Below are 57,671 nucleotides of genomic sequence, written 5' to 3'. Positions count from 1 at the left end.
TACCGCTCCGACCCCGCCGCCCTGGTCGCCTGGTGGGAATCGGAGATGGCGAACCAGCTGCTCAGCTGCATCGTCGACGAGCGGTCCACCTGGCTGGCGTTCGACGATGTCGAGCGCGCGGCGTTGATTTCGCGCGACCACGTCAAACTGTTCGAACTGGGTGCACACCCGTTCCTGACATTGACGCTGTTCATCGCCCTGTTCGAGCGCGAGAACACCGAGCCGCTCGAATATCAGAAGGCGTTCGGCGCGCGGCTGCAGCATTTCAGCCTGCCCTACCCGGACATCGCGACATAGCCATGCCTTCCAAAATCACGGCGGCGGTTCTTCGCATCTGCGGCGAGCCGCCGGCCGTCGAGGACCGCCCGGAGCCGATCGCGGCCCCGGGCGACCTCGCGGTCGCGGTGACGGCCGCGCCGATCACCCCGCTGGACCTGCTGTGCGCTTCCGGCGCGAGCTATTTCGGTACGCCGCAGACACCGTACGTTCCCGGCGTCCAGGGAGTGGGCCGCCTCGTCGACGACGGCAGCCCGGTCTGGTTCGCGACGTCGGCGGGCATGCGGCCGGGCGACGGCAGCATGGCGGCCCGGGTCGCCGTCCCGCCGAGCGACGTGGTCCGGCTCCCCGCGGACGTGCCGTTGCCGTTGATCGCCGCGCTCGGGCTCTCGGCGGTCGCGGCGCTGCAGGCCCTCCGCCTCGGCAGCCGCCCGCCCGGCGCCGCCCCAGGTTCGCCTTCTGAGGGCGAGTTCGCGCTGCCGGGCGCGCAGGTGCTGATTCTCGGCGCCGGCGGCATGGTCGGCCAGGCCGGCATCCAGCTGGCCCGCCTCGGCGGCGCTTCGCGGGTGACCGCGGTGGCCCGCTCCGCGCGGGCTCGGGCGCGGGCGTTGGAGCTGGGCGCCGACGAAACCGTAGAGCTACGGGCGGACGACGACCCGGCCTCGCTCGCGAGCCGCCTCGGCGGCCCCTTCGACGTGGTGCTCGACCCGGTCTTCGGGGTTTCCGCGGCGGGCGCGCTCCGGGTGCTCCGCCCGGGCGGCCGCCTGGTCAACCTCGGCTCCTCCGCCGCGGCGACCGCACCCATCGACTCGGCGACGCTGCGCAGCGGCATGCTGCAGGTGCTCGGCTACACCAACAACTCGCTCACCCCCGCCGAACGGGCCGCCGCCCTGACCACGATCGCCGCCTACGCCGCGGCCGGCTCACTGACCGCCGACCACGAGGTGATCCCCTTCGCCTCGGTGACCGACGGCTGGTCCCGCCAGGCCGCGGGCACCGCGACCGGCCGCATCGTCCTCGCCCTGTAAGCCCACCGGCACGGGCCCTCGTGATCGGCGGGCAGGCCCTAAACTCGGCTGATGATCAAGATCGAGAGCGTCATCTTCGATTTCCACTCCACGCTGGTCGACGGCGGTGAGACCGAGGCCTGGATCGACGCCGCCCGGCAGCGGCTCGGGCGGCCGGCACTCCCGTTGCCGGAGCGGGAAGCGTTGAGCGCGTACCTCGATCAGCTGTGGCAGCACGCCCACACGGTCGACCCGAGGAGCGAGCGTGACCTCAGCCCCGACCGGCACCGCGACGTCTTCGCCCGCACGATGGCCCTCTTCCCCGGCATCGACGAGGACCTGACCGGCGCCCTCTACGACACGATGACCGGACAGTGGCGGGCGTTCGAGGACTCCCGGCCGGTTCTGCGGGAGCTGAAGACCCGCGGCGTCCGGATCGCCGTCCTCTCCAACATCGGCCTCGACATCCGCGACTGCCTGGCGGACAACGGCCTGGACCGGTTCGTCGATCAGGTCGTGCTCTCGTACGAGGTCGGCGTCGTCAAGCCCGACCCGGCCATCTTCGCTCTGGTGCTGGAGCGGCTCGGCGCGACGGGCGAGCAGACGCTGATGGTCGGCGACGGCCCGCGCGACGACGTCGGCGGCGCGGCTCTCGGCATCCGGACGCTGATCCTGCCGCGCACCCGGGGACCGGTGCACGGCCTCGAGGCGGCGGTACGCCTCATCTAGAGGAGCTGACATCCTGAGCGACTACCTTGTGACGGGTGACCGACCTTCGTAGCCTGCTGCAGCGACATGTCGACGACGGGGCGTACCCGGGAGCGGTCGGCCTCATAGCCCACGGTGACCGGATCGAGGTGGCGGCGGTCGGCCGCCAGTCGGTCGGCGGCCCGCCGATGACCGAGGATTCGATCTTCCGCCTGGCCTCGATCACCAAGCCGGTGACGGCCGCCGCGGTGCTGATGCTGGTCGACGAGGGCCGCCTCCGGCTGGACGATCCGGTCGCCCGGTGGATCCCCTCGCTCGCCGACCCGATGGTCGTGCGCACGCCGTCCTCCCCGGTCGACGACGTCGTGCCGGCGAACCGGCCGATCACGGTGTTCGACCTGCTCAGCTCGCAGGCCGGCTACGGCTTCGCCTCCGACTTCACGCTGCCGTCGATCCAGGCGCTGGCCACCGTCCAGACCGACGGCCGCATCCCGAGCACGTTCCCGCCGGCCGACGAGTGGACGGCCCGCCTCAGCCGGCTGCCGCTCGCCTACCAGCCCGGCGAGGCCTGGCTCTACGACACGTGTTCGACGCTCCAGGGCGTACTGGTGGAAAGGGTGACCGAAGGCGCCCTGCCCGATTTCCTGGCGGCGCGGCTCTTCGGCCCGCTCGGCATGGCCGACGCGGGCTTCTTCGTGCCGCCGGCCAAGCGGGCGCGGCTCACCAGCTACTACCGCCCGGGCCCGGAGCTGGTCGACCGGCCTGACGGTGAGTTCGCGGCGCCGCCGGTCTTCGCGCTGGGTAATGGCGGCCTGTGTGGCACGGCGTCAGATTGGTTGGCCTTCGGCCAGATGCTGCTGGCCGGCGGGGCCGGCCTTCTCACCCCCGATTCCGTACGCCGCATGACCGCCGACCACACGACGGCCGCCCAGCGCGCGACCGGCGAGCTGTTCCTGGACGGGCAGGGGTGGGGTTTCGGCGGCTCGGTCGACATCGCGCGCACCAACCCGTGGAACGTGCCCGGCCGCTACGGCTGGGTCGGCGGCACCGGCACGTCCGCCCACATCGACCCGTCGGCGGGCACGGTGGCCGTCCTGCTGACCCAGATGGGCGAGGACAGCCCGGTGGCGCCGCGGTGGATGCGCGATTTCTGGCGTTACGCCGCCGCCGGGTGACGGGCCCCGGCTACACCTCGGCTCCATTGATTCCCAAAGCCAGCTGACTCACCAGATCCTCGTTGCTGTCGGTGGATTTGATGCTCTGGAAGGAGTCCAGAAAAAGAGGCAGCGATGCGTGTCGCCGGGTCAACATCACCGGGATCACCTTCAAACCGCGCCGGATAGATTCGCGGATAACTATTTCTTGCTCGCGATCCTGCCACGGGCCGACGGTGCCACCCACGAAGACGGCCACGACTTTGATCCGGGGCAGCACATGCTCCAGCCGGTTCTGCCATCTCTCGCCCGGCTTGATCTCGCGTACGTCCATCCAGGGGAGAATCGCATTGTTTTCCAGCCTCTCGGCGATCTCCTCGACCTTTCGCCGATTCCTTCTGCTGTAGCAGAAGAACACGTCGTAGTCCCCCATGAGACGCTTGCCCTTGATGGTCGTGCTTCCCACCTCGGCGTCACGACGACTGTCCGCGTGCCGGTTCATGTCGGTCAGGCGCTCCGCGGCGATCGGGGTGGCGGCCGGCTCGCCGTCGACCAGCGAAACCGAAGTCTCCTCGCACATCGGGCATCTCATCCGGGAGTCGCCCCGGTTGCGGCGCGCCTCGGCGAGTTCGCTTTCGACCCGGTACCCGCAGTTGTCCAGCGCGCAGTGATACAGGCGTTGTCGTCGCGTGGAACCGGGAAGGGCGCGGTCCTCGAGATGGAGGCGAACGTAGTCCTCGAACAGTCGCTGGGTCTCGGAGCTCACGTCGCCCTCGAAAAACAGGTTGAGCACGCCGACCGCCTCGTTGGGTTGCTCAAGGGTGAAGCCGACCTTGCCGCCGTGGCGTACTCGATAGGTCGCCAGGTCACGCCACATCTCGTCGCGCTCGAACATGGCGGCGTAGGCCAGACGGACCGCCAGCGTCGCGTAGATGTTGGACACCGGGCCCTCGAACTCGAAGGAGACCGCCGGCCTCGGGCACGCCGTCGAAACCGGCCGGCGGCGCGTCAACTGGGAAGGGAAGATCAGGCATACGTCGCCGTCGACCGGTTCCCGCATGGCGATCTCGTGCCGAAGTAGCTCCTCGACCGTCGCCACCAGCAGAAGCTTCTCGTCACTCGCATCCTTCAGCCGTTCATCGCTCCGGGGCAGGAACGCGCCGGACAGGGCCGTCTTCTCGCTTACGTACCCGAGTCCGTCGGGCTCGGAAAGCGCGGCTTGAATCAGCCACGCGGCGTACGCGTCCAGCTTTTCCGGCTGGAGCAGGAGCAGGCCGCCGAAAGACAGGCGACGGACCAGCCCGCGGGCTTCCAGCAGTCCGACGCAGGTTCGGAACGAAGGCTGGACGGTTTGATCCGTGATGTCGTCGGCCTGCCCGCAGTACAGCCGGTAGAGGTCCGTCTCGGTCGGCAGGACCCGCCCGACCTCCTTCTGGGTCGTCAAGAAACTTTTGATCTCCTGAAACAGGTCGTTGGAGATCGCGACCGGCAGGGCGGCCCAGTCGATCGAGCGCTCGATGGCGGACGCCAACTCGCGGATACCGCGGGAGTCCCGGGCCGAGGTCTCGAAGTAGGCGGAGAGACCGAACTCCTTGCAAATTTCGGCCATGCGTTCCGGGGAGGCCGGAATTCCGCCCCGGTCGACGCGGGCCCCGACCAGGAGTTTGTGTTGCGTGGTGGTGACGCCGAGCACGGCCCGGCTGTGGTTCAGCGCTTTCACCCAGTACCGAACACCCGAGAACGGGTCGACGTCATCCTTGGAGTCGAACACCAGCAACGCCACATCGGCCTGGCCCAGATGCAGCTGATGAATGAGCCGGTAGCCGGACTGGCCGGCGAGATCCCAGAGTAATATCTCGCGGATCTCGTTGCCTTCCTCCGGATCGGACGACTCCTCGCTCCGGAAAAGGTATACGTGACGCGCGTGTGTGGACTCGGTGGTCTCGAATCCTTTTCCGCTCAGCACGAGCCCGAGGCCGGACTTTCCGACACCCGATTCGCCCATCAGGACGACACGGGCGTTCACATAGCGCTTGCCGGTCTCGGTTCCCGAGCTCAGGAGCGTTTCGACATCGAGCTTTATCAAGTCGACGGCCGGCGTCCCGAACTGACTCACGGCCAGGATGGGAAGCAACGGATGAAATCGAACTCCGCCGGTGTGGCCTACCGGATAATCACCCAGCTCGACAATGGCTTGGCACTGCCATGTATCGGTTCGCCACAGTCGAAGCGTCCCGTCGTCCGATTTCGACGCCAGCAAGCGGCCGTCGGCCGAGAAGCTGACCCCCGTCACGGCGTCGGTGTGACCTTCGAGCGTCGCCGTCAAACGCCCCAGGACGGCCGAGAATATATAGATCGAACCTACCCTCGAAGCCTGTGACAGGTAGGTGCCGTCCGGCGACCACGCTATGTCGAAATTCGCCTGTACGTTGTGGTTGTGGCGCTTGCGGGGGCTGCCGGATTCCGCACCGGTGCGCAACTCGACAGCGCCGGTGCTGTGCCCGGTGCAGAGAAACTTCCCGTCCGGAGACCAGGAGATGAAGGTGGCATCAGTCCGAAAGGCCGACAATTCGTCCATGTCCGGGCTGATGTCGAAGGTGCGGGCAACACCGTCATTGCCCAAGATGGTGAGGTGGCGATCAAGCCCCCAGAACGCGAACGGCTGGGTCACTCGCGGCGCGACATGAGGCACAACTCCTTCCGGAGAGTTCAGCCGAAGCAGACGCACCTGGTAGTTCTCCGCCACGCAAAGCAACGTCGCGTCGATCGGCGACCATGCGAACACCAACGGAGTATCGGAGTTCAGCGGTTCCGAAAGGCCCGCACTGTCCACGACCATCCCGCCCTCGCCGTCGACGGCGAAGAACGCCAGGCGCCGATCCGACGATCCTCGGCACGCCACGGCCAGAAACGCGCCGTCATGCGACCATTCGAGGTTCCCGATCATTTCCGTCTCGACGGAGATCCTGGCGCGACTCACGAACCCGAGATCTTCTCGCAGGTCGTTCATTCCGTAGGTACCGCGCTGGCCCGCGTCCGGTTCGGTGAGTCCGCTCCGCATGGCGGCGACCCTTCTATGATCATCTTCCGCTGGATGACGACGCATCGTACCGGCGATAATTGATCTTGCCGCAGGAGGGAGTCGCCCGGGAATCGGCCATCGAACAAGAGAAATCGCGGACCCGATCACCAATTGCGCCCGTGGGCAAGGCGCCTATTGGAGATACGGCTCAGCCCGCTGAACCCGCGCGCGAACATCCGATTGGGGCCTGCCTACGCGGCGAGGCCGTTCCCGACCGGGCGCGGTGACGAGGCGGCACGACCTCACCGGCGCACAATGGGCCCGGCCGGAGCCGCTGCCGCCTGCTGCGCCGGTGCAGGGTGGTCCGCCGAAATCGACAAGAAGGCACCTCAGAATCGCCCGGCGGGATCCATGACGAACCCGCTGACCACGCGCTCGGCCGATCGCGGAGACGGATTGACTACCAAGACTCAGCACCACGCCGTCGAGTACGGCATCAACCGCCTCAAACGCAAACCGCGGCGCCGTCCGCTCCCAAGCCGTCGCCGCCATCAACGAATGGCTCTGAACCGACCTGTCAAACGCGGCCTAGCTGGCGCGTGATTCGGGGCCGGCCGGGCGGATCCCGCGCTCGACCGCGGTCAGCCGGTTCCGCAGCGGTGACACGTCGACGCCGGAGAGGCCGTCCAGTGTGCGCGCGGCCGCCCGGATCTGGTGCTCGGCCCCGACCCGGTCGCCGGCCCTCAGCAGCGCGTCGCCGGTCGCGGTCAGGGCCTCGACCTGCCGGTACAGGTCGCCGATGCGCTCGCTCAGCAGGACGGCACGCCGCCCGTTCCGGATGGCGTCCGGGTGCGCTCCGAGGCCGCTCTGGACGGCGACCAGGGTGATCAGGGTGTCGCACTCGGCTTTCTCGTCGTGGGCGTGCACGTGGATGGCCAGCGCGGCCTCGCAGTGCCGGAGCGCGAGCTGGGGCCGGCCCGCCGCCAGATATAGAGTGCCGAGGCCGCTGTGGGTCTGGCCCGTGCCGCGCTTCGCGCCGAGCCGCTGCCGGATGGCGAGGGCCTGGTGGAAGCTGTCGGCCGATCCCTGATAGTGCCCCAGGCGCAGGTACGCCTCGCCGAGCCAGTGCAGGATGACCGCCTCGTCGACCGGGTTGCCGATCTTCCGGCAGATGGCCAGCGCGTCGCCGTAGATCTCGATGGCGCGGGTGACCTGGCCCAGGCTGACATAGGTGGCCGCGAGGTTCTGCAGGCAGATGCCCTCCTCCTCGATGTGCCCGGTCGCCGAGGCGAACTCCTGGGCGGCGATGAACGCGGCGATGGCGCGGTCGTAGTCGTGCAGGGTGAAGTACGTCGTACCGAGATTGACCAGCGTCCCGATCTGGCCCTTCTCGTGGCCGTCGTTGCGGGCCGCCTCGAGCGCCTGCTGATTGAGCCGGAGGAGGTCGGCCGGGCTCCCGTGGCGCTCGAACATCTCGTGCAGGACGCCGGGGATCTGCCAGCCGTACCGGTGATGGCCGTTCCGGTCGGCCCAGAGGCTGAGGACGCCGAGGTTGTCCCGCTCGGTGTCGCACCACTTCATGGCCTCGGTGTCGATCGCGAAGGTGATCGGCCGGACGCTCGGATCGTCCGGCAGATCGGGCATCGGCGGCCACTCGGGGGCGATCACCGCCATCGCGTTGGCCGCCGACAGCAGATAGAAGTTGAGCAGTCGTCGCTGGTCTCTCGCGGTGTCGGCCGGGTCGTCCTGGGCCGCGGCCTGCCGGGACGCGTAGCGGTGCAGAAGACCGTGGAACCGGTACCGGCGGGCGGTGTCGTGGTTGATCATGTGTGCCTTGGCCAGGACGTTGAGCCGCCCCTCGACCTCCGCCAGCGGATCGCCCGCGATCGCCGCGGCGGCCTCCGGGCTGATGCTGCTGCCGGGGTGCAGGGAGATGCGGCGGAACAGGTGGGCCACGTCCGGGTCGAGCGCGTGATAGGACCAGTCGAAGAAGGCGTTGAGGCTGGCCGCCTGGTCGTCGCCGTCGGTCGCGTCGAGCAGGCGGTGCCGCAGCTCGTCGACGAGATCGCCCAGGCTCGCGAGGGGACGCTCGGCCACCCGCTCGCCGATGACCCGGACAGCGAGGGGCAGGCCGCCGGACAGCCGCGCCAACGCCGCCAGGCCGGCGCCGTCGGTCGCCGCCCGTTCCCCGACGATGCGGGCCAGCAGTGCCCGGGACTCGTCCTGCGGCAGTGGGGCGGCGACGACGGTGCGTACGCCGTCCCGGATCGTGAGCGCACTCAGCCGGACCCGGCTCGTGATGATGGTCAGGCACTTCATCGACCTCGGGATCAGGGGCCGGACCTGAGCCGAGTCCCGCACATTGTCCAGGACGACCAGAATCCGGCGGTCGCCGACGAGTTCCTCGTACCGGTCCCGGCGTTGTTCCGGTGTGACCGGTAATTGACCGGACGGGACGCCGAGGGCACGCAGGAATCGATCGAGCACGTCCTCCGGATCGATCGGCGCGGCGTGGCCGTAGGCCGCCGCGTCGAGATAGAGCTGACCATCGGGATACTGATTCCGCTGACAGTGGGCCCAGTGCACGGCCAGCGTGGTCTTGCCGACGCCCGGCATTCCGGTGATGACGACGACGTTGTTGCCGCTCAACTCGGCGAGAAGAGATTCCCGGCCGGTGAAGTCGCCGATGTCCGGCGGCAACTGGCGGGGAATTCTCCGCGGGGGAACCCGCACCGGGCTTTCGTCGATGTCCGGCTCGGTGTGCATCTCTTTGCGGAACCGGCGCTGGAAGGCGGCCACGAATCGCCGGGCCTCGTCGCCGCGGCCGACCGCGCGCAAGGCGCCGGCCCAGCACCGGGCGAGCCCCTCGTCCAGGTCGTGGACCAGCACCAGGCTCTCGAGCTGGGCCAGCACGGAATGGTGGTGTCCACAAGCCAGCCGGCACTCGGCGAGCAGCCGGTGGGCGTCGAGCAGATGCTGGTTGAGTGAGGTGCGAACCTGTTCGGCGCGCGGCCCGCGAAGTTCGGCCAGCGGCTCACCCCGCCAGAGCAGAAGGGCCGGAACGAGGATTTCGGCGGCTTCCCGCCGGTCGCCCCGGCCGGCGGTGGCCCGCGCCACCGCCAGCCGCGTGCGGAACCGGTGCAGGTCCACGATGCCCGGGTCGACGTCGAGGCGGTACGCCCCGATCCCCGGCACCCGCACGAGTGCCCGGTCCAGTCCGGCCTGGGCCAGCACGGCGCGCAACCGGCTGGCGATCGAATAGAGCGTCGGCCGATGATCCGCGGTTCCCCGTGGATGCCACAGAAGGTCGATAAGCGCGTCCGCCCGGACCGGTTCCCCGACCCTGTGTAACAAAATCGAGAGCATGCCGCGCTGCTTCGCCGGCCCGAGCGGTACAGATCTTCCGTTGTCGATCAGTTGGGTCGAACCCAGGATGCCGAATTCCACGTGCGCCCCCATCAACGCGTAACAAGGCCGCTACTCATTGTGTTCGACACGGGCAAAATAACCGGTGCCCTCACCGCACTGCGCGATATCCGGCACGCCATCGCCAGCTCACGTGCATCAGTTCGGCAAGGTTCCTGCAACGTCCCCGACAAGGCGCCGGAGCCATCGTGACGGCATCCGAATCGTCGACATGGGGGTGGATCGGATGGTTGATCTCGACTGGGTGGCGGCGCCGATTGGCATCGACTCGAAGCGATGGATATCCCGGCCCGACTGCCGGACGATATTGATCGCGGCCCACACGATGGTGAGCTGTCAGCGCCTTCTGGACATCGTTGATCTGATCGAGTCGGACGACCGCGTCCAGACCGTTTTCACGGTCGCGCCGGACGTCTTCAACGCGGGCCTGACCGGTTATCTGCAGCGGCTGGGCGCACTCGTCATCCCGTGGCAGCAGGCGATCCACGAATCGTTCGACCTGGCGATCGCGGCGGCCCACGGCGGCCTGAACGAACTGCACGCGCCGGTGATGCTGGTCGCGCACGGCGCCGGGCACGCCCGGGTGTTCGGCAGCCACCCACCGACCGTGTACGGACTGGACTCGCCACGACTGATCCGCGACGGCCGGGTGATCGCGTCGGCACTCATGCTCTCGCACGAGCACGAACGCGACGTGCTCGCCCGGCAGTGCCCGGACGCGCTCCCGGTCGCCACGGTGGCCGGTGACCCCTGCTTCGACCGGCTGACCGACAGCCTCGCCATGCGGCCCGCCTACCGGCGCGCGCTGGGGATCACCGATCACCAGCGGCTGGTCGTGGTGAGCTCCACCTGGGGAAAAGACGGGCTCTTCGGCGGGGCACCGCAACTGCTGCGGACGCTGATGGCCCAGCTCTCGGGTCTGCGCGCGGCGCTGTTGCTGCATCCGGCGATCCTCGGCGCCCACGGGTCCCGGCAGGTCGGGGCGTGGCTGCGGCCGTGCCTCGACGCCGGCCTGATCCTGGCCGACCCGGCCGAGGACTGGCGGCCCTACATCGCGGCGGCCGACCACCTGATCGGCGACCGCGGGTCCGTCACCGCGTACGGTGCGGCCGTCGGCCTGCCCGTGCTCTGCTTCCAGACCCGCGGCGACGGCCAGGCGGCGGACGGTTCGCCGCAGTCGATCGTCCTCGACACCGCCGCCCGGCTCGACGTGACCCGGCCACTGGGTCCCCAGCTGTCGGCGGCGACCCCGGTCGACCATCGGCGGGTGGCGGCCGCGATCACCTCCCGGCCGGGAAAGTCGGCTCGTCTGCTGCGGCGCGCGATCTATCGGCTCCTCGGACTGCCCGAGCGGCGAGGCAGCTGGGCCGCCGCGCCGGCCCCGAGGGTCGCCTCATGAGCGAGCCACTTGCCTGGGCGCTCGCCGACGTGCTCGTCGTGGGCTCGGACGGACGGCCACCAGCCGACCGCTGCGCCGAGATGCTGGCCCGATATCCGGGCGCGAGCCTAGTCCTGGTTGCCGGTGAGTTCGGGGGTGTGACCGCCGGCTTCCGGGACGGTTCCGTCGTCACGATCCGCGAGCCCTTCCCGCAGGGCGGCCGCCCGGGGCGAACCATGGGCCTCGAAGATCGCCAGCGCCTGCCGTAGGTGACTCCGGCCGAGGGTGACGTCGCCCCGCCGGGTGGCGATCACCCCGGCCAGCTCCATCGCCTCCGCCTCGCCGACCGGGGTGCCGAGCCGTCGCATGCCGTCGAGTGCCTCGGCCGCGGCCCGGTCGGCGGCCGGCAGATCGCCCGCCGCGAGGTAGGCACGGGCCAGCCCGGCCTTGACCCGCACCGGGTTGTACGGATCGGCCGCGGCCGACCGCTCCAGCCGGCCGCCGGCCTCGCGCAGGAACTCGATCGCCTCGGCCGGCCGGCCCAGCCGGGACGACAGGTCACCGAGGTTGATCAAGGTGAGCCCGATGTCGCGGTCCCTTCCCCGCGCGCGAGACTCGGCCAGAACCCTCCGCAGGAGATCCGACGCCGCCTGAAGGCGACCGGCATCCCGGTAGGCCAGGGCCAGCAGCCCCTCCGCCTCGGTCCCCTCCTCGACCTCACCCGCCCGGCGGAACAACATCACCGCCTCGGTCAGGAGCCGCTCGGCCTCATCGTGCTCGCCGAGCGTGCTCGACGTGCGCCCGAGCTGCTTGAGCATGCGGGCCTCGGCACGAGGGTCACCCCACATCCGCGCGGCGGCCAGCCCGCGTTGGTCAAAATCGCGGCGATCGACGCTCTTGCGGTAGAGCTGCAAAGGCCAGACCACATCGGACAGCTGCCAGGCCAATGCGGCCCATCGGCGGTCCAGCGCCGCCTGTCCGGCGGCGGCGAGGTTCGTACGCTCGTGGTCCAGCCAAACCAGCGCCGCCCCGCGGTCGTCGAACACCGGCACCGCCGCGGGCACCGTACGAAATTCGTATCCGAGTCGGCGCCGATAAGGTGTGACCACCGTGTCGGCCGCGCTCGCCGCCGCGAGATACCACTCGGCGATCGCGAGCACCACGTCGTCGCCGGCCTCGTCGGCCTTCTGCAGCGCGTGGAGCCGGACGAGCTGGTGATATCTGAACCGGCCCTCGGCGATCTCCTCGAGCAGATTGACCTCGAGCAGCACGTCGACGAGGCGTACGGCATCGGCGGTGAGCGCCGCGACCGGCCCGAGGCCGAAATCCGGGCCGGGATGCTGGGCCAGCCTGCGGTACAGGACCGCCGCGGGCGTCTCGAGGGCCTGATAGGAAAGCTCGAACGAACCTCGCACCGATACCTCCTCGTCCGGCGTCGCCAGCCGGATCAGCCGCTCGGTCTCGTCGGCCAGCGCGGCCACCACACCGGCGATCGTCAGCTTGGGCCGCGTCGACAGGCGAGCGGCGGCCACGGAAAGGGCGAGCGGCAATCCGGCACACAGATCGGCGAGACGGGCGGCGTGCTTCTGCTCACGCTCCACCCGCGTACGGCCGAGAGCGCTCGTCAAGAGCGCAACCGAATCGTCGGTGTTCAATGGCGTGAGCTCGATGATGGTGGCGCCGTCGGCGATCAGCGCGGACAGACGGCTGCGGCTCGTGATGACGGCGGTGCCGGTCGCACCGGCCGGCAGGAGAACACGCGCCTGGGCGGCCGAATAGGCGTCGTCGAGAACGACGAGAATCGAACGGCCGGCGGTGCGGGAACGGTAGAGCGCCGCGAGATCGGCCAGGCTGACCGGCAGGCCGTCCGGCGGTACGCCCAGCGCCCGGAGGAACGAGCGCAACGCCTCGGCCGGATGTAGTGGTGGCCCCGGCCCGAAACCGTTGAGGCTCAGGAAAAGTTGCCCGTGTTCGAAGGCGCCCGCTCTCTGGTGAGCCCACTGCCGCGCCAGGGCCGTCTTGCCGGTGCCGCCCGCGCCACTGAGGACAATCACCGATCCGGCCGCTTGAAACGCCTCCAGCTCGGCCCGCCGCCCGGCGAAATGCGGAACCGGGCCGGGCAGTTGGTGCGGAACGACCGGCGCCGCCTCAGCGCTGTGAACGTGCACGCCGCCATAGATGTGCCCGGCCTGAATGCTCGGCCCGGCCACAGAGCCGGAAACCTCGTTCCGGCTCAAAACCGGATCCCGCCCCTTATGGTCTTGGCCTGAACGACCTGCGAGGCCTGCCCACTGAAGTGGTTGACCACGCCATCGCCGCTCGCACTGACCGACTGCCACGCTTCGAGGGTCTGCCGCGCGAACCGCGGATCGCTCGCCATGACCCGGGACAGCGCTTCCGCGAGCGCGTTGACGGCCGCCGGCTCGCCCGGGTGGCGCAGCGCGGCGTCGAGGCTTGCGGCCTCGGGCGTGCCGGTGCCGAACCGCGCCCGGATCACGTCACAGACCGACTTCAGAAGAGTCTTGCCGCCGGCGACGATCAGCTCCGACCCTTGCGCCGACAGAGCCGACGCGATGGCCGGCACCACTTCATCGAACATGCCCGCTCCCCCCAGTAGCCAGGCACGGCCATCGTAACGGCGGCCGGCGCAGGCCCACGCATCGAGCGAGCTATATGCCAAAAGGCACCAACCACCGGCGAGATCACTCGGCGTCACGGTACGCCTACGATTCCTGATCACCCGGTCGGGGTAAGCCGAAACGGTCTCATTTATCGCCGTTTTTAAGACCAAACTAAGCAGATCGATACATTCTCGGCCTGGTATCCGACCTCCGGACACGCCAGAGTGCTCCCGTGGCCAAACAGGAGCCACAGCTAGTAGATGGAGGAACGAGCGGTGTCAGAAACCGCAACCCTGCTGGCGGCAGTCTTCCCGTCTGCCGTCAGCCACGCATCAGCACTGCTGGCGCATACCATTGGCGCCGAGCCGATCCATGTCGCACTGGAGAACATGGCCTGGATCAAGCGCCTGATCGTTGAAGCGTGCCTGCGAGCACTTGACTGATTGAGATAGCCGGTGCAGCCCGGGTCGCCACCCTGGCTGCACCGTTTTTCGTTGCACCGTTTTTCGTTGCACCGTTTTTCGCTGCGCCGTTTTCGCTTCGCCGTCGGCCACAGAAGCAGTGTGCCCGACTAGTAGGCACGAGTCAACGGGGCAACGGGACCTCAGTGGAGCAGTCGGCTCGCGAAGACGACGCCGGGCGGGAACCCGCCGCTCTCCGGCCACGCCCGCTTGATCTTCGGACGTCCGCCGTCGGGCCGGCCGCTATAAGCTGCTCGTCGCGCTGGAAGGACCGAAAAATGTCCGCCCGGACCACGTCGGGCTTCGTCGTTCCGATGGTTCGCCGGCCTGACCGACGGTCCTCCATTCCCCCTCAAACGTCCGATATGCAGGCTCGACAAGCGGGCATACATTGACCTGCATGCGCACGCGCCGTGGTCTTCTCGCTTGTGGATTGCTCTCCGCGCTGGTTCTGCCGATCTCTCCGGTGGCCCGTCCGGTCGAAGCGGCCCGTCCGGTCGAAGCGGCCCATCAGGGCGCCTCGGCTCAGCTGGCGGATTCGGCTCAGCCGGGGGATGAGGAGCACGAACATATGGCGCTCGATCTGGCGGGAACGCCGATCAGTGTCATCGAGAAGCAGACGGCCACGAATGCGGCGCGGATTCAGCGCCGGACCGGGCTCCGCCCCGGAACGGCCCGTAAGACCAAGGCGGCCCTCACGGACGCCGATCCGGCGCAGACCGGGCAGTGGAGTCCGGTTGTCGACACGCCGGTCGTTCCGGTGTTCCAGGCGATGCTGCCGGACGGCAAGGTGCTGATCTGGGATTCGGTCGGTGACAACGCGGCCGAGTCCTATCCCGACCAGACGTTCACCCGGGCGATGGTCTGGAATCCGGCCGACAACACCTACAAGCGGGTCGACGTGCAGGGCTCCAACATCTTCTGCGCCGGCTTCGCGCACCTGGCGAACGGCAACATCCTGGTCGCGGGCGGAAACGCCGACCAGCAGCTGAACGGCACCGTGCAGACGCACATCTTCAACTGGCAGACCGAGACGTGGAGCCGCGGCGCCGACATGGCCGGTGCCCGGTGGTATCCGTCGGTCGCGGAAACCGCGAACGGCGAGGAGGTCATCGTCGGCGGTGGCCCGTCGATCGCCGAGGTCTATCAGAACAACGGCGCCATTCGCGAGCTCACCCAGTTCACCAAATACAACGCCCGGCTCTATCCGTTCATGGGGTCGCGGCCGGACACCCAGCTCGCTTTCTTCGGGCCCTATGCGACCGCCTACACCATCACGACCTCGGGCACCGGCGTCATCACCGCGACCGCTACGCGGGACGCCATGACCCGCGACTACGGCGGTTTCGCGACCTACGACATCGGCAAGACGATCGTCGTGGGCGGCGGCAATCTGACCGAGAACGGGGTGGGCCACGTTCCGACCCGCACCGCGGTCGTGATGACGAGCACCGCCTCCACGGCGCCGACTTTCGCCGCGACCGGCTCGTTGTCGATCGGGCGGCGCCAATTCAGCTCGACCCTGCTGGCCGACGGCTCGGTGCTGGCGACCGGCGGCCTGACCAGCGCGGCCACCTCGGGGCTGGTCGACCTGGACCACGCCGCCACCGCGGCCGAACGGTGGGATCCGGCCACCGGCCAATGGACCGTGCTGGCGAGCGCGAGCCGCATCCGGCAATACCATTCCGCGGCCGTCCTGCTGCCGGACGGGCGGGTCATGACCGGTGGCGGCGGGGTCTGCGGCATCTGCGTGACCGACGGATATCTCGAGAAGAACGTCGAATACTTCACCCCGCCCTACCTGCTCAAGAAGGCGGACCGGCCGGTCATCTCGGCCGCACCGGCAACGGTCGGCGTCAATACCGCGTTCACCGTCACCTCGAGCCAGGCGGCGAACATCGCCAAGGTCGCCCTGGTCGGACTCGGCGACGCGACGCACGCGGTCGACCAGGGGCAGCGCTATGTCCCGCTGCGGTTCTCGGCCTCGGGAACGACCCTGACCGTCACCGGTCCGCCGACCGGCGGCGTGGCTCCGCCCGGCTATTACATGCTGTTCCTCGTCGACAAGGACGGCGTGCCCTCGGTCGCGAAAATGGTTCAGGTCGGGTCGAACCCGAAGCCGCTGATGAGTCCGGTCAAGAACAGCACCGGCCGCTGCATCGACGTGCCCAACTCGTCGCTCGCGGTGCGCACCTATCTGCAGGGGTACGACTGCAACGGCACGAAGGCCCAGGACCTGACCCGTCTGCCGAACGACTATTCGCTGCGGGTGCTCGGCAACTGCCTCGACGTGCCGTCGCAGAATTTCGTGTCCGGCCAGAAGATCTGGGAGCACTACTGCAACGGCACGGCGGCCCAGACGTGGCAGTTCGGCACCGACGGCACGATCCGGCCGCGCGCCAAGACGACGCTGTGTCTCGCCGCCTCGTCGTCCGCCAAGTGGGCGACGATTATCCTCACCACGTGCAATGGCAACGCCCTGCAGAAATGGACCTGGTAGCGCTCGCGGACGGCATCAGGGCCACACCACCGACGCATTGCGCCGGGCCCTCGGCGAGACAAGACCGAAAACCGAGGCGGCGCATCAGACCTTTGTCACCGGCACGCTGGACTTCGAGGACCCGCCGGCCGGCATGTGGTCGCTCGACCGCTACGTGTCGTTGCTGATGGGCGAGGTGCCCCGGCTGACCGACGACGCCGACGGCTACGGCCCGGCCGGCCGGGGCTTCATCGCTCATGTCGACGTCCCGGCCGAGGTGCACCGGGCGCTGGATCACCTGAAAGAGTCGACCTTGTGCACGCCGCGCGGAGCGGATGCGCGGTGGGCCAGCTGACGGCGGCGTAACCTGGAATGTCCGACAAATACGGCATTTCCGGAGGTTGACGATGAAGCGAACCATGGCCCTGGCCCTCACCGCGGCGGCTGTGACCGCACTCGGAGCCGCCCCGGCGCAAGCGGCCTCCCCCAAGATGATCACGTTGACCGTGGCCGACAACGGCCGCCACATCCGCGTGCCGCGAGGCGAGCACGTCATGGTCCAGCTCAAGGTGAAGGGCCGCGACGCCGATCCGTCCACCTGGTGGCGGCCGATCGCCGAGAACGGCCGCGCCCTGCAGGCCCGCGTGGTCGGCACGATGACCCCGCGCGGGGTCACGGCCGGGCACTACTACGCCGTCCATCGCGGCGAGGCGACGCTGTCGTCCGCCCGCGCGGCCTGCCCGGCGAGCAGCAACGCGCCGACCTGCTTCGCCATGCAGGGCTGGAGCGTCACGGTCGACGTCCGCTAGAGACGCCGGCTTGGCGCGGTCGCCGAGCTCCCCACACAGCGGGCGGCTGCAGGCGTACGGAAAAGAAGCTGACCGCCTGGCGGCCCGGCGGCGGCCCGACCAGGCCGGCCGGGCGTGCCAGGCCGGCCGGGCGTGCCAGGCCGGCCGGTCAGTAGCGCACGTCGCTCTCCAGCAACGGCGGATAGACCCCCGACGACTCGCCGTCGACCGTGGTGCCGGCGAACTGCAGCATCGCCCGGGCCGGACCGTGCATCGGCGCCGGGTAGTCGAGGTCGGGCGCCGACACGGCATCGAGCCGAGCGATCTGGTCTGATGTCAGCGTCACCTCGAGGGCGGTCAGATTGTCCAGCAGATGGTCCAACCGGCGCGCGCCCACGATCGGGATCACGCTGCCCGGACGGGCCCGCAGCCAGGCCAGGGCGACCGCCGACGACGACACCTCGTGTTCCGACGCGATCGACGCCACGGTTTCGATCACCTCGTAGTCGGCGTCCGACGGGCCGCCGACGTGGGCCGTGCGCGCCGAGTCGGTGACGACCAGGTCGCGGCGGTACTTGCCGGACAGGAAGCCGTTCTTGAGCGGGCTCCACGGGGTCAGTGAGATGCCCTGGTCGCGGGCGAACGGCGCCAACTCGCCCTCGACCGTCCGGGCGAGCAGCGAATATTCCACCTGCAGGGCGACCAGCGGCGTCCAGCCCCGCAGCAGCGCCATCGTCTGGGCCTGGGCGGTCACCCACGCCGGCGTGTTGGAGAAGCCGATGTAGCGGATCTTCCCGGCCCGCACCAGGTCGTCGAGGGCCCGCATGGTCTCCTCGATCGGGGTGTTCCGGTCCCAGTTGTGCATCCAATACAGGTCCAGATAGTCGGTGCGCAGCCGCCGCAGCGTCTCGTTCAGCTGGGCCGCGATGGTCCCCCGCCCGGCGCCGCCGCCGTTCGGGTCGCCCGGGAACATGTTGAAGAAGAACTTCGATGCCAGCACGACGTGCGAGCGGCTTCCGGGGCGGGCGTGGAAATAGTCGCCGAGAATCGCCTCGGAATGGCCGTTGGTATAGAAGTTGGCCGTGTCGATGAAGTTGCCGCCGCGCTCCAGGTAGCCGGTGAGAATCTTCTCCGACTCCTCGACGCTGCAACCGGCGCCGGGCGGGTCCTCGCCGAAGGTCATCGCGCCGAGGGAGAGCGGGCTGACCCGCAGCCCGGAACGGCCGAGGGTCTCGTAGTGGTCGAGCGGCATCTGATTGCTCCCGAGATCGAGGTGGGAGGGACATCTCCAATCTCCATCCGGCGCGTCCGCCCAGGTAGACCGATCGTCGCGGCCTCTTGCCTATTCCTCCACGAAGCCGGAAGCCCGGGCCACCGGAGCACCGGCCACCGAGCCGGAAGCCCTGGCGAAAGCGGGGTCCAGGCCGTACAGGAATCGCGTCATCCCGGCGATCCGCCCGCCCCGCAGAGTCAGCACCATCAACCCGGCCCGCGCCCCGTCGAGATAGCTGGCAAACGCATATTGCCGATTGACCCGGACCGGTTCCAGACGCATCGCACGCTCCCCCCGCCACGCCCCGCTCACCTCGAGAAACTCCAGGACCGCCGGAATCCCGTGATATTCGTGCGGCGCCGGCGGCATCGCCAGCCACGCGTCGTCGGTCAGCAGCGAGACCAGCGCGTCGATGTCACGCACCTCGAAAGCGTCCGCGAAACGCCGCGTGAGCGCCCGCTCGTCCGAGGAGGGCGGGGTAACCGGACGCGGCTCACCGAGCGTGGCCCGCGCCCGCTGCAGCGCACCCTTCACCGCGGTCGCCGTCGTGTCGAGCAGCGACGCGACCTCCCCGGTCGAATAGCCGAGCACGTCCTTCAGGATCAGCACCGCGGTTTGCCGGGGCGGCAACTGCTGCAGTCCGACGACGAACGCCAGCTCGATCGCCTCCCGCATGCCGTACCGGGCCTCCGGCCCGGGCGCCCGATCGGGCACGGCCTCCAGCAGGGTGTCCGGGAACGGCTCCAACCAGGTCACTTCGGCCAGGCGGCTCGGCGGCGGCGGGGTGAAGGGCGGCCTGGGCGTTTCCGGTACGCGCCGGGAAGCCGCCCGCCGCGCGTTGAGGCATTGATTGGTCGCGATCCGATAGAGCCAGGTACGCAACGAGGACCGTTCCTCGAACCCGTCCCGCCCCCGCCACGCCGCGATCATCGTCTCCTGCAGCACGTCCTCGGCCTCGGTCAGCGACCCGAGCATCCGGTAGCAGTGCACGCGCAGCTCAGCCCGGTAGGGCTCGATCCGGTCCCCGAATTCCTCCACCCGGTCATCCTGGCACCGTTCCGTTCCCGGGCCGAGCGGTGTCAGTACCGGTAAACGACACGAGAGGAACCATGATGAGCGACCAGGCACTGCGGGTGGCGCTGGACTACTACGCGGCGTGGACCGGGCACGACCTCGACAAGGCGATGACGTTCGTCGCCGACGGCATCGTCTGCGAGGCGCCGGCCGGGCGGCTCGAGGGCGCGGCGGCGTACCGCGAATTCATGGCCCCGTTCGTCAGCATGCTGGTGCGGGCCGAACTGTTCGGCGGTTACGGCGACGACGAACACGCCCTGGTCGCCTACGACACCGAGACCCGCCTGGTGGCGAGCGCTCCCGCGGCCGAGTATGTGACCGTTCGCGACGGCAGAATCATCCACAGTCGATTCATTTTCGACCGCCTGCCGTTCGTGCGGGCCCGTTCCTGACCACAGAGAAACAAGCAGGGCTCAAGCGATCGCCGGCACCTTCCTCAGCCGCAGCGCGAGGGCCCCCGCCGCGGCGATCAGAAGCGCCGACAGCAGCACCACACCGTCCCAGCCGCCGGCCGACCACGCGGTCCCGGCCAGGCTGCCCGCGATCGACGACCCGGCGTAGTAGGCGACCAGGTAGAGCGAGGCGGCCTGGCCCGCCGCGACCCCGCCGGCGTGGGCGCGCACCGGCACCCAGCCGCTGGCCACGCCGTGCAGGCAGAAGAACCCGGCGGTCAGCACCGCGAGCCCGAGCACCACCACCGGCAGATGTCCGGAAAGGGTCAGCAGGAGGCCGGCCCCGGTCAGCACCGCGCCGGCCGGCATGACCGCGCGCCGGCCGAACCGGTCGGCCAGCCGCCCGGACACCGCCGAGCTGAGCGAGCCGATCGGATAGACCAGGAAGACCGAGCTGGCCGCACCGGCGCCGAGCGCGAAAGGAGCGGCGGTCAGCCGGAATCCGAGCGCGTTGAAGACCGCGATGAAGGCGCCCATCGCGCACGCGCCGATGCCGTAGAGGGCGAGCAGCGCCGGGTCGGTGATCGCCCGCGCGCTGAGGGCGGAGGTGCGGCGGGCGACGAAGTGCCGCGACGCCGGCAGCGTGACCCCGGCGATGCCGGCACAAACGAGACCGATAACGGCCACGGCGGCGAGGGCCGGCCGCCAGCCGTACGCCTCGGCGATCGGCCCCGAGGTCAGTCGCCCGGCCATGCCACCGAGCGCGGTGCCGCCGATGTAGAGGCCGGCCGCGCGGGCGTGCGTACCGGGGTGAAGTTCTTCCCGCAGATAGGCGGTCGCGACCGCCGGCAGCCCGGCCAGCGCGATGCCTTGAAGCAGCCGCAGCGTCAGGAGGACGGGCCAGCTCGGCGCGGCCGCGCAGGCCAGGCCGAGCAGGCCGGAGAGGACGAGCGAGAGGTGGATGAGCCGGGTGCGGCCGATGCGCTCGGACAGCGGGCCGGTGACCAGCAGGGCGACGCCGAGGCCGATCGTTGCGAGCGAGAGCGACCAGGCGCTGGCGGCCGGCGAGACGTGGAAGGCCGCGCTGAGCTCGGGCAGGACCGCCTGGGTGCTGTAGAGCGAGGCGAAGGTGGCCACGCCCGCCGCGAACAGGGCCAGGCTGATCCGGCGGTAGCCGGGCTCCCCGGCTTGGTAGGTCATCGTTCAACCCTCGACCTACCTGGGTCTATACGTCCAATGCATGGAGCGTCAGCAGGTCATGCCGTTCTCGTATGATGCCTCGATATGCAGATCGAGGACCTCCGCGGATTGCTGGCGCTCGGTGAGCATGAACACGTCACGTCGGCCGCCGCCGCGCTCGGCATCAGCCAGCCGAACCTGTCCCGCCTGCTGTCCCGGGTCGAGGCCGAGCTCGGCGCCCGGCTGTTCGAGCGGGACGCCCGCGGCGCGCACCCCAACCCGCTCGGCTCGGTGACCCTGGACGCCGCCCGCGACCTGGTCGAACGGTACGACCGTCTGCGCCGCGACCTCGGCGGCCTGCTCGACCCGGACGCCGGGACCGTCCGGCTCGCCTTCCTCGACTCGATGTCGACCTCGCTGGTGCCCCGGCTGCTGCGCGACGTGCGGGCGTCGGCCCCGCTTCTGCGGGTCGAGCTGCGCCAGGAACCGGGCCACGAGATCATGCCCCACCTGGCGACCGGCGTCGCCGAGCTGGCCATCGTCTCGGGCCGGCCGGCCGCGCCCCACGGCTGGCGGGCGCTGCAGGAGCAGCGGCTGGTCGTGGTCGTCCCGGCCGGGCACCGTTTCGCGGGCCGCCGGCGGCTGCGGCTGGCCGACCTCGAGGGCGAGGACTTCGTCAGCATCCCGCCCGGGTTCGGGTTTCGCGAGCACCTCGACGGACTGTTCGCCGAGGCCCGCGTCGCGCCCCGGATCGCCTTCGAGATCGGCGACCTGGCCACCATCGAAGGGCTGGTCGGCGCCGGCCTGGGCGTAGCCGTGGTGCCGGAGCAGTTCGCCGGCGCCTCCGGCACGGTCGGTGTCCCCCTGGCCAACCCGGGCGCCTCCCGGGTGATCGGCCTGACCTGGCGGGCCGACCGCACGCTGGCGCCGGCCGCCGCCCGCTTCCTCGCGATAGTCTCGGCCGCCGGCCCCTACTGACGTCTGGTCAGGTCATAGACCGTGCTGCCACCAACCGTGGTCGCCGCGAAGTTGGCGGCCACCCACTGCTCGATCTGGTTCCCCGAGCCCCGTCCGCCACTGAGGTAGTAGCGGACGTCGCCGTCGGCCACATACTTCTGGAACTGCGCGAGCGTCGGCGACGGGTCACTGCCGGTGAACCCGCCGATCGCCATGACCGACTCACCACTGGCCAGCTGCAACGGAGCGGCTTCCATCGAGCCGTTCGTCGCCGCCGCCCACCGCACGTCACCGGCGCTCTTCAGCAGCGTCACCACCGCGGCATCGGCCTGGCCGCCGCCGAAACCCCCGCGTCGGTTGCGCTGGCTGCCATTCCCCGAGCGCCCATTTCCGTACGCGCGCACGCCGTCCCCACCCGCAGGACTGCCAGTCCCGGCGTCGGCCGAGCCAGTGCCACCGCTCGCGCTCCCCAAGCCGGCGCCGCCGGCCGCATCGCCGTTGCCCGAGCCGCTCCCGTCGCCACCGGCGCCGTTGCCGGCGGCCGAGCCGCCGCCCGCGGCCGAGCCGTTCCCGTCAGCCGAGCCGTTGCCGGCGACCGAACCGTTGCCGTCAGCCGAGCCGCTGCCCGCGGCCGAGCCGCCCGGGAAGCCGGCGCCGTTCGGCCCGCCGCCGGGGAAGTCTCCACCGTTCGAGCCGTTGCCGCTGCCGCGGAAGCGTCCTCCGCCCGGGAAGCCGCCCCCGGCACCGCCTCCGAATCCGCCCGTCGACACCCCGGCCGGGCCGGCCGTCGGCGTCGAGCCCGTGTGGGCGGTGCCGGCCGTTGTCACTCCCCAGGCCGCGCTCCCCAGGCCGAGCGGCAACACCCCGGCCGCGGCGACCGCCAGCGCGGCCCGGCCCACGCGGGCCGGCGGCACCAGCAGCACCCCGGCGACCAGGATGCCGGCGACCAGGATCACCCAGCGCAGGCTCGGCGCCCACGACACCCGGCCGAGCAGCACGAAGTCCCAGACGCCGGTCGCCAGCACCATCGCGGCCAGGAAGGCGCGGGCCGCCACGCCGGCGCGCAGATCCCACAGGACGCGGAGGCCGATCGCGACCAGGGCGGCGATCCCGGGGGCCAGGGCGATCGAATAGTACGGGTGGACGGTGCCGCTCATGAAGCTGAACGTCAGCGCGGTCACCAGGGTCCAGGCGCCCCAGATGAGGGCGGATGCGCGTACGGGAAATTGCCGCGCGGCCAGCGCGAGCAAGCCGACCAGCGCGACCAGCGCGACCAACGCGGCCGGCAGCAGCCAGGAGATCTCGAGTCCGAAGGACGAGCCGAACATGCGGCCGAAGCCGGGCGCGCCCCCGAACATCGAGCCGCCCCCGAAACCGCCACCACCGCCCCCACCGCCGCGGTTCCCGTCGCCGCCGAAGATGCGGCCGAGCCCGTTGTAGCCGATCGCCAGTTGCCAGAGCGAGTTGTTGGTCGACCCGGCGATGTAGGGGCGCGAGGAGGCCGGCCAGATCGACACCAGCGCGACCAGCCAGCCGCCCGAGACGAGCAGCGCGGCCCCGGCGATGAGCAGGTCGCGGATGCGGCGAAGCCACGAGAGCGGCGCGCAGAACAGGTAGGCGAGCGCGAATCCGGGCAGCACCAGGAAGCCCTGCAGCATCTTGGTCAGGAAGGCGAACCCGAGCAGCACGCCGGTCCCGGCCAGCCACCTCCACGAGCCGCGGTCCAGGGAACGGACGGTCGTATAGGCCGCCGCGGTCATCAGCAGGACCAGCAGGGCGTCCGGGTTGTCGAAGCGGAACATCAGGACGGCCACCGGGGTGAGCGCCAGGATCGCGCCGGCGATCAGGCCGGCGACCGGCCCGAACCAGCGGCGGACCGTGGCGGCCAGCAACGCGACGCTGCCGACGCCCATCAGCGCCTGCGGCACCAGCAGCGCCCCGCTGTTGACGCCGAACAGCCGCATCGACAGGCCCATCACCCACATCGCGGCCGGCGGTTTGTCGACCGTGATCGCGTTGCCCGGGTCGAGGGAGGCGAACAGCCACGCCTTCCACGACATCGAGCCGGACTGGGCCGAGGCGGCGTAGAAGTCGTTGGCCCAGCCGGAGGCGCCCAGGTCCCACAGGTAGAGCACGGCCGTGCCGGCGAGCAGCAGCCACAACGCGGTGCGGGTCCAGGGCATCGTGAACCGTCGCGTCGGGGCGTCAACCGCGGGCGCGGGCGCCCCGTCGAGGGTCAGCGTCATGCCGGAACAATCGCCCGGCCGCCTACGGAAACGGTGTGGCGAAACTGTGGGGAACCTGTGGAAAGCGGGCGAACTCTCAAGTCGCCAGGGCCGGCGCCGGGACCAGCGGGAGCCGGCCGGCACCGGCCAGCAGCGCGGTCTCCCGCAGCGCGCCGAAGGGCGAGAAATGCAGCGTCAACCCGTCCGGGAAGTCGAGCTCGACATCCGCGCCGACGCCCAGACGAGCGGCGAGTGCGGGTGAGAGGCCGCCCGCCCCGGGCACGCTCACCCGGACCGGCAGGTCGATGCCCCGGCGCCGCGACTCGGCGAGCCAGTCCCCGACCGCCGCCCGGGTCGCGAACTGCAGCGTCACGCTCCCGGCCAGGCCCTGCTCGCCGAGGGCGTCCACCTTGGCCGCGAGGTCGGCCCACAGGCGGTCGTCGTCGATCAGCGGATGGCCCGATGGATAGGCCGGCAGACCGATCGACCGAAAGCCGTGTTCGGCCAACAGGCCGGAGCGGATCAGGGCCAGGCCGTCCGGGAACGGCCCCCGCGACATCACCGGGTCACCCCCGACCACGAACAGCTGGTCGGTTGCCGCCCGCAGCCCGGCCAGGCCGGCCGCGGACTCCAGCCGCCGGGCGGCGAGGTGCGGCACCGGGACGAAACCCATTTTCCGTACGGCGTGGGCCGCCTCGACGAGCGCCGGCAGGTCGTCGCCGGTCAGGTGCGGGATCGCGATGCGGGTTCCGGGTGGGAGCACGTCGCGTACGGCCGCGAGCTCGCCCGCCCGGCGGGCGACCGTCTCGAACGAGAAGTCCTTGAACATCCGCGCCTCCGATGCATCGTGCATCCGGATAACGGGTTGGCCGGTTCGGCTATTCCGCCTGCTCAGGACGCCTGGAGGAGCTCCGCCGTGGCCTCCCAGAGGCGCCTTTCGCGGCTGCGGTCGGCGGCGACCGGCGAAACCTCGGTCACCCGGTTCTTCACGACGAACGCGCCGTCGCGCAGGCCCGACCACCGGGCGTCGAGGGCGACCGATGCGAGCGCGGGACCGGAGCGTTCCGGGGTCGAGACGCCGGGCAGGCGGGCCAGGCCGCGGCCGATCGCCTGGAGCGCCCCGGGGGTGTCCCGGCCGAGCGACGTGCCGGGCATCCAGCCGGGCTCGAAGACGGCGACGTTCACACCGGCCCGGACCTGGCGCTGGAGCTCGTGGGCGTAGTAGAGGATCGCGAGCTTGGCGTTCGAGTAGGCGACGCCGGACGCCTGGAAACCCGGGTTCCGGTCGCCGGTCGCCGGGCGGGCGATGTCGGCCGGGTCGCGCCAGTCGGCCCCGGGCACGCCGAGCAGCCGCCGCCAGAAGTTGGCGTGGTAGGTGTTCGAGCCGAGCAGCACGATCCGGGCCGGGGTGATCAGGTCACCGATGAGGTCGCCGATCAGCTGCGCGTGCGCGAGGTAGTTGACCGCGAAGGTCAGCTCGTAGCCGTCGCGGGAGGCCCGCCTCGTGTCGGCCGACATGGTACCGGCGTTGGCGACCACGACGCTGACGCCGAGCGCCCGGGCCCGCGCGGCCGCCTTCCGCACGTCGGCGAGGCTGGATAGGTCGCAGCCGATCTCGTGGACCCGCGCTCCCCGCGCCCGGGCCTCCCCGGCGACCTCGGTGAGCCTGCTTCCGCCGCGGCCGACGAGAACCAGCTCGGGCGGTTCCGGCCTCGCGGCCATGGCCAGGGTGGCGGCGCGGCCCAGGCCGCGGGTCGGGCCGGTGATCAGTACGGTTGTCATACCTTCGAGCGTCACGGACGGTCCGGCCGTCCGGCAGTCGTCCCGTTGTCGTAGGAACAGCAGGGCCAGGACAACCACGGTGTGGGGCCGGAGACTGGTCGTGTGGAGTCGTGGGAGTTCGGGCGTACGGTCAGACGCTGGCGCGACCGCGTCGCGCCCTCGGACGTCGGGGTTCCGGTCGGCCGGCGTCGCCGGGCGACCGGCCTGCGCCGCGAAGAGCTGGCCGGCCTGGCCGGAATCTCGGCCGACTATCTGACCCGGCTCGAGCAGGGCCGCGCGACCGCGCCCTCGGCCCAGGTCGTCGAGGCCCTCGCCCGCACGCTGCGCCTGCCGGTCGCCGAGCGCGATCTGCTTTACCGCCTGGCCGGCCACGCCGCGCCCGGCCTCGACGTCGTCCCGTCCCACGTCACCCCGAGCATCCAGCGGCTGCTCGACCGCCTGGCCCACACGCCGGTCGTCGTCTACGACGCGACGTGGACGCTCGTGCTGGCCAACGCGCCCTACGACGCACTGATGGGCGACACGACCACGTGGCAGGGCATCGAACGCAACGCGGTCTGGCGCAACCTGCTCGGGCCACGCTCGCGGGTCGTGCACACGCCGCCGGAGCAGGCCGACCACGAGGCCCGGCTGGTGGCCGACCTGCGGTTGACGGCGTCGCGCTACCCGGCCGACCGCGCCCTGCGCCGGCTGGTGGCGTCGCTGGGCGAGATGAGCCCGCGGTTCATGACCCTGTGGGAGTCCGACGGGACACCGCCGACGACCGACACCTCGAAGCGGAAGGTCGTCGACCACCCGGCGGTCGGGCGCATCACGCTCGACTGCGACACGCTGCTGGTCGCGGTCGACGACCTGCGCATCACGGTCTACACGGCGGAGCCGGGCACCGAGGACGCCGAGCGGCTCGCCCTGGCCGTGGTCCTCGGCACCCAGACGCTGGTCGACTGACGCGGGCTCCGGCCTGGAAGTATGAGCGTCATGCGACGGCTCGCGCTGTTCTCGTGCGTACTTCTGCTGGCCGGGTGCTCCAAGAGCCCGGCGCCGCCTTCGGCGCCTTCGGGCGGAAACCTGACGGTCACCAGCTCCGACTTCACCGACGGCTCGGCGATCCCATCCGCTTTCACCTGTACGGGCGGGGGCCACCGCCCAACCCTGGCCTGGTCCGGCGTGAGCGCCCCGGCGTGGGCGATCGTCGTCGACGACCCGGACGCCCCCGGCGGCGACTTCTACCACTGGGTCGTGGCCGACCTGCCCGGTTCCGCGGCGACCGTCGGCGACTCGGTGCCGGCGGGTGCCCACGAGCTCAGGAACTCGGGCGGCTCGACCGGCTGGACGCCGCCCTGTCCCCCGTCGGGCACCCATCACTACCGTTTCACGGTCTACGCCCTCAAAGGCCGGACCGGCATACCGGCCGACAGCTCGATCGACGACGCCTTCGCGAAGATCTCGTCGTCCGCGTCCGCTCAGGGACGCCTCACCGGGCTGGTCACGCACACCGGCTGACGGCAAGAATGTCCGGTGTGGAGCACGAGGTCGTCCAGGCCGTGTCCCCCGACTGCCGGGTCGTCTATGTCGACAACGACCCGCTCGTGATCGCCCAGGGCCAGGCCCGGGTGACCGCCCCGGGCGTCGCCTACCTCTCGGCCGACCTCAACGACGCGGCCGCCGTCATCGCCTTCGCCCAGGACGCGCTCGACCTGAGACGGCCGGTCGTGCTCAGCCTGATCGCCATCCTGCAGTTCGTGGTCGACGAGACCCGCGCCCACGCGATCATCGAGCGGCTGATGGAACCGCTCGTGCCAGGCAGCATGCTCGCCCTCTCGATCGTCACCGCCGACAGCGCCCCCGACGAGGTCAACCGGGGTGTGGCGGCCTACGTCGCGCGCGGCCTCGAGGAGAAGGCGCGCGACCGGGCCGAGGTGACCGCCCTGTTCGGCGGCCGCGAGCTGCTCGCCCCGGGTGTCGTTCTCGTCAACCACTGGCATCCGGGTCCCGGTGGCCGCGAGTTCGCCGACGAGCACGTCCACATGTACGGCGGCGTCGCAGTCCAGGGCTAGGGCCGCAGCGACATCCGGGCCGTCGTGCCCAGGCCCGGGCCGGGCGACGTGATCTGCAGCGAACCGCCGTGCGCGGACAGGATCGACTGGGCGATGCTCAGCCCCAGGCCGACCCCGGCCACCGCCTCCGCGCGGGCGTACCGGCCGCGGTAGAACCGCTCGGCCACGTGCGGCAGCTCGTCGGCCGGGATGCCCGTGCCCTCGTCGATCACCTGCACCGACGGCGCCCGCTCGCTGAACGAGACCGCCACCCGCACCAGCTGCCCGGCCTTCGAGAAGCCGATCGCGTTGCGCAGGAGCTGCTCGACCGCCTGGGTGAGCCGGGTGAAGTCGCCCCGGACCGGCGCCGGGCGGCCGGTCACCTCGAGCACGCAGCGTACGTCCCGGTGGGCCTGGTGGCCCTGGCTGGCGCCGATCGCCGCCTCGGCCACCGTGATCAGGTCGACCGGGGTGCGGTCGATGGTCAGCGCGTCGGCCGGGCGGGTGCCGGCCAGCAGGTGGTCCACCATTTTGACCAGCCGCTCGCCGTTGCGCCTGATCGGGTCGATGTACCGGCGGTAGGGCGCGAGCTCGTCCTCCTCGGTGAGCATCTCGAGGTAGCCCTGGATGCTGGTCACCGGCGTGCGCAGCTCGTGCGAGACCGCCGCGACCAGGTCCTCCTCGCGGCTGACCGCGCGGGACAGCTCGTCGCCGAGGTCGGCCAGCAGCAGCCGGGACCGGATGCCGGACAGATGCCCGGCCGCCTGCCCGGCCAGCTGCACGAGCACGTCGGTCTGCCGGTCGCTGATCTGCCGCGGCGAGTCGTCGAGCACGCAGACCGTGCCGAGCAGGTAGCCGTCCTGGTCGATCAGCGGTGCGCCGGCGTACAGCCGGATGTGCGGCCGGCCGGTCACGTTGGCGTAGTCGCGGAACACCGGGTGCGCCCGGGCGTCCGGCACGATCAGCGGCGCGCCCTGCTCGACCACGCGGGCGCAGAACGAAATGTCCCGCGGATCCTGGTCGTTGGCCAGGCCGGTCCGGCCCGCGAACCATTGCCGGTCGGCGTCGACCAGGGTGACCGACGACATCGGGGTGTCGAACACCGACGCGGCCAGCCGGGACAGCTCGTCCAGCACCGCCGGGCGCGCCGCGTCGAGCAGCCCGTAGCTGTGCAGGGCGACGAGGCGCGCTTCCTCTGACCGTGGTTCCACTGTTCCCCACCTTCACCGGAGCGAGGTAATGAACATCGGCTCCGGCCGGGCCGTCTCCAGCGGCCGGCGGTTGCCCTTCGGGTGCAGCTCAGTTCTTGACATCTCGGTCGCGGCAGGCGTCGGGTAAGAGAATGCATAGACTCGCGTCGTTGTCTATCGCCGCCGTCCTCGCCCTTCCAGGCGGAGTATTTCCCGGCGGCACCGGGTCCCATTCATCGACTTTGGTCGCGCACACCGACAAGGGTGCGGTCGCGGGCGTACGCGACCAGGGTGTCGACAGTTTCCTCGGCATCCGTTACGCCGCTCCACCGGTCGGCAACCTCCGGTGGCGCCCGCCCCAGCCGGCCGCCCCCTGGCCGGGTGTCGCGCCGGCCACCTCCTACGGCAACCGGTGCGCGGCCGCGGCCAGCACCAACGGCCCCCGCACCGAGGCCGAGGACTGCCTGTTCGTCAACGTGCAGCGGCCCACCGGGGTCCGCGCCGGCGATCACCGCCCGGTCTATGTGTTCATCCACGGCGGCGGCCTGGTCAACGGCAGCTCCAACCAGGCCGACATGGCGGCCGTCGTGCGCCAGACCGGGGTGATCGGGGTCAGCTTCAACTACCGGCTCGGGGTGCTCGGCTTCCTCGGGCTGGCCGGGCTGACCGCGGAGGGCGGCGAGAGCGGAAACTACGGCTTCCAGGATCAGCAGGCGGCCCTGCGGTGGATCCAGCGCAACGTCGCGGCGTTCGGCGGTGATCCGCGGCGGGTCACGGTCGGCGGCGAGTCGGCGGGCGGCTGGTCGGTGTGCGGGCACCTGGTGGCGCCGGGGTCACGCGGGCTGTTCGCCCAGGCCATGATGCAGAGCGGCTCGTGCACGACCCGCACCCGGGCGCAGGCCGAGGCGTCGGGCGCGGCCCTCGAGTCGGCGGTCGGCTGTGCGGATGTGGCCTGCCTGCGCCGTACGTCAGTGAGCGCGTTGATCGACGCACCGCAAGGGTCGTTCGGTCTGGTTCGGGGAACCCCGACCCTCCCGGCCGATCCGGCCGTCGCCGTCGCATCGGGGCGGTTCGCCCGCGTGCCGATCGTGATCGGCTCGAACCGGGACGAGGGCCGGACCTTCGCCCAGGGCTTCATCGGCCAGACCGAGGCGCAATATGTCGCCTATGTGACCACGACCTACGGCGCGGCGGTGCTGGCCCACTACCCCTGGCCAGCCGGCGCCGACCAGTTCACCGCGGCCTACCTGGTCGGCGCGATCATGACCGATTCGGGCGCGGTGGGCGGCATCGGCGGCTGCGCCGACCGCCGTCTGACCCACTCGCTGGCCCGGTGGACCCGGGTCTACGCCTACGAGTTCGACCATCGCACCGGGCCCGGCCTGACGCCGATCCCGGGCTACGTCTGGGGCGCCGGCCATGCGGCCGAGCTGGCCTACCTGTTCCCGAGCTTCGACAACGGCACGCCGATCGCGCCGACGTTCAACGCCGCCGAGCGGCGGCTGGCCCGGGACATGAAGGCGGCGTGGGCACGTTTCGCTTCTTCCGGTACGCCGGGCTGGCCGTCCCACGGCTTCTATTCGCTGCGGGCGGGCGGCCACAGCCGGCTGATCAGCGACGCCGAGTTCGCCGCCGAACACCAGTGCTCCTTCTGGGATTCGCAGGTGTGATCCACCCGACGGCCTGTTGTCAGGTAAACACGATCTCGACCGTGATGTTGACCTGACAACAGGTCGTCGCACCGTCCTCGTCACCGGCCTCGGCCTCGGCCCGGCCGGCTACCTCGCCGCCGGCGACCGCGTGATCGTCACCGACCGGCCGGCTCGGGAGCGCGAAGCCTTCGCCCGGCTCTACGCCCGAGGGCTTTGTGACCGCGTAGGCGGTTTCTGACGGGCCGGCGGAGCGGTGCCGGCGACCGGGCCCGCGGGCATGACCGGGCCGTGCCGCAGGGTGCGGGTGCCGAGGGGGTGGGGCAGATCGACCGATGCGATGACGAAGCCGTCGGCCTCCGCGGTGCACCGGGTGATCGTCGCGAAGATCTGGACCGTGACGGCGGCCGGAGTCTCGGTGACGACAACTCCGCGCGGTTGAGAGCAGATCCCGGCGGGCACCTCGAGGAACCGCGGGTCGCCGGCGGGGGCGGACGTCGGGAGGACCCACGGCACGCTGACCAGGCCTCGGGTCTGGGCGGCGGTCAGCAGCGGCAGGGCGGCGACCGAATAGGTGGCGATCGGAACCTTCATCACGTCGTGTTCGCAGCCCGCGAGCGCGGCCAGAGCCAAGGCTGCGGCCACCCAACCGGAACGGGAAGTAGGCATGCCGGTTGGACCCCGCACGCCGGAGCCCGGTTCCCGCAACCGCGGTGCCGCGGAAGCCGGGGAGGGGTCAGCGGGGCAGCGTGACGTGGAAGGTGGCGCCGCTGCGGCCGGTCTCCGGGATCACGGTGGCCGAGCCGCCGTGCCGTTCGGCGATCAGCCGGACCGTGGCCAGGCCCAGGCCGGCCCCCGGAATGGCCCGTTCGGTGGCGACCGCGCCGCGGAAGAAGCGCTCGAAGACCAGCGGCTGCTCGGTGTCGGGGATGCCCGGGCCGTCGTCGGCGACCTCGATGTACACGTGGCTGCCGGCGATGCCCAACGTCACGGTCACCGTCCCGCCGGGCTGCGGGTAGGTGATCGCGTTGTCGAGGAGGGCGCCGACCAGTTGGGTGAGCCGGTCCGGGTCGGCGTGCATCGGCAGGCCGTCGGGCAGCCGCTCCACGAGCGTGATGTTCCGGGCCGCGGCCCGGTCGGCGACCTGACGGACCGCCTCGGTGACCACGTGGGTCAGGTCGAGGTCGGACAGGTGCAGGCGGGCGCGTCCGCTGTCCAGGGCCGACAGGTCGAGCAGGGCCTCGACCAGGCGGCGCAGGCGGTCGCTGCCCCGGCGGGCGGCGTCGACCATCGTCATGCTGTCGGCGAGCGGGGTGGCCGGGTCGCCGTCGGCGAGAAGGTCGAGGTAGGAGGCGATCACGGTCAGCGGCGTACGCAGCTCGTGGCCGACCAGGTTGAGGTATTCGTCCTTGGCCCGGCCGAGCGCCCGCTGCAGGTCGTCGGCGCGGCGGGCCTCGGTGACGTCGTGGAAGACCGAGACCGCGCCCAGCCGGCGGCCCTGCTCGTCGGTGATCGGGTGGGCGTTGACCCGCAGCCGCCGAGAGCCGCCGTCGGGCAGGCGGAGCGCCTGCTCGGCGCCGCGTACCTGCTCGCCGCGCAGCGCGTGCATCAGCGGCAGCTGGGTCGGCGTGACCTGGTGGCCGTCCGCGTCGGTGACCGGCACCCGGGCCGCCCACTCCTCCAGGCTCCCGGCGGTGCCGCCCGGGCCGAGCCGGTCGGCCAACGAGCGGTTGACGATCACCAGGCGGCCGCTCGGGTCGCAGGCCGCGACGCCGGTGTCGAGGCTGTTGAGAAGGGTGTCCAGGAAGTGCCGTTGCTCCCGTTCGGCGTCGCGGGCCCGCCGCTCGGCCACGAACGCCGTGCACGCCTGCGCGCCGTCGTCGGCCGCCGCGAGCTGCATCGGCGTCCACTCGCGCGGCACGTAGTCCATCACCGCGCAGACGCCCACCACCTCGCCGAGCGGGTCGCGGACCGGGAAGCCGGCGTACGCGCGGATGCCGGCCGACCGGGCCGGGGCCTCGGACGGCAGCCGCTTGTCGGCCGCCAGGTCGGGAATGACCACCGGGAACCGCAGCCGCATCACCATGCCGGCCAGCGTGAGCGCGATCGGCACCTGCTGCATCGGCAGGAATCCGGCCGGCAGGGCATAGCCGCCGATCAACCGCATGTGCGGCCCCTCGGCCAGGTGGATCATCGCGCTGGCCGCACCGGCGCCCCGGGCCGTGAGCGCCGCCAGGCGGCCGGCCGCCGATCGCGCCAGGCCCCCCGAATGGACCTCGGACGACGCCGCGCCGGCATCCACCATGGGGCCGTTGTCGAGGTGTGTCCGGTTTCCGGCCGGCGGGTGCACAAGCCAGGGCCGGCTCTCGGTGTCGCGGGCCACGGTGCTCACCGCTTCATTGTGGTGGTGCGAGTACCGATATGTGGTCCGGATTCACATGTGTCGCTTCATCCAGATTTGTCGCAAATTAGGGGTTTAAAACTATCTTGAGGCCCTGACGTGCCACGGCGGCCTCGAACGCGGCCGAGACGTCGGCCAGCGGGAAGCGGTCCGAGACCAGATTCCGTACGTCCACCAGCCCGCCCGTCACCAGAGCGGTCGCCCGGGGATAGACCTCCTTCATCCGCCGCACCATGCTGAAGGTCAGCCCCTTGCGCCGGGCCGGACTGGCCGGGAAGGCCGAGGTCTCGGCGCTCGGGATGCCGGCGAGAACGACCCGCCCACCCGGCCGCACCACCCCGACCGCGGCGTCGATCGCCGAGTCGGTCCCGGCGATCTCGAACGCCACGTCGACTCCGAGCCCGTCGGTGAACTCGTCCAGCCGCTCGTAGTAGCGCGGCTCCGACGGATCGAGCACCGCGTCGGCGCCCCGCTCGATCGCCGCCTGCCGCCGGTGCGGCAGCGGATCGGCGGCCAGCACCCGGGCCGCCCCGGCCGCCCGCGCCACCTGGATCATCAGCAGCCCGATCGGCCCGGACCCGATCACCGCCACGCTCGCGCCGAGCCGCACGTGGCCCAGGTCGACCGCGTGCACCGCGACCCCGAGCGGCTCCAGCATCGCGCCGTCGGAGTCGCTCAGGCTGTCGGGCAGCGGGTGCAGGCGGGCGGTGGGCCAGGCGAGGTAGCGCTGGAACCCGCCGTCGCAGTTCGCGTGCCCGGCGAAGACCATGTTGCGGCAGAGGTTGGGGTGCCCGGCCACGCAGAGGTCGCAGTGATGGCACGGGATCGCCGGGTCGACCGCGACCCGCACGCCGTCCAGATCGCCGCCCTCGACCACGCCGGCCATCTCGTGCCCGCCGACCAGCGGGCTCGTGATGCGGGCGTCCCCGATGCCGCCCTCGTCGAACCAGTGCAGGTCGGACCCGCAGAGCCCGACCGCGGTGATCCGCACGAGGCTCTCGCCGTCACGCACCTTCGGCATCGGCTCCTCGGCCAGCCGCACGTCCCGGGCGGCGTGGAACCGCGCGGTCAGGTTGGTCTCAGTCGGCACGCGGACCTCCCTTCGTCCTCCGCCATCCTGCCACTCCCCCGTGACGGTCCGGGTCTTGCGGACGCCCTCCGGTGCGCCGGGGTCAGAAGGTGGCGATCGGGTTGACCGGGCTGCCCGACGTGCCGGCGAAGCGGACCGGCGCGACCGCGAGCTGGAAGTCCCACTGGCCGAACTCGGCCGCCGTCGCCGCGCACAACTCCAGATCGCAGTTGTCGAGCAGCCACAGACCCATCGCCACCAGACCCACCGCGTGAACCGGCATCAGCACGTCGTCGTATCCCGACGGCTGAACCTCCTGCGGGGTGTCGGCCCCGATCAGCGCGACCCCGCGTTCGTGCAGCCACGGCAGGCACGACGCGTGCCAGCCGGCCTGCGCAAAACCGCCGCCGGCCTCGGACCGGACACGGCCGCGCCCGGTCCGCAGCAACACCGCGTCACCGGACCGCACCCGCACACCCTGGCGGCCCTCGGCCTCCTCCAGATCGTCGGGAAACACGCCCTGCCCCGGTTCCAGCCACGGCACATCGCGGACCCGCGCGATGTCCAGCAGCACCCCACGGGTGACAATCCCGTTCGCCGCCGCCGTGACCGCCGCCCACGCCGATCCCGTCGCGGCGTCGACCAGCGAGTGCGGCCGACCGTTGTACATCATGCCGTCCCAGAAGAGGTGGCACGGCGAGTCGACATGGGTCACCGTGTTGCCGTGAAAGGTGAGACCGAGCCGCTCGGACGAGAACCCCCAGCGCCGGTCGGCGTGGAAGGCGGCCGGCATGTTCTCGCCACCGGGCATCTCGGCGGCGCGCGGGCACGAGGTCGTCGACCGCTCCATGTCCTCCGGCACGGCAACCACCCACCCGCACGACACGCTGCGGCCGTGGCGCACGGCCCGCGCCGCCGCCAGCCGGACGTCGTCAGTGATGTGGTTCAGAGTGCCGCGCTCGTCGTCGTCACCCCACCGCCCCCAGTTCGACAGCGTGTCGAAATAGCCGAGCACGTCGTCCTGCGTGACCGTCATCCCAGCATCGACTCCTCCAGTCCCGCCGCCGGGCCCGACGGCTCAGAGCACCTCGGTACGGTACGCGGGTGCCGGCTCCCCTTTGCTCGCAACCTCGTCGCCGGCCGGCCGGAAATATTCGTCCTGGCCCGCGGGGCCCTATAGGTTTGATCAAGCGGTGGGGTCGGCCCGAGGCGCGGTGCCGGCCTCTCGACCAGGACGGCGCCCAGCTCTACTCCGGCGGCTTCACCACGGCTACGCCGCAGACATTCACCACGGTCACCCAGCCGCCGCCCGAAGGCGTCGTCCGGGAGGCGGTTCCTCCGCAGCACAGGAACCGCGCGCTGCGTCCGGCCCAGATCCACCAGGTTCGAGCCGGCACCACGCTTACGGAGCTTCAACCACTGGTTCACTCTCGTTGCACCTTCTGACCTCGCTTGCCGAACCCGGACCGTCTGGCAGTGCCGATCCGTCCCGGCGTTGTCGGGGCTGCTTCCCACCCCTTCCCGGCGTTCCCCCGCTGGTGTTCTCGCCGAACGCGCGCGTTGCAGAGTGGCTGGGTTCTGGGTGGGCAGGCCGCGGATGCGGTTGGTCAGCCGCGTCGACTCGGCGGGCAGGTCGTTGTCGAAGCCGACCAGCATGTGCCGCCCGGCGAGGGCTTCGTCGCCGGCGTGGCGCAGCGTGTGCGGCGGGGTCCGGGCGGCGTCCGTGAACACGAAGGCGTCGCGGGTGTCGGTCTTCGCCGAGTCCGGGCGCAGGGCCAGACCCGGCAGACAGGCCACCTGATGACCACAGGCCCAGGCCCGTCACGGTCAGTGTTCGGGCCGGGACGGCCGGAGCGGCCCCTGTCGGGATTGGTCAGGCCGCTTCCTTTCCGGCTGTCACAGGATGTCGACACCCCGGAAATCCGTGGCCGGAGCTGCCACGCCCGTCGTTTACGTAGCACTGTGGAGCGAGACCAGCACTCACTGTCTGTGACGCACCTGCGCACTGGAATGTTGCTGCCGCGCAGGCCAGAGTACTTTTTGTGCCCACCCCACTTGCCACCCCCCGCACCCACCGTGACGCCGGAGGGCCGCCGATCGAGACGGTCATCCGTGGTCTGCCGGCGTCACACCGGGAGATCCTTGTGGAGACCTTCTTCCGCAAGCGGACTCCCCAGCAGGCCGCCCGCCGCCTCGGAATCGCCCCATCCGAGGCGCGGGCCCTGCTTTACGAGGCCGTCCAGCAACTGTCGGCGCTCACCGGCCGTCACGGCACCTGCAGGGCATTCTTGTCCGGCTTGCCGCTCGGTGCCACCGGCACGGCGTCGATGAGAGTGATGGTCGCGGGGACGGCTTTGGGTCCGAGGCGGGCCGCCACCAGGTCCCGCAGCTCCGAAAGGGAGGGTGTGCTCGCCGGGGCGGCCACCACGAACGCGTGGACCGCCTCGCCGCTGTCCTCGTCCGGGCGGCCCACCACGTACGCCTCGGCGACCGTCGGAGAGGAGGCCAGCGCGCGTTCGATCGGGCCGGCGTAGACCAGTTCGGCCTGCACGATGATGACGTCCCGGGCGCGGCCCTCCAGCCGTAGATAGCCGTCCGGGCCGATGGAAGCGAGGTCGCGTGTCCGCACCCAGCCGTCCACGAAGACTTCGGCCGTCTCGGCCGGGTCGTCCCAGTAGAACGTGGACTGCCAGGGCGTACGGACGTACAGCTCACCGCCGCGCACTTCGACCTGCACATGCGGCGGTGGCTGTCCGACCGAGGAGAGAAGGGAGGGAGAGGTCAGCAGTTCGTCAGGTGTGATCATCGCGATGAGCCCGGCCTCGGTCTGGCCATACCCGTTGAACAGAACGGGGCCGAGCACATCGAGCGCGTCCGCCAGGCGGGCCGGCTCGATCGGTGAACCGCTCACCATCAGGCCCTGCAGCGATGACAGGTCGGCCGGTTCGGCCCGCTGCGCCTTCACCAGCTGGTGGAGCCGCCCGACCGTGATCACACCCGCGGTGGCCCGGAGCTTGGCCACCGCCTCCGGATAGATCGGCGGCTCGGCCGCCACCAGCATGCCGCCGGAGGCGATGGCCAGCACCGAATACTCGAACATCACCTGGGCCGACAGGGACCCGAAGACCAGGAACCGGCTCATCCGTTCCGCGAAGGAGCGGGTCCCCGGTGACCACCGGGACGGCACGGCCTGCTCCCGCGCGCTGATCGCGGCGTACGTCTGGCAGCAGCCCTTCGGAAGGCCGGTGCTGCCGCTGGTGTAGACGATCCGGGCGATGTCGCCGGGGCGGCCGGAGACGACCAGGGGCCGGTCCTCGGCCGCAAGCAGGGCCGGCAGCGCGGCGTCGTCGATCAGCAGCCCGCCCGAGGTCGTCATCACGTGGCGCAGCTGGTCCGGGCGTACCCCGGCCACGCGCGCACCGACCGCGAACGCCGCGACGATGGCGGCGAACGTCTCCGGCGCCACCCCCAGCTGCAGCACCACGCCGTCGCCCGGCGACACCCCGGCCGCGCGCAGTCCCGAGGCGATCCGCCGGATCAGGGACATCATCTCGTTTCCCGAGACCACGCGGTCACCCTGTTCGAACAAGGGTTCAGCGCCCCGGGCGGAAACAAGATCAAGAAGCGGCTGTGGCCAGAGATCCATGGGCGGACGGTAGCCGGGCGTTCTCAGAGAGTTCTGAGATAGGGTTTCTACCTGCACAAAGGGGCGCTTTACTGAAATTTCTCTGATATAACGCTCCTAGCGTCGGCCCGGTGACTCTCGATTACCTGATCATCGGGGCCGGCCCGGCCGGGCTCCAGCTGGCGTCCCAACTCGAGGCCGAGGGAAAGCGCGACTATCTGGTGCTGGAACGGGGTGACGCCCCGGGCACCTTCTTCACCCGCTATCCGCGGCACCGCACGCTGATCTCGCTGAACAAGGTGTACACCGGCAGCGACGACCCCGAGTTCAGCATGCGGATGGACTGGAACTCGCTGCTCAGCGACGACCCGTCGCTGCTGTTCAAGAACTACAGCGTGCGCTACTTCCCGCCCGCCGAGGCGTTCGTCGACTATCTGGCCGACTTCGCCGCCAAGACCGGCGTCCGGATCCGCTACCAAGCCGACGTCACCCGGATCTCCAAAGAGGGCGACGAGTTCGTCGTCCGAACAAGAGACGAGAGCTGGCGGGCCAAGCGGCTGATCGTGGCGACGGGAGTCACCCGCGCCTACCGCCCCGACATCCCGGGGCTGGAGCTGGCCGAGGGCTACGACACGATGTCGGTCGACCCGCAGGACTTCACGAATCAGCGGGTGCTGGTGCTCGGCAAGGCCAACTCGGCCTTCGAGACCGCCGACAACCTGATCGAGACCACCTCGGTGCTGCACGTCGCCGGGCCGCATTCGGTGCACCTGGCGTGGCGTACGCACTTCGTCGGTCACCTGCGCGCCGTGAACGCCAACTTCCTGGACACGTACCAGCTCAAGGCGGGCAACGCGGTGCTCGACGGCAACGTCCGGTCGATCGAGCGGGACGGCGACCACCTCAAGGTGATGTTCGCGTTCTCGCGGGCCGACGAGGTGGTCAAGGAGCTGCACTACGACCGGGTGCTGCTGTGCACCGGATTCGCCTTCGACGCGGGCATCTTCGACGAGAGCTGCCGCCCCGAGCTGACGATCAAGGACCGGTTCCCGGCCCAGACCTCGGCCTGGGAGTCGACCAACGTGCCCGGCCTCTATTTCGCCGGCACCATCACCCAGGTCCGCGACTTCAAGAAATCGACCAGCGGCTTCATCCACGGTTTCCGCTACGGCGCGCGGGCACTCCACAAGATCCTCGAGCAGCGCTACGCGGACACGCCGTGGCCGTCGCGGGAGACCCCGGACATCACCGCGGCGATCATCGAGCGGGTCAACCGGACGAGCGCCCTCTGGCAGCAGTTCGGCTTCCTCGCCGACGTGGTGACCGTCCGCGGTGGCGGCAGGAGGTACCACGAGGAGGTGCCGCTCGACTTCTTCGCCGAGGGCGGCCTCGGTGGCTACGACGACGCGTTCGCGATCACCCTCGAATACGGTCCCGACCACGACAAGGTCGACCCGTTCGACATCACGGTGAAGCGGATCGCGCAGAACTCGGTCGGGCAGGCGCACGACGCGGCGTACCTGCACCCGGTGATCCGGCACTTCCGTGGCGGCACCGTGCAGGCCACCCACCACCTGGCCGAGAACCTCGAGAACATGTGGAACCGGCCCGACGTGCACGTCACTCCGCTGGCCGATTTCGTGGGCCGCGTGCTGGCCGGGGCGTGAGGTGCGCACGCCGGCCGAGCTGGCGGCCGCCGCACAGGCAAACCTCGAACCCGCGCATGGGGATTTCTTCGCCGGCGGTGCCGGCCAGGAGAGGACCGTACGCGGGAACGAGGCCGCCTTCGAAGCGAGAAGGATCGTCCCCCGCGTGCTGAGGGGCGTCGGCGAGCGCGACCTGCGCACGACCCTGCTCGGCACCGAGATGTCGATGCCGTTGCTGCTCTCCCCCACCGCCTTCCACCGGCTCGCCCATCCGTCCGGTGAGGAGGGCACGGCCGGCGCGGCGGCGGCCGAGGGTGTCGTGATGGTGGTCAGCATGGCCGCGACCCAGCCGATCGAGCGGATCGCGGCCACCGGTGCCGCGCTGTGGTTCCAGCTCTACCCGCAGCCGGACGCCGAGTTCGAGAAGCACGTGGTCGGCCGGGCCGAGAAGGCGGGCTGCCGGGCGCTGGTCGTGACCGTGGATTCGCCGGTGTACGGCCGCCGCGAGCGCGACCTCCGCAACGGCTTCACCGACCTGCCACCGGGCCTGGCCTGTGAGAACATGCGCGACGCGGACGGCCGGCCGCGCGACATCGCGATGGATCCGGCGCTCACCTGGAACGTGGTCGGCCGCCTGCGCGCGCTCACCGGCCTGCCGATCGTGCTCAAGGGCGTGCTGCACCCGGCCGACGCGCGGATCGCCGCCGACCGGGTCGACGCGATCCTCGTCTCCAACCACGGCGGCCGTCAGCTGGACGGCACGATCGCCACCCTGGACGCGCTGCCCGCGGTCGTGGCGGCCGTCGAGGGCCGGATTCCGGTGCTTCTGGACGGCGGAGTGCGCCGCGGGACCGACATTCTCACCGCGCTGGCGCTGGGCGCCGACGCGGTCGGCATCGGGCGACCGGTGGTCTGGGCGCTCGCGGCGGGTGGGCCCGCGGGCGTACGCGATCTGCTGGCCCACCTGCGCGGCGACCTCGACCACGTCCTCGCGCTGGCCGGAGCGAAGCGACCGGCCGATCTGACCGCGGATCTGATCGTATGAGGGCCGTAGCGACAGTCCTCCTGACCATCGCCGTTCTCGGCGCGGCGTGGAGCCTTCCCCACTGGCTGCCACCGCTCGTGATCCGCCTCCGCGAGTGGATCTTCACCCGGGTGAACGGCGGCGAGGGCATCCCCGTGCCGGGCCCGCTGGTCGGCGCCGAGCACTTCGAGCGGGTCTACTCCGATCCGGCGGCCGACGGGCGCAGTCGCGGTGCCGGGCTCTCCGACCTGTTCTGGTATTGGCTGGCCCCGGGCCCGCAGATGCACCAGGAGCACCTGGAGCCGGGCGAGCGCTACCGCTCGGTGGCCCGGGTGACCCGCCGGGTGCTGGCCGTGCCGCACACCGAGTCGGAGCGGCTGGCCGTCACCGCGGCCGGGCGCGTGCTCGACGCCCTGCCGCGCGACCGGATCAGCAAGGTCCGCCTGCGCGACCTGACCATGCCGATCTGGGCCGAGGTCTACTTCGAACTAGTCTTCGGCGAGCGCTGCCCGCCCGGGGTCCGCGACCTGATCGTCGGCAACGCGAACGACGTCGTGACCGCGCTCAAAGGTACGAGCCTGCGGCACATGGACCGGCGCGACCGTATGACGGCCTATCTGGTGAACCGGCTCGCGGACGGCACCTGCCCGATCACGCTGCCGCCGGAGTTCACGCTCCAGGAGACGGCCTGGTATCTGCAGGGCGCGTTCTTCAACACCGCGGTCGTGCAGATGTCCGAGGCGATGGCCCACGTGCTGCTGGCGATCGCCCAGCACCCGGACGTGCGGCACGGTTTGACGGCCACGCTCGACGAGGACGACGCCATCGACCGGGTGGTCGACGAGACCCTGCGGGTGCACCCGCTGTTCGGCGTCGCCCACCGGATCACCTCGGCGCCGATCGTGGTCGACGAGCACACCACGCTGCCGGCCGGCTCCGTGCTGCTCTTCAACTATCTGGCCTTCCAGCGCACCGGGCGGGCCGGCGACGACCGGTTCGATCCCGGCCGCTGGCTGACGCTGAAGCGGTCCGAGGCGAACTTCATCCCGTTCGGCGTGACCGCCAACCGGGCCTGCCCGGCGCGCGGCTCGGCGCCGGTCATGCTGCGCGCGGTCACCCGGGAGGTGCTGCGCCGGTTCGCTCTGGCGTCCAGCGCGTCGCACACCCGGTCGCTGCCGAGCCGCGGACCGGCGTACCTCTCACCGCCCGGAATCTCCGGGCCCGGACCGGCCCGCCTGGCCGGGATGCGCCTGGCCGACCGGTGGGCCGACGCCGGGCGCGGCGTCAAACAGCTCGTGCTCGGGACCTACATGGTGGTCGATGCCCGGCGGCAGCGGCTGTGCGCGACCTACTTCGAGGAGGCACTCCGTTGACCCCTACCGAACTGGCACCCCGGTTCTTCATCGCGGTCGCGGTGATCCTGGCCTTCTGCCGGGTGGTCTCCTGGCTGCTGGCCAAGGTCGGGCAGCCGCCGGTGGTCAGCGAGATGCTGGCCGGCGTGCTGCTCGGCCCGTCCCTGTTCGGCCTGCTCCTGCCCGGCGTCTCGCACGCCGTCTTCCCGCCGCCGCTGCTGCCCGTGCTCTATGTGGTCGGCCAGATCGGGCTGGTGCTGTACATGTTCCAGACCGGCTACGCCTTCATGAGCCACCGCAGTGGCCGGATCGCCGGCACCGCGGGAACGATCTCAGCGGCCGGGGTGACCGTGCCGCTCGTCCTCGGCGCGCTGCTGGTGCTCGCCACCGACAAGGCCGTGCCGATGCGCAAGCCCGGGGTCTCGCTGACCGTCTCGGCCGCCTTCGTCGGCGTCGCGCTGGCCATCACCGCGTTTCCCATGCTGGCCCGGATCATCACCGAGCGGGGTCTGGCCGGCACCCGGCACGGCTCGCTGTCGCTGGCCGCGGGCGCGGTCGACGACGGCGGCGCCTGGCTGCTGCTGGCGGTCGTCCTGTCGTTCGCCTCCGGAAAGGCCCGGCCGGCGGTGCTCGCGCTGGGCGGCGTCATCGTGCTGGCGCTGGTGCTCTGGCTGGTCGGCCGCCGTGTGACGGCCGCCCTGTTCGAGAGCAGCCGGATCGGCGATCAGGGCCGGCTGCTCGGCACCTGTGCGCTGCTGTTCCTGATCGCGTGGTACACCGACGAGATCGGCCTGTACGCGGTCTTCGGCGCCTTCATCCTCGGCGTCGTCATGCCCCGCAACGAGCGGGCCGACAAGGTCGTCGACACGCTGACCCCGATCGCGTCGACCGTCTTCGTGCCGCTGTTCTTCACCTACTCCGGGCTGCGGACCGAGTTCGGGCTGTTCGGCGACCCGAAGGTGCTCGCCTTCGCGGTGGCGTGCGTGGTGCTGGCGATCGTCGGCAAGTTCGGCGCCTGCTGGGCCGCGGCGCGGCTGCGCGGCGAGTCGAACGAGGTGGCGCTGCGGGTCGGCGCGCTGATGAACGCCCGCGGGCTGATGCAGCTGATCGCGCTCAACGTCGGGCTGGACGCGGGCATCGTCAACTCGGCGCTGTTCACCGTGCTGGTGCTGGTCGCGCTGGTCACCACGATCATGACCTCGCCGATGCTGGCCTATCTGGAGCGGCGGTCGCTGCGCGCGGCCCGGCCGGGTTCGCAGATTGTTGCATCAGCAAATGTTCACTAGGCAAAAACCCGTCATATGTGCCATTGTCGATGGATGCGCGGCGCAAGATCGAATCGGCTGCTGTTGATCGAGGACGACCTCGACCTGTCCGAGATGCTCACCGAGACGCTGGCCGACGAGGGATACGTCGTCGACCGGGCCGCCGACGGCCAGCGCGGCCTGCATCTCGGGCTCACCCGGCCGTACGACGTGATGGTCATCGACCGGCTGCTCCCGGCGCTGGACGGCCTCGACGTGCTGGCCAAGCTCCGCTCGCGGGCGGTGCCGGCCCGGGCCCTGCTGCTGACCGCCCTCGGCACCGTCGACGACCGGATCGCCGGGCTCGACGCGGGCGCCGACGACTACCTGGTCAAACCGTTCGACCTCGACGAGCTGAGCGCCCGGCTGCGGGCCCTCTGCCGCCGCAACGGCGAGGCGACCGACGTGCTGCGGATCGGGGCCGGGCTGCTCGACCTGACCGTACGCGAGGTGGTCCGGTCCGACGGATCCCGGGTCGCGCTCTCGGCGCGCGAGTTCGAGCTGATCCGGACCCTCGCCGCCCGCCCGGCCGCCGTGCACTCCCGGGCCCAGCTGCGCAGCCGGGTCTTCGACGAGGCGGCCGCCGCGTCCATCGTCGACACGTACGTCTACTACCTGCGCCGCAAGCTGGGCCGCACGGTGATCCGCACAGTGCACGGCCTCGGCTACCGGCTGGGCACGCTATGACTCTGGACTGCACCGAACGGGGCATCGTCCGCCGCGCCCGCCTGCGGATGGGACTGTTCGTCGGGCTGGCCGTCGGCGCGCTGCTCGGCGTGGTCGGCGTCGTCGCCTACGCCGGCCTGGTCCGCAGCCAGGACCGGCAGATCAGCCAGGAGCTGTCGTGGGGCGTCTCGCACGGCGTGGTGGCGGGGCCGGTGGGCTGCAACTGGCTGTTCCGGCTGAACGCCTCCCGGCTCGACACCGGGCCGATCCCGGCGCCGGCCGGCTTCCCCCTCCGCCCGGCCATGGAGCGGGTGGCCGCCGGTGCACCGCCGGTCACGGAAACCCTCACCGCCAACGGCACCACGTACCACGTACTCACCCAGATGCGCGGCGACACCGTCGTCCAGGTCGTGTTCGACGCCCGCTACCAGGTCGCCGACCGTCGCCACCTGCTCATGGCGTTCGCGGTCGCGGCCCTGGTCGGCCTGCTGGCGGCCGGGCTCACCGGGGTCGTGGTCGGGCACCGCGCGGTCGCGCCGCTGGCCGAGGCCCTCGAACGCCAGCGCCGGTTCGTCGCCGACGCCAGCCACGAGCTCCGCACCCCGATCGCGCAGGTGCACACCCGGGCTCAGATGCTCGCCCGACGAGCCCGCGCCGACCAGGGCGACCTCGACCGTCTGGTCGGCACCACCCGGCGCCTCGGCGAGATCGTCGACGAGCTGCTGCTCTCGGCCCGGCTCGCCGCCGGTCCGTCCGGACCCGCACGCGAACCGGTCGACCTGACCGGCCTGGTCGAGACGACGGTCGCGACCGAGGCCGACCGGGCCGCCGAGCAGGACGTCAAGCTGGTCTTCGAGGGCCCCGACGAGCCGCTGCTGGTCACCGGGGTCGAGTCGGCGCTGCGCCGGATGGTCGCCGAACTGCTGTCCAACGCCCTGACACACACCCCGGCCGGCGGCCGCATCACGGTCACCCTCCGACAGCCTGCTGACCAGGTCGAACTCGCGGTGGCGGACACCGGCGACGGCTTCGACCCGGCGGACGGCACCCGGCTCTTCGACCGCTTCCACCGCGGTGCCGGGGCGGGCGAGCGGCGCTTCGGGATCGGGCTGGCGCTGCTGCGCGAGGTGGTCACCGGGCACGGCGGGACGATCACCGCCGACGGCCGGCCCGGGGCGGGCGCGACGTTCACCGTACGCCTGCCGGCCGGGCCGTCCCCGGCCGGCGCCACCCGACGTGGATTGCTGAAACGGGTGACAGGGTAGATCCGGAATATGCCCGACACGTGGCCGACCTCCGCTCGTCTGATGGAGGATCGACGCAGACCGGGTCCGACCGGAAGACTGTCGGGACCACCGACAACTACAGGAACGCGGAAACACATGCCGGCTGAGCGCGACCAGGACCGACGACAGGCGCCCGGCGGTGCGCGCGAGCGCGGGGCCCCGGCGCCGCCCTTGAGGCAGGCGCTGCGCGAGGCCATCCTCAAGGGCGAATACACCCCCGGGGAGAGGCTCGTCGAGGCCCAGCTGATCGAGCGGTTCCAGGCCAGCCGGTTCAACGTGCGGGCGGCCATTCAGGAACTCGCCACCGAAGGCCTGGTCGAGGTGCAGCGCAACCGCGGCGCCCACGTACGCAAGGTGTCGCTGGCCGAGGCGGTCGAGATCACCGAGGTGCGCATGGTCGTCGAAGGGCTGGTCGCGGCCCGCGCGGCCGACCACGTCACCGCCGACCAGGCGACCGAACTCGACGAGATCGGCGTGCTGATGCGGCGCGCGGTCGAGGCGGGCGAGTTCCGCCGCTACAGCGACCTCAACCAGCGCCTGCACGCGCTGATCCGGCGGATCGCGGGCCACGGCACCGCCGACCGGATCGTCGAGACGCTGCGCGGCCAGCTGGTGCGGCACCAGTTCATGGTGTCGCTGCTGCCCGGCCGCCCGGCGACCTCACTCCCCCAGCACGAGCGGATCATCGCGGCGATCCGCGACCGCGACCCCAAGGCGGCCGAGACCGCGATGCGCGAACACATCGCCAGCGTCATCGAAGCTCTCAAGTCGATGGACTACTTCGGAGTGCCCTCATGAGCTCAGCAGCCATCGCCGTCCTCGGTCTCGGAGAAGCCGGGAGCCGGATCTCGGCCGACCTGGTCGCGGCCGGGGCCACGGTCCGCGGCTTCGATCCGCTGGTGTCCCCGCCGCCCGGGGTGTTCGCGGCGTCGAGCGATGCCGACGCCTGCCGGAACGCCGGCCTGGTCATCAGCGTGAACAGCGCGCACGACGCGGTGGACGCGCTGACGCAGTCACTGGGGGCGGTGACGCCGGAGACGATCTGGGCCGATTTCAACACCTCGGCGCCCGCACTCAAGCAGGAGCTGGCCCGGGTCGCGGGCGACACGGTCCAGGTCGTCGACGTCGCGGTCATGGCCCCGGTGCCCCCGACCGGCCTCCGCACGCCGCTGACCGTGAGCGGCCCGGCCGCCGAGGCCGCGGCCGGCCTCTTGCGGCAGTTCGGCGCCCAGGTGCAGGTCATCGACGGCCCGGTGGGCCAGGCCGCGACCCGCAAGCTCCTGCGAAGCGTCTACTACAAAGGCCTCGCGGCGGCCGTGGTCGAGGCGCTGGAGGCGGCCCGGGCGGCCGGCCTCGAGGAGTGGCTGGCCGGCAACATCCGCGACGAACTGGAGAAAAGCACCGCGGCCACCCTCGACCGTCTCGTGTCGGGCTCGGAAACCCACGCGGTCCGCCGCCGCGAGGAGATGGCCGCCTCCGCCGAACTGCTGGACTCCCTCGGCGTCCCGCCGCGCATCGCCACCGCCAGCCGCGACTGGCTGGCCGACCTCGCCGCCCGCCGCGGTCGCACCTGAGTACCGGCACTCAGGCGGATCCCCCGCGGCGGTCAGAGCATGAGCGCCATGGACATCACCACAGCGCCCAAAGTCACCGCCGCGTTCTACGCCCAGGCGGCCGCCTCGTTCGCCGTCGCCCTGCTCGGCCTGGCCGCCGGCATCTTCTACCTGCCCGTGGGCGGCTGGATCCGGGCGTTCCTCGGTCTCGGGCTGGCCTACGTGGTCACGTCGGCGTTCACCCTCGCCAAGACGATCCGCGACGCGCAGGAGGTCGGCACGGTGGTCCGCCGCGTCGACCAGGCCCGAATCGACAAGCTGCTCAACGAACACGACCCGTTCAAGACGACCTCCGCGGTCTAGTGTCCTGAGTCGCTGATGCGTGTGCGGTAGCGGGCGATGGATTCGAGGATCTGGTCGGCGGTTTTGGTCCAGACGGAGGGCCGGGGGTTGTCGTTCCAGGTCCCGATCCAGTCGCGGATGTCGTTGTTGAGTGCCTGGACGCTGCGGTGGGTGCCGCGTTGCGGTTTCTTCGTGGTGAGTTCGCCGAGCCGGCGTTCGACCTAGATTCAGCCACGATGAGCTGGTCGGGCTGAAATGCAGAACGAAGCGCGGGTGGGCGGTCAGCCACCGTTTGATCGCCGGGATTTCCAGCTGTCCTGGCGGTGCGCGATCGGCACCGCAGACACCAGCTAGTACTCCAGCAGGAGGTCCGTTGTGAGCTGCGGTGACGGTGTGGTTTTGTCCGTGGACAGCAAGCAGCCACCGTCGAGTCTCAGCGGTTGTGTGGACCTCAAAAGATACGGCGGTGGCTGCCGCCTACAGAGTAGATGCCCGGCGATGGTCTGAGCTGTTCGAGACGTTGATGGACACGATCGAGGCACGCTTCACCCGCCCGGAGAGCAGACGTCGGGTCCGGGACTTCGTGGCCGGCTTGCTGGCCCCGTTGCCGGTCAAGAACTGCTGGACCATCGCGGAACACGCTGGCGACAGCGGCCCGGGCGGCATGCAGGACCTGATCGGCCGGGCCGGTTGGGACGACACGCTTGTGCGCGCCGATGTGCGGGAGTTCGTGACGGCCCGACTCGGGCACCCGGACGGGATCCTCGTGGTCGACGAGACCGGAGACCTGAAGAAAGGCGTCCACACCGTCGGGGTGCAACGGCAATACTCCGGCACCGCCGGGAAGATCGAGAACTGCCAACTCGCCGTCCATCTCTCCTATGCCTCACCACTTGGGCACACGCTTCTGGACGTTGCGCTCTACCTGCCGAAACTCTGGTCCGAAGACCCGGCACGACGTGCTGAAGCAGGCGTGCCCGACACCGTCGCGTTCGCCACGAAGCCGCAGCTGGCCCGCCGGCTGATCGAAACTGCGGTGGCTGGTGGCTGCCGTGTCGATGGGTCGCCGGCGACGAGGCCTACGGCGGCGACCCGAAGCTGGCGGCCACACTACGCGGGCACCGGCTCGGCTATGTCCTCGCGGTAGCCTGCTCGCACCGGGCACCGACCGGCCTCGGCGTTCAGCGGGCTGATCAGATCGCCGCCCGCCTGCCGAAAAGGGCGTGGCAACGACTGTCGGCCGGCGCCGGAGCGAAAGGTTTCCGTTACTACGACTGGGCATTCATCAGCCTGCCCCTGGCCGCAGACCCGCACGGCGGGCATCACTGGCTGCTGATCCGCCGCAACCGGGTCACCGGCGAACTGGCGTTCTACCGCTGCTGGAGCCTCGAACTTGTTGCGCTGCACCACCTGGTCGCCGTCGCCGGTCGCCGCTGGAGCATCGAAGAATCGTTTCAGGCCACTAAAACCGGCCTCGGCCTCGACCAGCACCAGCACCGCCGGTGGCGGGCCTGGCACCGCTGGACCACCCTGGTCATCGCCGCCCACGCATTCCTCGCCGCAGCAACCATCATCAGCACCGAAACCCCGGACGGACTGATCGCGATCACCGTCAACGAACTACGCCGACTGTTCAACGCCCTGGTCATCGACCCGGTCCGACGAGTCGCCGACGTCATCGCCTGGCCCATCTACCGACGACGACACCAAGACCAAGCCAAAGCCAGCCACTACGCCCGACAAGCCCTCAACGAGCCCTCAACGAGCCCTAAAAGATCTCCTGCTGGAGTACTAGGCAGACCGGGACAGCGAAGGTCGCCTGAAAAGGTATTTGTGTATACGCAGTGTTGTGGCCGGTTTAGTCTTGCCGGCACGAGTGCTCGACGACTCCTTAATTAACTCCCACCGCATTTTCCCGTATTTATTGAGCAGCATTACCAGGTCCGGCGGCTTTTCCAGAACCTCGTTTCTAGTTCCACCGGGCCCTTCGAAGACGACCTTCCATCTCTTACGTGTACTGACGTCGCCTTCCGGTCGAGTGGTCGTCCATTGCGACCAGAACTTCCTCGCCTTCCATTCTTGCCGAGGGCCGATGACAGTGAGCTGAGCATATTGCCAGATAGCCATACATCACTATTAGCAGGTCGCATGCGCCGCAGCTACTCCTAGAGAGGATCGCGACGCGAACGGCCGGCGGAGACCCTGGCAAGCGGCGAATTTCCTTGCACCAGCCCGACCGGATCGCCTGACCTTGAGAACCCTCACACGAGGGTCGCCGCACCGGGCGCGCTGACGCACGCCGTGTCGCCCGCCTGCCACTGACCCCACCGACTCCAGGGCACTGGCCAGATGAGCCGGTCCGGACGCCTTGCGCGGCACTGCGGCGTTGGTCGATCATGCCGGCGTGCCTGGCCGTGGTGCTCCGCTCGGTCCTGGGGGTGGCGGAGTCGTTCCGGGGATCGCCTATCATCGTCGGTCGCAGTGGTCCGGCGAGTGAAGGGTCCGCGGTGCACGAGAATCGTCTCATCGAGCTGTTTCGGTCTGCCCCCGACGATGACGTCAAGGTCGAGGTGGTCGAGGCCCTCGAGGAGCATGTCGCGGATCCCGAAGTGATCGCGTTCCTCACCGCGGTGACCGCCGACCCCGGCGAATACGACCTTGCCCGCATCGAGTGCATGAAGATCCTGCGGTTGTGGCCACCGACGGCGCCGACCGCCCGCGTCGAGGCCGGGCGGGCCATCGCCGCGGCGCTGCGGGAGGACGACGAGCTCGTCCGCCAGTACGCCGCCATGTCCCTCGGGCCTTACCTGGACGACCCGCCGGTCCTCGAGGCGCTGACCGGCGCGCTGCTGCACGACGACGACCTCAACGTACGGCACAACGCGCTGGCCGCGGTCGCCGAGGCCGGCCCCGCCGACCACCACGCCGACCTGCTCCGCCGCCTGGCCGGCGACTCCGAGCTGGGCCGCGCCGCAGCCCTGACCTTGGATCGCTGGGCCGGCGAGGCAAGGCCCTGAATACCGCCCGGTCGCACGAGCCGCTACAGCGCCGCCCCGTGCACCGCGGTCGCCAGCCGGCGGGCCGCCTCGGCAAGGTCGCGTTCCGGCAGGCGGGAGAAGCTCAGCCGGGCCCGGTCGTCGCCGTCCGCGCCGTCGAGCCAGAAGCGGGGCCCCGGCATGTAGGAGACGCCGTGCCGCTCGGCGACCGGCAGGAGCTGTTCCGCGGAGGCCGGCAGCGGGAGCCAGACGAACCAACCGCCCGCCGGAGTCTCCGCCGGCAGACCACAGGCGTGGAGTGCCTCGATCAGTGCGTCTCGCTGCTCGGCGTATTCCGCACGGAGGCGGGCCACGTGCCGGTCGTAGAAGCCGTCGGCGCCGAAGACGGCCATCGTCATCGCGACGGTGTGGTTGACGCCTCCGCCGCTGTGCACGTAGCCGAGCCGGGACAGCCGGTCGACCAGGTCGGGTGAGGCGGTGATCCAGCCCAGCCGCAGTCCCGGCGCGACGGTCTTGGCGAACGAGCCCAGCCGCACCACGCCGTGACCGCCGGCCAGCGACCACAGCGACGGCGGGGCGGGCGAGTCGTAGGCCAGGTCGCGGTAGGTGTCGTCCTCGACCACCGTCACGTGGCCGCGCCGGGCCCGGTCGGCCAGCTCGCGGCGGCGTTCGAGGGGCAGGCTGCGGCCGGTCGGGTTGGCGAAGGTCGGCACCAGGTAGAGCAGGGAATTGTCTGAGGGGAGTGCCTGCGGCAGGACGCCGTGCTCGTCGGCCGGCGCCCGCACCAGCGTGACACCACGGTCGGCCAGGATCGGGAACGCCAGGTGGTAGGACGGGGAGTCGACGAGCACCACGTCGCCCGGCCGGGTCAGCACCTCGGCGACCAGGGACAGCCCGTGTGAGGCGCCCGCCGTGACGAAGACCTGCGACGGACGCGTGTCGCCGGACCGCTCGCAGAGCCATTCGATGAGCGGGGCCGGGCCGGCCGCGTGGCCGTAGGTGAGGGCCTGCCACCCGTACGCGGAAAGCGCGCGCCCGGACGCACGGGCCCAGCCATCGCCCGGGAGAAGGTCAGCCCGCGGATGCCCCCAGCCGAGGTCGAGCAGCGGGCGGTCCTCGAACTGGACGATCGGCACACCGCCATCCTAGAAGTGATTCATAGGAACCTCTTATCCTCCGCTCGTTGGTAGTTCCAGTCGGACCGCCGATGGTTGAAGGCGTGACCATCACCGCTGCCCAGCCCGTACTCCGGGCCAAGACCTCACCGAGGTGGTACCCCGATGCCGCCGCCAGCGCGGCCGGCGTCAGCCTGCTCGTGGTGGCGGCCCTCTGGCTGAGCAACGGCGGCTGGTCACAGCTGGCCACCGACCCGCTCGACTCGACCGGCCGCCTGACCGGGCTCTTCTCGGCCGACCTGCTCCTGCTGCAGGTGCTGCTGATGGCCCGGATTCCGCTGGCCGAGCGTGCGTTCGGCCAGGACCGGCTCGCCCGCTGGCACCGGTGGACCGGGTTCACGTCGTTCTGGCTGATGGTCGCCCACATCGTGCTGATCACCCTCGGTTATGCGGCGGGCGGCAACGCGTTCGCCGAGCTCTGGGACCTGACCTGGAACTATCCGGGCATGCTGCTGGCCACGGCCGGCACGATCGCGCTGGTCATGGTCGTGGTCACGTCGATCCGGGCCGCCCGACGTCGGCTGCGCTACGAGTCCTGGCATCTGCTGCATCTCTACGCCTACCTCGGCGTCGGCCTCGCCCTGCCGCACCAGCTGTGGACCGGCAGCGACTTCCTCGCCTCGCCCGCGGCGACGGCCTATTGGTGGACGCTCTACGCGGTGGCGGCCGCGGCGGTCCTCACTTATCGGATCGGGCTGCCGCTGTGGCGCAACCTTCGCCATGGTCTGACGGTCGAACGGGTGGTCCCCGAGGGGGCCGGCCTGACCTCAGTCTATTTGCGTGGCCGCCAGGTGGACCGTCTGCCGGTGCGGGCCGGGCAGTTCTTCCAGTGGCGGTTCCTCGACGGGCCGGGCTGGACGCGTTCCCACCCGTACTCGCTGTCGGCGACCCCGCACGGCCACCTCCTGCGGATCACCGTGAAGGACCTCGGCGACGGGAGCTCCCGCGTCGCCGGGCTGCGGCCCGGCGTCCGGGCACTCATCGAGGGACCGTACGGGGTGATGACCGCCGATTCCTACGGCGGCGGCCCGGTGGTGATGCTCGCGTGCGGGATCGGCATCACGCCGTTGCTGGCCCTGCTCGGTGAACTGCCGTACGCGCCGGGCCAGGCCACCCTGATCTACCGGGCCCGCTCCGAGTCCGAGATCGCGTTCCGGGACGAGCTGGAATGGTTCGCCGGCCGGCGTGGCGTGCAGATCGTCTATCTGCTCGGCGGCCGCGCGTCACGCCCGTCGTGGCTGCCCGCCCAGTACGCCGACCACGCCGACGCCGACGCCCTGAAGCAGATCGCACCCCAGGTCGCCGCGTCGCACGTGTACGTGTGCGGCCCGGAGAGCTGGACCGCGGCGGCGGTTTCCGCGGCGCACACGGCCGGAGTCCCCGGCGAACGCCTCCACACCGAACAGTTTGCCTGGTAGAAGGTCTGAACCGATGCGACGTATAACCCTCTGGCTGTTTTCGACCGTGGCCGCGGTGGTGCTGCTCTTCAGCTACCGCACGAGCACCGGCGGCGGCGCGGCGCCCGCGGTGGCGGCGGTCGCCCCGGCCACCACCCCCGCGGCCGGCAACCCCGGACCCACTGCCACCGCCACCCCTTCACCGAGCGCCAGCGCCTCAGGCGACGGCAGCGCCAGCGGCAGCGGCTCGGGCAACGGCAGCACCAGCAGCAGCGCCAGCGCCTCGGCCGACGGCAGCAGCAAGGCGGCGAAGACCTACACCGGCTCGACGGCCGGCACCCGGTGGGGCGACGTCCAGGTCACGATCACGGTCACCGACGGCAAAATCACCGACGTGCAGGTGCCCGTCTACCCCAACGGCAACGGCCGCGACCAGGAGATCAACGCCTTCGCCCTGCCCACCCTGACCCAGGAGACCCTCCAGGCCCAGAGCGCCGACATCCAAACCGTCTCCGGCGCGACCGTTACCAGTGACGGCTACCTCCAGTCGCTCCAGTCCGCCCTGGACGCCGCCGGCCTGAGCTGACGTCCGGGGGTCGAAAGGCCGGCAATTCCGGCGGAGGGGCGCCGCAGCTCGACTAGCCGGCCGCCAGCTGGAGGGCGCCCCGCAGAAGAGCCACCGCCTGCGGTGTCACCGTGGCCTCGTCGAGCGGGTGGGCCGGGTCGGAGAGCATCAGGCTGGCCGTGACCAGCGAGCCGTCGGACGCCCGGGCCAGGTAGTTGAGGGTCAGCACGCCCGGCTCCGAACCGCCCTTGAACCAGACCGTCGGGTAGTCGGCGGACGGCAGCCCGAGGCCGCCGTCGTTGAGGGTCATCGCGGTGTCGACCTGCGGGTCCTTGAACGACCACAGGCCGGCCATCGCCCGGCACATGTCGAGCGGCGAGCCGAACCACTCCAGGCTGGAGATCATGCGGGGCTGCGCCCACGCCCCGAGCGAGGTGAGCGGCACCCGGTCGAGAGCGGTCAAGGCCGGGCCGCGCAGGCGCGGCGGCAGGACCGCGTACGCCGTGGCGACCAGCGGATATTGCCAGCTCCGCAGGGCGAACAGCTCCCGCGTCGAGAGCACCGGATCGTTGCCGGCCGCGTGGTTGCCCCACAGCGCGAACTGCGCCCCGACCTGATCGCGCCCGACCTCGTGCAGCAGATGGTCGGCGGCCGTGTTGTCGCTGATCGAGATCATGTAGTCGGCGTACTGGGCGAGCGTGTAGACCTTGCCGCCGGGCTGGTCCTGCAGGACGCCCGAGGGCAGCGACTTCCAGGCCGGATTCAACGCCAGCGGCGTGTTCCACGAGAGCTTCCCGGCGGCGATCGTGCGGGCTAGAGCTCCCAACACGTACATCTTGAAGGCCGAGCCGAGCGGCCGGGCCGTGCCCGGGTTGACGCCGTGCGTGAGCGTGCATCCGGAGGGGGTGACGCGGGCCGCGGCGAAGGAAACCCGGGGTGCGAGGTTCTTCAGCTCGGCGTCGACCTGCGCCCACGAGGTGGGCGCCGGGAGGTACGGCGTGAGCGACAAGCCGGAGAGCAGGCCGTCGCCGTCGACGACCAGGGTGGCGAGCAGTCCGCCGGCGTTGGCCGCGGTGACCACCCGGCGCAGCGTGGTCGCCGACCGCGAGATGACCGGCCCGGCCGTGAACGCGCCGAGCGGCTGCACCACCTTGTTGAACCCGTCGGCCCCGCCGACCGCGGCCAGCAGCGTGGCGTCGAGGTGTTGCTGCAGCTCGGCCGCCGAGGCCGGTAGTCGGGTCGAGACGTCGAGCACCCACGCGTACTGGCTGTCGACGGTGGCCGCCGGCACGGCCGGCGCCGGTGCCGCGGCCAGGCCGAGCACGAGCGCGACAATCGCGCCGGATGTCATGATGCGGCGGAACATGCTGCCTCCTCAGGCGGGTTCCTCAGGCGGGGCGGATGAACAGACCCGCCACCGTCCCCTCGCGACGGAAACTGACCTGGGCCACCGCCGTGCCCGCCTCGAAGTGCATCAGGACGTCGACCACGGTCAGGTCGCCGGCCGCGTGCACGACCGGCTCACCGAAGCGCTCGAACGCGCCCACACTGCCGACGACCAGCGCCCACACCGAGGCCAGCTTCTCGGTGTGGAGCTCACGCCGCATGATCTCGTCGAAGTCGTCGCGCACCCGCTCGAACCGCGCCGCCGTGTATTCGCTGAGCAGCGCCAGCGCACGGTCGGCGGCGTCCGGCACGCCGGGCGTCATCACCTGGCCGGTACGCGGGTCGACCGCCTTGCCGAACCGCTGGAACGCCGCCTGCCGGGTGGTGCCCACGACCTCTCCGATCTCCTGCCACGTGTGGCCCTCGGCGCGGGCCCGCTCGACCGCGGCACGCAGAAGGTCCTGGGCTTCGAGCACCTGCCGGTGCGCGGCCCCTACTTCCCCGAGAGTCCCGCCCGGCACCGTCGATGTCAAGTTATCATTGACAGCGGACCGCTGCCGCCGAGCCGCGCTCCGACAGGTCGAGTTGCAATACTCCTGGTGGCGGCCGGGCCCATCCCGCTGCGGGAGAGGCCGACCACAGTAACGACACCGCATAGCACGTAATCCTAATCCGTGCGGCACGAAATCCCTAGCACGAAATCCAGAGCCGTCATCGCACCGCCGATCGAGGACAGCATGGGATGCGCACCAATCGTCGCGGTGACGAAGGCGGCGACCAGCCCGCCAACCGACCAGCCCGCCAGCGGCCCGCCTGACCCCGACTACCGACGGGTCGACGGCTGGGCAGCGACCCGCACCCTCCCGTGGGTGAGCCGGATCCGGTCGAGCGCCGACCGACGTCACAGTTCCAGCCCTGGTGGCGGTGCTCGACGGCCAGCCCACCGCCGGCCGCGACCAGCGACCGGCCCAGACCGCGCATGGCAGCGTCGACGAACTTCTGGTAGCGGCCACCGACCCTCAGCAGCATCCGGATTGCGGTTGTAGTGTGACCGCCGGGCCGCTTAAAAGATCATTGGCCACCACCGATATTGAGCCGCGCCTAACGTCGACGCACTTGGTCACCGATAGAGGCGGTAAACCCATTTTCCTGACGCTTTACGAGTCCCCGGTTTTGTGCGTTCGGTAACCGTCGCTGCCTCGGCCGCGGTCCATTCCGCCACCACGGCTGCGGGTGATTTAGATCGTTCGGAGCCTGGCACTCCCGAGCCGACCGGCACTCGGCGGCCCTGGTGCTCGCGGGGGCGGCCCGCGGCTCGTCGGCCGCCTTGGTGCGTTGCGGACAGGCGAGGGCGGTTTGGCGGTCCGCCGCGTTGGTATATGGACGTCTATGAGCGACTCGCGGGCCGGCGCACCGGAGCAGACGCGCCTGAGGGTTATGACGTTCAACCTTCTCTCGCCGGAGCACGCCCGCTGGGACCGGCGGCGTTCGGTGATCCAGGCGGGGATCGCTCGGTGGCGGCCCGATCTGATCGCCTTGCAGGAAGTGGTCCGTGGGGTCGGCGGCGACCAGGTTCTCGAGCTGCTCGGCGAGGGTTACCACGTTGTTCACCACTCGCGGCGTTCGAGCAACGGCGTCGGGGCGGCCTTCGCGAGCCGGTGGCCCGTCGGCGCGGTGTCCGAGGTTGATCTGCGGGTCACCGGGCGGGTGGATCTGCCGTGGAGTGCGGCCGTGATCGGTGAGATCGAGGTGCCGTCGCCGGTCGGTTCGGTGTTGTTCGTCCACCACAAGCCGGCCTGGCAGGTCGGCTATGCCGCCGAGCGTGAGCTGCAGGCCGTCGCCTGTGCCCGGGCCGTCGAGGAACGTCTTGCCGGGCGCGCCGTGCACGTGATTCTGGCCGGCGACTTCGACGACGTTCCCGATTCGGCCAGCATCCGATTCTGGACCGGGAAGCAGTCCCTGCACGGCAGCAGCGTCGCCTACCGCGACGCGTGGGCGGCGATCCATCCGGACGACCCCGGGCACACGTTCACGCCGGTCAACCCGCTTGAACGGGCTGGCGAGATGTCGTTGGAGCTGGGCCGCCGCATCGATTACGTCATGGTCCGCTGCGGCGTCCACGGACCGAGCCTCGACGTGGCGGACTGCCGGCTCGCTTTCGACGAGCCGGTGGACGGTGTCTGGGCCAGCGACCATTTCAGCGTCGTGGCCGAGTTGGCCGTGCCCGAGCATCCGCCCGGTGCCTGGCTGTCCTGATCTCGCCGGGTCGGTGTTGCGCGGTGGAGTGGTCTCTGGTCGACTGGGCCGCATGACGGGCGAAGTGCGTCCCAGCGGGATGACGTTGCGGCTTCCCGTCGGTGACATCGGGGCCGGCCGGCGGTTCTACGCGACGCTGTTCGCGCGGCAGCCGGATTTCGCCCCGCACGACGATTTTCTTGAATGGCGGGTGCTGCCCGGCGTCGAACTGTGGTGGCAGGTGGTCGCGGTCGCCGGGCCGTTGTCGCCGCTCACCGCGCGGGTCAGGCTGCGGGTTGATGATGTTCGAGCCGCCGCGCGGCGAGTGGAATCCGAACTCGGCCTGGTCGTCTCCCCGGTGACCACCCTTCCGGGAGTCGTCAGCTTCATCGACTTCGAGGATCCGTGGGGTAACCGGCTCGGCTGCTACCAGGACATCGTGCCGAGCGACGAGCAGCACGGGCCGGGTGGCAGCGCCCACGACGAGCGTCTGTTCGACGTTGATCGACCTCGACCGGCCGCGCACTGAGCCGGCGTCGGGGGGCGGGGGCGCCCCCGCCCCGCGCGCCCGG

At 70.8% G+C, this 57,671-nt stretch carries 48 protein-coding genes and 4 pseudogenes (1 of these 52 running past the window's edge); 31 read left to right on the top strand and 21 right to left on the bottom strand.

Going from position 1 to position 57,671, the window contains the following annotated elements:
- The 4 genes in view from AB0M88_RS19060 to AB0M88_RS19045 are tightly spaced (at most 51 nt apart) and all read left to right on the top strand, a layout consistent with a single transcriptional unit that may run on beyond the window.
- Positions 1-297: the 3' portion of a hypothetical protein gene (locus AB0M88_RS19060; RefSeq protein WP_364103380.1), read on the top strand. The gene continues 66 nt to the left of window position 1, outside the view; 297 of the gene's 363 nt are visible here — the last part of the coding sequence; its start codon lies beyond the left edge, outside the window; its stop codon occupies positions 295-297.
- A gap of 2 nt (positions 298-299) precedes the next feature.
- Positions 300-1,304 carry a zinc-binding alcohol dehydrogenase family protein gene (locus AB0M88_RS19055; protein WP_364103377.1) on the top strand — a complete coding sequence of 335 codons (1,005 nt, stop codon included), beginning with the start codon at positions 300-302 and terminating at the stop codon, positions 1,302-1,304.
- 51 nt (positions 1,305-1,355) lie between these two features.
- A complete protein-coding gene (locus AB0M88_RS19050; protein ID WP_364103374.1) occupies positions 1,356-2,012 on the top strand; it encodes an HAD family hydrolase in 657 nt (218 codons plus the stop codon).
- 35 nt (positions 2,013-2,047) lie between these two features.
- Positions 2,048-3,166 carry a serine hydrolase domain-containing protein gene (locus AB0M88_RS19045; RefSeq protein WP_364103371.1) on the top strand — a complete coding sequence of 373 codons (1,119 nt, stop codon included), beginning with the start codon at positions 2,048-2,050 and terminating at the stop codon, positions 3,164-3,166.
- A 10-nt stretch (positions 3,167-3,176) separates the two neighbouring features.
- Here the strand turns inward: AB0M88_RS19045 and AB0M88_RS19040 are convergent, their stop codons facing one another.
- Entirely contained in the window at positions 3,177-6,206 is a 3,030-nt protein-coding gene (locus AB0M88_RS19040) for a TIR domain-containing protein (RefSeq protein ID WP_364103368.1), read from the bottom strand.
- 549 nt (positions 6,207-6,755) lie between these two features.
- Positions 6,756-9,614, bottom strand: coding sequence for a tetratricopeptide repeat protein (locus AB0M88_RS19035; RefSeq protein ID WP_364103365.1), 2,859 nt, complete (start codon positions 9,612-9,614; stop codon positions 6,756-6,758).
- Positions 9,615-9,819: 205 nt separating this feature from the next.
- Here AB0M88_RS19035 and AB0M88_RS19030 point away from each other — a divergent pair, with 205 nt between their 5' ends.
- Entirely contained in the window at positions 9,820-10,992 is a 1,173-nt protein-coding gene (locus tag AB0M88_RS19030; RefSeq protein WP_364103362.1) for a hypothetical protein, read from the top strand.
- A 107-nt stretch (positions 10,993-11,099) separates the two neighbouring features.
- Here AB0M88_RS19030 and AB0M88_RS19025 read toward each other — a convergent pair whose 3' ends face one another.
- Together AB0M88_RS19025 and AB0M88_RS19020 are read right to left on the bottom strand one after the other, a co-directional pair.
- Positions 11,100-13,208, bottom strand: coding sequence for a tetratricopeptide repeat protein (locus AB0M88_RS19025; protein WP_364103359.1), 2,109 nt, complete (start codon positions 13,206-13,208; stop codon positions 11,100-11,102).
- A complete protein-coding gene (locus AB0M88_RS19020; RefSeq protein ID WP_364103356.1) occupies positions 13,205-13,558 on the bottom strand; it encodes a hypothetical protein in 354 nt (117 codons plus the stop codon). The genes AB0M88_RS19025 and AB0M88_RS19020 overlap by 4 nt, the downstream gene beginning before the upstream one ends.
- A 294-nt stretch (positions 13,559-13,852) precedes the next feature.
- Between AB0M88_RS19020 and AB0M88_RS19015 the strand changes: the two genes are divergently transcribed.
- The 4 genes from AB0M88_RS19015 (at position 13,853) to AB0M88_RS19000 (ending at position 17,341) form a co-directional block, all read left to right on the top strand.
- Complete coding sequence (locus tag AB0M88_RS19015) at positions 13,853-14,035, top strand: hypothetical protein (protein WP_364103354.1); 183 nt, start codon at positions 13,853-13,855, stop codon at positions 14,033-14,035.
- Positions 14,036-14,453: 418 nt separating this feature from the next.
- Positions 14,454-16,553: a galactose oxidase-like domain-containing protein gene (locus tag AB0M88_RS19010; protein WP_364103351.1), complete on the top strand. Its 2,100-nt coding sequence runs from the start codon at positions 14,454-14,456 to the stop codon at positions 16,551-16,553.
- 37 nt (positions 16,554-16,590) lie between these two features.
- On the top strand, positions 16,591-16,887 hold the full coding sequence (locus AB0M88_RS19005) for a hypothetical protein (protein ID WP_364103348.1): 297 nt from the start codon (positions 16,591-16,593) through the stop codon (positions 16,885-16,887).
- A 52-nt stretch (positions 16,888-16,939) separates the two neighbouring features.
- Positions 16,940-17,341, top strand: coding sequence for a hypothetical protein (locus AB0M88_RS19000; RefSeq protein ID WP_364103345.1), 402 nt, complete (start codon positions 16,940-16,942; stop codon positions 17,339-17,341).
- 148 nt (positions 17,342-17,489) lie between these two features.
- Here AB0M88_RS19000 and AB0M88_RS18995 read toward each other — a convergent pair whose 3' ends face one another.
- Together AB0M88_RS18995 and AB0M88_RS18990 are read right to left on the bottom strand one after the other, a co-directional pair.
- Positions 17,490-18,572, bottom strand: a complete 1,083-nt coding sequence (locus AB0M88_RS18995; RefSeq protein ID WP_364103342.1) for an aldo/keto reductase — start codon at positions 18,570-18,572, stop codon at positions 17,490-17,492.
- Positions 18,573-18,662: 90 nt separating this feature from the next.
- On the bottom strand, positions 18,663-19,631 hold the full coding sequence (locus AB0M88_RS18990) for an RNA polymerase subunit sigma-70 (protein WP_364103339.1): 969 nt from the start codon (positions 19,629-19,631) through the stop codon (positions 18,663-18,665).
- Positions 19,632-19,705: 74 nt separating this feature from the next.
- Between AB0M88_RS18990 and AB0M88_RS18985 the strand changes: the two genes are divergently transcribed.
- Positions 19,706-20,059 (top strand): nuclear transport factor 2 family protein, encoded by a 354-nt coding sequence (locus AB0M88_RS18985; RefSeq protein ID WP_364103336.1) that lies wholly within the window; start codon positions 19,706-19,708, stop codon positions 20,057-20,059.
- Positions 20,060-20,080: 21 nt separating this feature from the next.
- Here the strand turns inward: AB0M88_RS18985 and AB0M88_RS18980 are convergent, their stop codons facing one another.
- Positions 20,081-21,259, bottom strand: coding sequence for an MFS transporter (locus AB0M88_RS18980; protein ID WP_364103333.1), 1,179 nt, complete (start codon positions 21,257-21,259; stop codon positions 20,081-20,083).
- An 84-nt stretch (positions 21,260-21,343) separates the two neighbouring features.
- On the opposite strand from AB0M88_RS18980, the gene AB0M88_RS18975 reads away from it, so the two are divergent.
- Entirely contained in the window at positions 21,344-22,216 is an 873-nt protein-coding gene (locus AB0M88_RS18975; protein WP_364103330.1) for a LysR family transcriptional regulator, read from the top strand.
- Here the strand turns inward: AB0M88_RS18975 and AB0M88_RS18970 are convergent.
- The 3 genes from AB0M88_RS18970 to AB0M88_RS18960 form a co-directional block, all read right to left on the bottom strand.
- Complete coding sequence (locus AB0M88_RS18970; RefSeq protein WP_364103327.1) at positions 22,210-24,441, bottom strand: glycosyltransferase family 39 protein; 2,232 nt, start codon at positions 24,439-24,441, stop codon at positions 22,210-22,212. The two genes, AB0M88_RS18975 and AB0M88_RS18970, sit on opposite strands and share 7 nt — an antisense overlap.
- 76 nt (positions 24,442-24,517) lie before the next feature.
- A complete protein-coding gene (locus tag AB0M88_RS18965; protein ID WP_364103324.1) occupies positions 24,518-25,273 on the bottom strand; it encodes a methylenetetrahydrofolate reductase in 756 nt (251 codons plus the stop codon).
- 38 nt (positions 25,274-25,311) lie between these two features.
- Positions 25,312-26,202: an SDR family NAD(P)-dependent oxidoreductase gene (locus AB0M88_RS18960; protein WP_364103321.1), complete on the bottom strand. Its 891-nt coding sequence runs from the start codon at positions 26,200-26,202 to the stop codon at positions 25,312-25,314.
- A gap of 102 nt (positions 26,203-26,304) precedes the next feature.
- On the opposite strand from AB0M88_RS18960, the gene AB0M88_RS18955 reads away from it, so the two are divergent.
- The 3 genes from AB0M88_RS18955 to AB0M88_RS18945 are packed head-to-tail and all read left to right on the top strand — an operon-like array spanning position 26,305 to position 28,259.
- Positions 26,305-27,150 (top strand): helix-turn-helix transcriptional regulator, encoded by an 846-nt coding sequence (locus tag AB0M88_RS18955; RefSeq protein WP_364103318.1) that lies wholly within the window; start codon positions 26,305-26,307, stop codon positions 27,148-27,150.
- Between the two features lie 30 nt (positions 27,151-27,180).
- A complete protein-coding gene (locus tag AB0M88_RS18950; RefSeq protein ID WP_364103315.1) occupies positions 27,181-27,705 on the top strand; it encodes a YbhB/YbcL family Raf kinase inhibitor-like protein in 525 nt (174 codons plus the stop codon).
- A 17-nt stretch (positions 27,706-27,722) separates the two neighbouring features.
- Positions 27,723-28,259, top strand: a complete 537-nt coding sequence (locus AB0M88_RS18945; protein WP_364103312.1) for an SAM-dependent methyltransferase — start codon at positions 27,723-27,725, stop codon at positions 28,257-28,259.
- Here the strand turns inward: AB0M88_RS18945 and AB0M88_RS18940 are convergent.
- Positions 28,256-29,449: a GAF domain-containing sensor histidine kinase gene (locus AB0M88_RS18940; RefSeq protein WP_364103309.1), complete on the bottom strand. Its 1,194-nt coding sequence runs from the start codon at positions 29,447-29,449 to the stop codon at positions 28,256-28,258. The two genes, AB0M88_RS18945 and AB0M88_RS18940, sit on opposite strands and share 4 nt — an antisense overlap.
- Positions 29,450-29,598: 149 nt before the next feature.
- On the opposite strand from AB0M88_RS18940, the gene AB0M88_RS18935 reads away from it, so the two are divergent.
- Positions 29,599-31,098: a carboxylesterase family protein gene (locus AB0M88_RS18935; RefSeq protein ID WP_364103306.1), complete on the top strand. Its 1,500-nt coding sequence runs from the start codon at positions 29,599-29,601 to the stop codon at positions 31,096-31,098.
- A 180-nt stretch (positions 31,099-31,278) separates the two neighbouring features.
- Here the strand turns inward: AB0M88_RS18935 and AB0M88_RS18930 are convergent, their stop codons facing one another.
- From AB0M88_RS18930 to AB0M88_RS18910, 5 genes and pseudogenes are all read right to left on the bottom strand, one after another.
- The gene (locus AB0M88_RS18930; protein WP_364103303.1) at positions 31,279-31,746 is read right to left on the bottom strand and encodes a hypothetical protein; all 468 of its coding nucleotides are present in this window, start codon (positions 31,744-31,746) and stop codon (positions 31,279-31,281) included.
- 67 nt (positions 31,747-31,813) lie between these two features.
- Positions 31,814-33,469 (bottom strand): ATP-binding protein, encoded by a 1,656-nt coding sequence (locus AB0M88_RS18925; RefSeq protein WP_364103300.1) that lies wholly within the window; start codon positions 33,467-33,469, stop codon positions 31,814-31,816.
- 76 nt (positions 33,470-33,545) lie between these two features.
- On the bottom strand, positions 33,546-34,568 hold the full coding sequence (locus tag AB0M88_RS18920; protein ID WP_364103297.1) for a zinc-binding dehydrogenase: 1,023 nt from the start codon (positions 34,566-34,568) through the stop codon (positions 33,546-33,548).
- Positions 34,569-34,650: 82 nt separating this feature from the next.
- A complete protein-coding gene (locus tag AB0M88_RS18915; RefSeq protein ID WP_364103294.1) occupies positions 34,651-35,583 on the bottom strand; it encodes a cyclase family protein in 933 nt (310 codons plus the stop codon).
- A gap of 545 nt (positions 35,584-36,128) precedes the next feature.
- Positions 36,129-36,353 (bottom strand): annotated as a pseudogene (locus tag AB0M88_RS18910) (transposase); the annotation flags it as partial.
- Between the two features lie 236 nt (positions 36,354-36,589).
- On the opposite strand from AB0M88_RS18910, the pseudogene AB0M88_RS18905 reads away from it, so the two are divergent.
- A pseudogene (locus tag AB0M88_RS18905) lies at positions 36,590-36,784 on the top strand (hypothetical protein); the annotation flags it as partial.
- 29 nt (positions 36,785-36,813) lie between these two features.
- On the opposite strand, the gene AB0M88_RS18900 reads toward AB0M88_RS18905, so the two are convergent.
- Positions 36,814-38,193 carry a fatty acid--CoA ligase family protein gene (locus AB0M88_RS18900; RefSeq protein ID WP_364103287.1) on the bottom strand — a complete coding sequence of 460 codons (1,380 nt, stop codon included), beginning with the start codon at positions 38,191-38,193 and terminating at the stop codon, positions 36,814-36,816.
- A gap of 110 nt (positions 38,194-38,303) precedes the next feature.
- Between AB0M88_RS18900 and AB0M88_RS18895 the strand changes: the two genes are divergently transcribed.
- The 9 genes from AB0M88_RS18895 (at position 38,304) to AB0M88_RS18855 (ending at position 47,366) form a co-directional block, all read left to right on the top strand.
- A complete protein-coding gene (locus AB0M88_RS18895; protein ID WP_364103284.1) occupies positions 38,304-39,839 on the top strand; it encodes an NAD(P)-binding domain-containing protein in 1,536 nt (511 codons plus the stop codon).
- A 1-nt stretch (position 39,840) separates the two neighbouring features.
- Complete coding sequence (locus tag AB0M88_RS18890; protein ID WP_364103281.1) at positions 39,841-40,863, top strand: alpha-hydroxy acid oxidase; 1,023 nt, start codon at positions 39,841-39,843, stop codon at positions 40,861-40,863.
- Positions 40,860-42,215: a cytochrome P450 gene (locus AB0M88_RS18885; protein ID WP_364103278.1), complete on the top strand. Its 1,356-nt coding sequence runs from the start codon at positions 40,860-40,862 to the stop codon at positions 42,213-42,215. Before AB0M88_RS18890 ends, AB0M88_RS18885 begins: the two co-directional genes overlap by 4 nt.
- Entirely contained in the window at positions 42,212-43,480 is a 1,269-nt protein-coding gene (locus AB0M88_RS18880; protein ID WP_364103275.1) for a cation:proton antiporter, read from the top strand. The genes AB0M88_RS18885 and AB0M88_RS18880 overlap by 4 nt, the downstream gene beginning before the upstream one ends.
- Before the next feature lie 33 nt (positions 43,481-43,513).
- Complete coding sequence (locus AB0M88_RS18875) at positions 43,514-44,185, top strand: response regulator transcription factor (RefSeq protein WP_364103272.1); 672 nt, start codon at positions 43,514-43,516, stop codon at positions 44,183-44,185.
- Positions 44,182-45,429, top strand: a complete 1,248-nt coding sequence (locus AB0M88_RS18870) for a HAMP domain-containing sensor histidine kinase (protein ID WP_364103269.1) — start codon at positions 44,182-44,184, stop codon at positions 45,427-45,429. The genes AB0M88_RS18875 and AB0M88_RS18870 overlap by 4 nt, the downstream gene beginning before the upstream one ends.
- A gap of 117 nt (positions 45,430-45,546) precedes the next feature.
- Entirely contained in the window at positions 45,547-46,248 is a 702-nt protein-coding gene (locus tag AB0M88_RS18865) for a GntR family transcriptional regulator (protein WP_364103266.1), read from the top strand.
- Positions 46,245-47,024: a DUF1932 domain-containing protein gene (locus tag AB0M88_RS18860; RefSeq protein WP_364103263.1), complete on the top strand. Its 780-nt coding sequence runs from the start codon at positions 46,245-46,247 to the stop codon at positions 47,022-47,024. The genes AB0M88_RS18865 and AB0M88_RS18860 overlap by 4 nt, the downstream gene beginning before the upstream one ends.
- A 48-nt stretch (positions 47,025-47,072) precedes the next feature.
- The gene (locus tag AB0M88_RS18855; protein ID WP_364103260.1) at positions 47,073-47,366 is read left to right on the top strand and encodes a YiaA/YiaB family inner membrane protein; all 294 of its coding nucleotides are present in this window, start codon (positions 47,073-47,075) and stop codon (positions 47,364-47,366) included.
- On the opposite strand, the pseudogene AB0M88_RS18850 reads toward AB0M88_RS18855, so the two are convergent.
- Positions 47,363-47,648, bottom strand: a pseudogene (locus tag AB0M88_RS18850) (IS630 family transposase); the annotation flags it as partial. The gene AB0M88_RS18855 and the pseudogene AB0M88_RS18850 overlap by 4 nt on opposite strands.
- A gap of 220 nt (positions 47,649-47,868) precedes the next feature.
- On the opposite strand from AB0M88_RS18850, the pseudogene AB0M88_RS18845 reads away from it, so the two are divergent.
- Both AB0M88_RS18845 and AB0M88_RS18840 read left to right on the top strand, forming a co-directional pair.
- Positions 47,869-49,091: pseudogene (locus tag AB0M88_RS18845) on the top strand (IS701 family transposase); the annotation flags it as partial.
- Positions 49,092-49,852: 761 nt separating this feature from the next.
- Positions 49,853-50,362 (top strand): HEAT repeat domain-containing protein, encoded by a 510-nt coding sequence (locus AB0M88_RS18840; RefSeq protein ID WP_364103257.1) that lies wholly within the window; start codon positions 49,853-49,855, stop codon positions 50,360-50,362.
- 23 nt (positions 50,363-50,385) lie between these two features.
- Here AB0M88_RS18840 and AB0M88_RS18835 read toward each other — a convergent pair whose 3' ends face one another.
- Positions 50,386-51,477 carry a PLP-dependent aminotransferase family protein gene (locus AB0M88_RS18835; protein ID WP_364103254.1) on the bottom strand — a complete coding sequence of 364 codons (1,092 nt, stop codon included), beginning with the start codon at positions 51,475-51,477 and terminating at the stop codon, positions 50,386-50,388.
- 83 nt (positions 51,478-51,560) lie between these two features.
- Between AB0M88_RS18835 and AB0M88_RS18830 the strand changes: the two genes are divergently transcribed.
- Positions 51,561-52,934 (top strand): ferredoxin reductase family protein, encoded by a 1,374-nt coding sequence (locus AB0M88_RS18830; protein WP_364103251.1) that lies wholly within the window; start codon positions 51,561-51,563, stop codon positions 52,932-52,934.
- Between the two features lie 13 nt (positions 52,935-52,947).
- Positions 52,948-53,499 carry an FMN-binding protein gene (locus AB0M88_RS18825; RefSeq protein WP_364103248.1) on the top strand — a complete coding sequence of 184 codons (552 nt, stop codon included), beginning with the start codon at positions 52,948-52,950 and terminating at the stop codon, positions 53,497-53,499.
- Between the two features lie 52 nt (positions 53,500-53,551).
- On the opposite strand, the gene AB0M88_RS18820 is transcribed toward AB0M88_RS18825, so the two are convergent.
- Both AB0M88_RS18820 and AB0M88_RS18815 read right to left on the bottom strand, forming a co-directional pair.
- Positions 53,552-54,844 (bottom strand): serine hydrolase, encoded by a 1,293-nt coding sequence (locus AB0M88_RS18820; RefSeq protein WP_364103245.1) that lies wholly within the window; start codon positions 54,842-54,844, stop codon positions 53,552-53,554.
- Positions 54,845-54,866: 22 nt separating this feature from the next.
- Positions 54,867-55,397, bottom strand: a complete 531-nt coding sequence (locus tag AB0M88_RS18815; protein ID WP_364103242.1) for a DUF3887 domain-containing protein — start codon at positions 55,395-55,397, stop codon at positions 54,867-54,869.
- Between the two features lie 904 nt (positions 55,398-56,301).
- Here AB0M88_RS18815 and AB0M88_RS18810 point away from each other — a divergent pair.
- Positions 56,302-57,120, top strand: a complete 819-nt coding sequence (locus AB0M88_RS18810) for an endonuclease/exonuclease/phosphatase family protein (protein WP_364103239.1) — start codon at positions 56,302-56,304, stop codon at positions 57,118-57,120.
- A 52-nt stretch (positions 57,121-57,172) separates the two neighbouring features.
- Positions 57,173-57,628: a hypothetical protein gene (locus AB0M88_RS18805; RefSeq protein WP_364103236.1), complete on the top strand. Its 456-nt coding sequence runs from the start codon at positions 57,173-57,175 to the stop codon at positions 57,626-57,628.
- The last annotated feature ends 43 nt before the right edge of the window (positions 57,629-57,671 follow it).

The organism is Actinoplanes sp. NPDC051411, assembly GCF_040682075.1.
Lineage (GTDB): Bacteria > Actinomycetota > Actinomycetes > Mycobacteriales > Micromonosporaceae > Actinoplanes.
This window is presented reverse-complemented; position numbering and strand designations above follow the sequence as displayed.

Excerpts from the sequence above, each read along its gene's own strand:
- AB0M88_RS19055 (WP_364103377.1), top strand. The coding sequence starts at position 300 with ATGCCTTCCAAAATCACGGCGGCGGTTCTTCGCATCTGCGGCGAGCCG.
- AB0M88_RS19050 (WP_364103374.1), top strand. The coding sequence starts at position 1,356 with ATGATCAAGATCGAGAGCGTCATCTTCGATTTCCACTCCACGCTGGTC.
- AB0M88_RS19040 (WP_364103368.1), bottom strand. The coding sequence starts at position 6,206 with ATGCGGAGCGGACTCACCGAACCGGACGCGGGCCAGCGCGGTACCTAC.
- AB0M88_RS19030 (WP_364103362.1), top strand. The coding sequence starts at position 9,820 with ATGGTTGATCTCGACTGGGTGGCGGCGCCGATTGGCATCGACTCGAAG.
- AB0M88_RS19015 (WP_364103354.1), top strand. The coding sequence starts at position 13,853 with ATGGAGGAACGAGCGGTGTCAGAAACCGCAACCCTGCTGGCGGCAGTC.
- AB0M88_RS19010 (WP_364103351.1), top strand. The coding sequence starts at position 14,454 with ATGCGCACGCGCCGTGGTCTTCTCGCTTGTGGATTGCTCTCCGCGCTG.
- AB0M88_RS19000 (WP_364103345.1), top strand. The coding sequence starts at position 16,940 with ATGAAGCGAACCATGGCCCTGGCCCTCACCGCGGCGGCTGTGACCGCA.
- AB0M88_RS18995 (WP_364103342.1), bottom strand. The coding sequence starts at position 18,572 with ATGCCGCTCGACCACTACGAGACCCTCGGCCGTTCCGGGCTGCGGGTC.
- AB0M88_RS18985 (WP_364103336.1), top strand. The coding sequence starts at position 19,706 with ATGAGCGACCAGGCACTGCGGGTGGCGCTGGACTACTACGCGGCGTGG.
- AB0M88_RS18980 (WP_364103333.1), bottom strand. The coding sequence starts at position 21,259 with ATGACCTACCAAGCCGGGGAGCCCGGCTACCGCCGGATCAGCCTGGCC.
- AB0M88_RS18975 (WP_364103330.1), top strand. The coding sequence starts at position 21,344 with ATGCAGATCGAGGACCTCCGCGGATTGCTGGCGCTCGGTGAGCATGAA.
- AB0M88_RS18970 (WP_364103327.1), bottom strand. The coding sequence starts at position 24,441 with ATGACGCTGACCCTCGACGGGGCGCCCGCGCCCGCGGTTGACGCCCCG.
- AB0M88_RS18965 (WP_364103324.1), bottom strand. The coding sequence starts at position 25,273 with ATGCACGATGCATCGGAGGCGCGGATGTTCAAGGACTTCTCGTTCGAG.
- AB0M88_RS18960 (WP_364103321.1), bottom strand. The coding sequence starts at position 26,202 with ATGACAACCGTACTGATCACCGGCCCGACCCGCGGCCTGGGCCGCGCC.
- AB0M88_RS18950 (WP_364103315.1), top strand. The coding sequence starts at position 27,181 with ATGCGACGGCTCGCGCTGTTCTCGTGCGTACTTCTGCTGGCCGGGTGC.
- AB0M88_RS18930 (WP_364103303.1), bottom strand. The coding sequence starts at position 31,746 with ATGCCTACTTCCCGTTCCGGTTGGGTGGCCGCAGCCTTGGCTCTGGCC.
- AB0M88_RS18915 (WP_364103294.1), bottom strand. The coding sequence starts at position 35,583 with ATGACGGTCACGCAGGACGACGTGCTCGGCTATTTCGACACGCTGTCG.
- AB0M88_RS18900 (WP_364103287.1), bottom strand. The coding sequence starts at position 38,193 with ATGGATCTCTGGCCACAGCCGCTTCTTGATCTTGTTTCCGCCCGGGGC.
- AB0M88_RS18885 (WP_364103278.1), top strand. The coding sequence starts at position 40,860 with ATGAGGGCCGTAGCGACAGTCCTCCTGACCATCGCCGTTCTCGGCGCG.
- AB0M88_RS18875 (WP_364103272.1), top strand. The coding sequence starts at position 43,514 with ATGCGCGGCGCAAGATCGAATCGGCTGCTGTTGATCGAGGACGACCTC.
- AB0M88_RS18870 (WP_364103269.1), top strand. The coding sequence starts at position 44,182 with ATGACTCTGGACTGCACCGAACGGGGCATCGTCCGCCGCGCCCGCCTG.
- AB0M88_RS18865 (WP_364103266.1), top strand. The coding sequence starts at position 45,547 with ATGCCGGCTGAGCGCGACCAGGACCGACGACAGGCGCCCGGCGGTGCG.
- AB0M88_RS18860 (WP_364103263.1), top strand. The coding sequence starts at position 46,245 with ATGAGCTCAGCAGCCATCGCCGTCCTCGGTCTCGGAGAAGCCGGGAGC.
- AB0M88_RS18855 (WP_364103260.1), top strand. The coding sequence starts at position 47,073 with ATGGACATCACCACAGCGCCCAAAGTCACCGCCGCGTTCTACGCCCAG.
- AB0M88_RS18825 (WP_364103248.1), top strand. The coding sequence starts at position 52,948 with ATGCGACGTATAACCCTCTGGCTGTTTTCGACCGTGGCCGCGGTGGTG.
- AB0M88_RS18820 (WP_364103245.1), bottom strand. The coding sequence starts at position 54,844 with ATGTTCCGCCGCATCATGACATCCGGCGCGATTGTCGCGCTCGTGCTC.
- AB0M88_RS18810 (WP_364103239.1), top strand. The coding sequence starts at position 56,302 with ATGACGTTCAACCTTCTCTCGCCGGAGCACGCCCGCTGGGACCGGCGG.
- AB0M88_RS18805 (WP_364103236.1), top strand. The coding sequence starts at position 57,173 with ATGACGGGCGAAGTGCGTCCCAGCGGGATGACGTTGCGGCTTCCCGTC.